The sequence below is a fragment of the Schauerella aestuarii genome (assembly GCF_009866805.1).
GTDB lineage: Bacteria > Pseudomonadota > Gammaproteobacteria > Burkholderiales > Burkholderiaceae_B > Schauerella > Schauerella aestuarii.
Window position 1 is genome coordinate 684,611 of the sequence record NZ_SIZW01000041.1, and the last position, 57,671, is coordinate 742,281.

The window sequence follows — 57,671 nt, forward strand, 5'->3', positions numbered from 1 at the left end:
CGCTGCCGAGAAGCAGCTCGATGCCGCACGGCAAGCCGCCGCGCGTGCGGCGGGCACTGTCGAATCCGCAGTGTCCCGCGCCGAGTGGGCGAGCCGCCAATGGCGCGCCGCCTGCGATGCGCTCGACCACCCGGACCGCGTGCGTGAGCGCGAACAGGATGCCGTACTTGCAAGGGAAGCCGATGCGCAATGGCAGGCGGCCACGCAGCAGGTGGCCCGTGCACAAGCCGAGCTCGCCGCGCGCCAGCCCGACCTGCTGGCTCAAGATCTGCGCCGTTTCGAGCAGTCGGCGCGCATCGCCCGCGAGGAGCACGACGCACAGCGCGAGCGCATCTTGCAATTGCAAGGACGTCTGGAGCAAGCCGGTGCGCAAGGCGTGGGTGAGGCGCTCGCTGCCGCCACTGCGGAGGTCGAGCGCCTGGCGCGTCGCCGTGATGAGCTCGCCCGCCGCGCCCGTGCACTCGATCTGCTGAGCGAGCTGCTGGGCGCGCAGCGCGAAGCGGCAACGCTGCGGCTGCAGGCACCGCTCGCGCGCCGGCTCAATCATTATCTGGGCTTGTGGTCGCCGGGCGCGGCCATTCGGCTGGACGATCAACTCATGCCGGCGACCCTCGTACGGGGAGAGGCCAGCGACGCCTTGCGCAGCCTGAGCTTCGGCACCCAAGAGCAATTGGGCATTCTGGCGCGGCTGGCCTACGCCGATTTGTTGGCTGAAGCCGGACGGCCGACCTTATTGGTGCTGGACGACGCGCTCGTGCATACGGATGACGCGCGCCGACCGCTGATGAAGCGGGCCCTGTTCGATGCGGCCACGCGGCATCAGATTCTGATGTTTACGTGTCACGCCGAGGCTTGGCAGGATATGGGTTCGGCACAGCGTGTGCTGAGTGCCCACGTCTAGGGCCGCTCATGCAGGCCCGTTTTACTGTGCAACGACGGAGGTCTGTATGGATCAACAGGGGCTCGATGGACGCATTGCGATCGTGACGGGCGGTGGCGCCGGAATTGGCGCAGCCAGTGCCATGGCGTTGGCGCAAGCCGGTGCCACGGTGGTGATCAATCACCGCCCGCGCGACTCGTCGCGGGAGGCAGCAGAAAAGCAGGTCGCCGCAATCGCGGAGCAGGGCGGCAGTGCGGTTGCCATGCCGGCCGACGTCAGCGACGAAGCGCAGATCGAAACGCTGTTTGCGCAGACGATCGAACGTTTCGGCAAGCTCGATATCCTGGTCAATAATGCCGGCATCGAAAAGCCAGCCGACTTCGACCAGATGACGCTGGCCGATTGGAACGCGGTCATGGACGTCAACCTGACCGGTCAATTTTTATGCGCGCGCGCCGCCGTGCGCCACTTCAAGACGCGCAAGCCCGATAACGGGGATGTGCGCGCGGTGGGGAACATCGTCTTCATCAGTTCGGTGCATGAAGTCATACCGTGGGCGTTCCAAACGAACTATGCTGCATCGAAGGGCGGCGTCATGTTGCTGATGAAATCCCTGGCGCAGGAAGTCGCACCGTACAAGATTCGTGTCAACAGTATTGCCCCGGGCGCCATTCGCACCAAGATCAACAAGGAAGCCTGGGATTCGAAGGAAAAGCTGGCGGAACTGGTCAAGCTCATTCCCTATGGGCGTATCGGCGAGCCTGAAGACGTCGGCCGCGCCGTCCGCTGGCTCGCCAGCGACGATTCCGATTACGTCACCGGCACGACCTTGTTCGTCGATGGCGGTATGACCCTGTATCCCGGCTTTCGCGGCGCAGGTTGATAAAGGAACCGTGAGTCATGTCTCTCCCGCTCGAACATTATGGTGTTATCGGCAATATGCTGTCGGCCGCGCTCGTTTCGCGCGAGGGATCCATCGACTGGCTGTGTCTGCCGCATTTCAACTCGCCGGCTTGCTTCGCATCGTTGCTGGGCAATCAGGAAAACGGGCATTGGCGCATCGGTCCCAAGGATCGCCGCGCGAAGGTCACACGTCATTACGTACCGGGCACCGCCGTGCTGGAGACGCGTTTCGAAACGGCGACCGGCGCGGTCACACTGATCGACTTCATGCCGCTTTCGGAAGATGAAGGGCACGTCGACGTGGTGCGGATCGTGCGCGCCGAGCATGGCCATGTCGATATGCAGATGGAACTGGCGCTGCGGTTCAATTACGGGCAAGTCGTGCCGTGGGTGCGCCGCCGCGATTACGGGTTGAGCGCGATTTCGGGACCGGACGCGGTAGAGTTGCACACCAGCGTGCCCCTGGTGGGCCGCGATATGAAAACCCATGCCAGCTTCTCGGTGGCAGCGGGGCAAACGGTGCCGTTCACGCTCTCTTATCACCGGTCGCACCAGATCCCGCACTTCGTGCCCGACCGCAACGAAAGCCTGCAGCGCACGATCGGTTGGTGGCGCGAGTGGAGCAATCGCTGTGTGTGCGAGACGGATAACAAGGTCTGGCGCGAGGCGGTGGTGCGGTCGTTGATCACGCTGAAACTGCTGACGTTTCAACCCACGGGCGGCATCGTCGCAGCGCCGACCACATCACTACCCGAGGCGATCGGTGGCAACCGCAACTGGGATTACCGCTTTTGCTGGCTGCGAGATTCGGCGCTCACCCTCTATGCGCTGCTGAACGCCGGCTATCGCGAAGAGGCGGAGGCATGGCAGCAGTGGCTGCTGCGCGCGGCATCGGGTCATCCCGATCAATTGCACATCATGTACGGCATTTCGGGCGAGCGCTGGCTTCCCGAGCACGAGGTGCCCTGGCTTGCGGGGTATGAAAACAGCAAGCCCGTGCGTATCGGCAACGAGGCGGCCGGTCAGCTGCAGCTGGATGTGTATGGCGAGCTGATCGGAACGCTCCATGTTGCACGCGAGGCGGAGTTGTCGCCCGTTGCCGAATCGTGGCGCCTGCAGAAGGTATTGCTGGCCAAGCTTGAAACGATCTGGCAGCAAGAAGACAACGGCATCTGGGAAGTGCGCGGTGCATCCCGGCATTTCACATTTTCACGGTTGATGTGCTGGCTGGCGTTCGATCGGGCGGTCAAGTCGGCCGAGCATTTCAAACTGTCCGGCCCGGTGGCGCGATGGGCCACATTGCGCGACACCATCCATGCCGATATCTGTGCCAACGGCTTCGACGAGAACAGCGGCACCTTCGTGCAGTATTACGGTGGCAAGGCGCTGGATGCCAGCCTGTTGATGATCCCGATCAGCGGATTTCTTCCTCCCGACGATCCGCGGGTGATCGGTACCGTCAGAGCGGTCGAACAGCGCCTGATGCACAACGGGCTGCTGCTGCGCTACGACACCACTGAAGTCGATGATGGATTGCGCGGGCAGGAGGGCGCCTTCCTGGCGTGCAGCTTCTGGTTGGCGGATGCCTACGTGATGCTTGGCCGCCGAGATGAAGCGTGCAAGCTTTTCGAGAAGTTGCTGTCATTGCGTAACGACCTGGGTCTGATGTCGGAGGAGTACGACACCGTGCGCCGTCGCCTGGTGGGTAATTTTCCGCAGGGCTTTTCGCATATCGGGCTCGTAAATACGGCCTATAACCTGATCCGGCAGCATGGGCCGGCGGCGCAGGCCGCGCAGGCGCAAGCCCCCGAGGGCAATGAGGTTTCCGATAATGAGCAGTCCGGAAGTAAACTCGCGGCGGTTTCCCACGCCCTCGATATCCGGCCAACCTCTCACATCGTGAACCATGCAGGCACCAAATAACAAAGAAAATACCGCGGTCAATGTACTGATCCTCGTTTTTTGCGGCGTCGTTTTTGCCGTCGATTGCGTGACGACCTTAGGCGTTGCCGTCTGGGTGTTCTATCTCGTTCCGTTGGTGCTGACGGTGCTGCAATCGCGTCGCGGCCTGCCCGTATTGACGGCGATGGCGATCATTGCACTGATCGCTCTGGGATACACGATCAAACCCGACGGCATTGGCGGCAACCTGCCGCTCTTGAATCGGGCAGCGGGATCGGTGGCGATTCTAGTGGTCGCCTGGCTGGCCGAGCGCGTGATCGGCGAGCGCAAGCAGGCGCGCCGGTTGTTGTGGCTGCAGTCGGGGCAAACGCAAGTGGGCATGAGTCTGCTGGGCGAGCCCGATGTGGATACCGCCGGCCGCGCCGTGCTGTCCACGTTGGCGCGCTACCTCAATGCCCAGATTGGCATCATGCAGCGGCTGGAACGCGGCGCTTTGGTGCCCGCCGGCACGTTCGGGATCGACGCCGAGGCGGTTGCCGCCGGGCAGGGAAGTTCGGGCAGCCATCTGGCCGCCGAGGTCGCCCGCAGCGGTGAGTCCATCATCGTGCGCGATCTGCCGGACCACTACGTGCGGGTGCAATCGATGCTGGGCGAGACAGCGCCCCGTCATCTGGTGGTGGTGCCCATCACGGTCGACAAGCGGCCCTTGGGTGTGATCGAGTTGGGCTTCGTGCAGCGCGACGCCCGTCTGGAAGACAAGCGCGAGTTTCTGGAACTGGTCGGCGAAACGGTCGGCGTGGCCATTCGCGCCGCCGCGTATCGCGAACATCTCAAGGCGCTCCTGGAGCAAACCCAACGCCAGAGCGAAGAGCTGCAGGTGCAGCAGGAAGAGCTGCGCGTCTCCAACGAAGAGCTGGAGGAGCAGGGCCGGGCATTGCGCGAGTCGCAGGCCCGCCTGGAAAATCAGCATGCCGAACTTGAGCAGACCAATGTGCAGCTCGAGGAGCACACGCAACGACTCGACCGGCAGAAGCAGGATCTGCTGGCCGCGCAGCGCACGCTGCAGGTCAACGCGCAGGAGTTGACGCGTGCCAATCAATACAAGTCGGAGTTTCTGGCGAATATGTCGCATGAGCTGCGCACGCCGTTGAACAGTTCGTTGATCCTGTCGCAGATCCTGTCCGATGCAAAGTCCACATTGAGCGTGGAGCAAGTGCGCGAATATGCGCAAACCATCCATGCCTCGAATAACGATCTGTTGACGCTCATCAACGATATCCTGGATCTGTCCAAGATCGAGGCAGGCCATGTGGATATCGACGCCGAGCCGATGTCGATGGTGGGATTGCTCGAGCCGATGCGGCAGCAATTTGCGCCGATCGCGGCCGACCGCGGGCTGGCATTCACGATCGAGATCGACGACGATGCGCCCACCTCGCTCGTGACCGATCGGCAGCGCCTGCAGCAGATTCTGAAAAACCTGCTCTCAAACGCCTTCAAATTCACGGAGCAGGGCAGTGTGCGCTTGCGGGTGAAGCAGGGCGCGGCGGGCAAAGTCGCATTTGCCGTGCGTGACTCGGGCATCGGCATCCCCGACGCCCAGCAGCACGTGATCTTCGAAGCATTTCGGCAGGCGGACGGCACGACCAGCCGCAAATATGGCGGCACTGGCCTGGGGCTGTCGATTTCGCGCGAACTGGCGCGTCGTCTGGGCGGCGATATCGCCGTTCAGAGCACCGCTGGTGAGGGCAGTGTGTTCACGGTCCAGGTCGCGGTCGAACTTGAAACCGCAGCATCTGAGACGGATGACGCTCAAGGCGATCGCGCGAGCGGTGCCGACACGGCCAACAGTGCGATCCGTGGGGCAGCGATGGCCTCACTCGAACCGATGTTGCGCCCAGCCGATGGTGCACAAACGCGCCGCGACGGCGCCGCCGGTGCTGCGCATGCGAACGGCAATCTTGCGTCCACCTCGAGCGCACGCGGCAATGCAGGTTCGTTCGCTGGCGCGTTTTCGGTGCAGCCTGAGGCCGCGCCGCCCACCGTCGCCGAGCTGGCCCACACCGCGACGCAACGGGCTGCCGGTGCCAATATGCGGCGCGAGCGCCTGATTTTGCTGATCGAAGACGACGAGCGTTTTGCAGCCGTGATCCGCGATCTGGCGCGGGATCTCAATTTCGACTTCGTACACGCCATTTCCGGCGACGAAGCGATGAAGCTGGCGCGCGAACTGGTGCCTGCCGGTATCCTGCTCGACGTCAATCTTCCCGATCAATCCGGGTTGAGCATTCTGGATCAGCTCAAGCGCGATCCGGAAACGCGGCATATTCCTATCCATATGCTGTCGGTCGAGGATCACACGCAGACGGCGCTCGAACTGGGTGCGATCGGCTATGCACTCAAACCCGTGGCCCGCGACGAGCTGATGCAGGCGTTCGCCAAAGTCGAGGAAAAGCTTAAATCGGGTCCCAGGCGCGTACTGGTGGTCGAGGACGACGAGACGCTGCGTGAAAACATCACCTTGTTGCTGAAGGCCGAGGATGTGGAGATCGTCGGCGCGGCGACGGGTGCGGAGGCGCTGAAGCAGGTGTCTGAGCGCTCGTTCGATTGCGTGGTCATGGATCTGATGCTGCCGGATGCGTCCGGGTACGAGTTGCTCGAGCAAATGGCCAGCGGCGGAAAATATGCGTTTCCGCCGGTGATCGTCTACACCGGCCGGGCACTGAGCCGCGACGAAGAGCAGCGCCTGCGCCGCTATTCGCGTTCGATCATCATCAAGGGGGCGAAGTCGCCCGAGCGGTTGCTGGACGAGGTCAGCCTCTTCCTGCATCGTGTCGAAGCCACGCTGCCGCCCGACCAGCAGAAATTGCTGCTGCAGGCGCGGCAACGCGATACGGTATTCGAGGGCCGCAAGATTCTGCTGGCCGAAGACGATGTGCGCAATATCTTTGCCCTGTCGCGAATCCTGGAGCCGTTGGGCGCACAGTTGGTGATCACCCGCAACGGTCGCGAAGCAGTCGAATATCTGCAGGGCAACGGCGAGGCCGACCTGGTGCTGATGGATCTGATGATGCCCGAGATGGACGGCCTGACGGCCATGCGCCATATCCGTCGCGACCGGCGTTTCGAGCAACTGCCCATCATCGCACTGACCGCCAAGGCCATGGCCGATGACCGGCGCAACTGCCTGGACGCGGGCGCCAACGATTACATCGCCAAGCCGATCGACGTCGATAAGCTGGTGTCCCTGTGCCGCGTGTGGATGTCCAAGTAAATGCCGCCCAAAACCCTCTTCGATATCGAGCTCCGCCTATTGCTGGAGGGGGTATATCTGCGTTATCAGCACGATTTTCGCGATTATTCGGTGGCGTCGATGCGCCGCCGGGTACGGCACGCGATGGAACGGTTTGAATGTGCGACGGTCTCGGCGCTGCAACATAAAATCCTGCACGACCCGGCGGTATTCGCGCAGATGCTGCAATATTTCACGGTCCAGGTCAGTGAAATGTTCCGCGACCCGGAGTATTTCCTGGCGCTGCGCCGCGAGGTTGTGCCGGTTTTACGGACCTACGCGTCGGTGAAAGTATGGGTGGCGGGATGCAGCACCGGCGAGGAAGTGTGGTCGCTGGCGATATTGCTGGCCGAGGAAGGATTATTGGATCGCACGTTGATATATGCGACCGACATTAACTCCGATTCACTCAAAATTGCCGAAACCGGCATTTACGATCTGGACCGTATTGCGCAGTTCAGCCGCAACTACATGCGCGCCGGCGGTACCGGTTCGTTGGCCGACTATTACACTGCAAATGCCCATAATGCTATATTCGGACGCAATCTGAGGCAGCATGTGGTGTTTGCAGACCACAGTCTGGCCACGGATAGTGTGTTTTCGGAAGTCCATCTCGTCTCCTGCCGCAACGTGCTGATTTACTTCAATCGCGCGTTGCAGGATCGCGCGGCCCATTTGTTCCATGAGGCGCTCGTGCACCGGGGATTTCTGGGATTGGGCTCCAAGGAAAGCCTGCGATTTACCGCGCAGGCAGACCAATTTTCTGAAGTGTCATCCAGCGAAAAAATCTATCAACGTTTGTGATCGAGCCGCCGTTTCCCATGCATTCAAGATATGCCGTCTGATATCGAATTCGTTGCAGTGGGCGCATCCGCGGGGGGCGTCGAAGCGTTGAGTGTGCTGCTGCAAGCGCTGCCGGCGGAATTTCCGTTGGCGATCGCAGTCGTATTGCATATACCGCCGGGCCGTCCGAATCCGATGCCGGGATTGTTTGCCGATCGGTGTCATTTGCCGGTGGTCGAGGCGGGCGATAAGGATGTCGTTGCAGCGGGGAAGGTATATTTCGCGCCGGCTGATTATCATCTTTTGGTTGAGCCCGATGGCACGTTTGCATTATCGGTGGATGCGGCGGTGCATTATTCAAGGCCGTCGATCGATATGTTGTTTGAATCGGCTGCGGACACCTATGGCAGCCGCATGCTGGGCATTGTGCTTACCGGCGCCAGCGCCGATGGTGCCGCCGGTTTGCGCAGTATCCGCGCGCAAGGCGGCCGCGCCTGGGTGCAGGATCCCGACACCGCGCGATCGGCCACCATGCCGCGCGCGGCGATCGATCTTGCTGGCGCGGATGAGATATTAGAATTAAGTCGTTTGGCGACAAATCTGTCGCGCCTCGCGAGTCGTACCCGATAAGAAATGGAAAAGGAAAGCGTGGCAACAAATGTGAATGTTCTGGTCGTCGATGACGTCGAGCAGAATCTGACGGCGATCGAAGCGTTGATCGCCGGCCCCGACGTAACGGTGCTGAAGGCGACTTCCGGCATAGCGGCGCTCGAGCTGCTGCTGGTGCACGACGTGGCGCTGGCATTGCTCGACGTGCAGATGCCCAATATGGACGGCTTCGAGTTGGCGTCGCTGATTCGCGGCAGCGAGCGCACCCGCGCCATCCCGCTGATTTTCCTGACGGCCGCCGCGCGCGAGCCTGAAAAATTCTTCAAGGGCTACGGTGCCGGGGCGGTCGATTTTCTCTACAAGCCTATCGATGCCGGCGTCTTGCAAAGCAAGGTTGGCGTTTTCGTGGCGTTGGACCGCCAAAGAAAGCAGTTGGCGGCGCAACTCGAAGAGTTGACCCAGGCCCTCAAGCTGAATGAGATGTTCACTGCCGTCCTGAGCCACGATCTGCGCAATCCGCTGTCATCGGTGGCCAATGGCGCTGCAGTGTTGCTTAAAATGTCCGGCGATCCTGGCGTGACGCGTACGGCGCGCCGCATTCAGACGACCACGCGGCGCATGGGCAATATGGTCGAGCAGTTGCTGGATCTGGCCCGGATTCGCTCCCAGGGATTGCGTTTGAACGTGTGTTCGGCCGATTACGCGGAACTCTGCGGCGCAATCGTGGACGAAATGGAGGCGGCCGGTGACGGTACGGCCCGTATAGAATTCGAACAGGCTGGCGATGTGCAGGGAGAGGTCGATGTCGACCGGTTCTCGCAAATGATCTCCAATCTTGTCGGCAATGCCATGCAGCACGGTACGCCGGATGCGCCGATACGATTGCGGGTCGACGGGTCGGCACCTGAGCGTATTACGGTCAGCGTGCAAAATGGCGGGTCGATTCCAACCGGGCAGTTGCCTCACGTATTCGAACTTTTCCGCTCGGGAGAGAACGAAAACACTGGGCACCGCGGTCTCGGGCTCGGCTTGTTCATCGTCAAGAAGTTTGCAGTAGCCCACGGCGGTGATGTGACGGCAACGTCATCCCCCGCCGCCGGGACGATCTTTGAAATATCCATGCCGCGCGCATTCGCGCACGGCGTCCACTAATCTCCATCATGCCGCGGGTGCAATCTTTCGGACACGCTGTTGACACAGCAGTGCCCCGGGGATGATTTAGACTCTTGCGGTTGCGTTCAACTTTTTGTAAGCCTGGCTGAATCCGGAGTTCCATGTCGCTCATCCTCATTCTCGTCCTGCCGTTTCTCGGAAGCATCTGCGCCGCGTTATTACCGTCGAACGCGCGCAATGCCGAGGCATGGCTGGCGGGCGGGGTGGCCGTCATCTGTACCGTGCTCGCGGTGCTGCAATTCGGCGACGTCAACAGCGGCGGTGTCATACGGGTCATTGTGCCGTGGGCACCGACGCTGGGCCTGGACTTCTATCTTCGGATGGACGGCTACGCATGGCTCTTTACCGTCATCATTTCGGCAATGGGCGCCCTGGTGGTCCTCTACGCGCGCTATTACATGTCGCCCGAAGACCCCGTGCCGCGCTTTTTCTCGTTCTTCCTGGCATTCATGGGCGCCATGCTCGGCGTGGTGCTGTCGGGCAACCTGATCCAGATGGTGTTGTTCTGGGAACTCACCAGTTTCTCGTCATTCATGTTGATCGCCTATTGGCATCACCGGGCCGATGCGCGGCGCGGCGCCCGCATGGCGCTTACCGTAACGGCCACCGGCGGCCTGTGTCTGCTGGCCGGGGCGCTGCTGCTGGGCCACGTGGCCGGCGGCTACGATCTCGACACGGTGCTGCAATCGGGTGACATTGTTCGCAATCATCCTTGGTACACAGCCATCCTGATCCTGGTCGCGCTCGGTGCCCTGACCAAGAGCGCGCAGTTTCCATTTCAGTTCTGGCTGCCCAACGCGATGGCAGCACCCACGCCCGTCTCGGCTTATCTCCATTCGGCCACCATGGTCAAGGCCGGCGTGTTTCTGCTGGCGCGCTTCTGGCCCGTGTTGGCCGGCACCGACGAGTGGTTCTGGATCATCGGCGGCGCCGGATTGTGCTCGCTGCTGATCGGCGCGTATGCCGCGATCTTCCAGCGCGACATGAAGGGGGTGCTGGCGTACTCGACCATCAGTCACCTGGGGCTGATCACCTTGCTGCTCGGCATGAACAGCACGCTGGGTCTGGTTGCGGCGATTTTTCACATGGTCAACCACGCCACCTTCAAGGCGTCGCTCTTCATGGCAGCCGGGATCGTCGACCACGAAACCGGCACTCGCGACATGACGCGCCTGCGCGGCCTCTATCGCGCCATGCCCATCACCGCCACGCTGGCCATGGTCGCCGCTGCGTCGATGGCCGGGGTGCCGTTGCTCAACGGCTTCATTTCCAAGGAAATGTTCTTTGCCGAAACCACTTTCATCAGTGGCGATCTGATCACCCGTGTGGGCTTGCCGATTGCCGCCACGCTGGCGGGTGCGTTCAGCGTGGCCTACTCCCTGCGCTTCATCGCGCAGGTGTTTTTCGGACCGCCGGCCACCGATCTGCCGCGTGCGCCGCATGAGCCGCCGCGTTTCATGTTGGTTCCGAGCGGGTTGCTGGTCTTCATCTGTTTGATCGTGGGCATTCTGCCGGCCTACACGCTCGGCCCGTTGTTGACCGTGGCCGCGCGCAGCATTCTGGGCGAGGGCAACCTGCCTGAGTACAGTTTGTCGCTGTGGCATGGCTTCAATCTGCCGCTTGCGATGAGTTTCCTCGCCATGGCGTTGGGCGTGCTGATTCATTATTCGTTGCGTCATTGGCAGCGCACCCGTCCCGGTCGGGCGCCGTTCATTTACCGGCTCGACGGCCGCCGGTCGTTCGAGTTCATTCTCGATAGCCTTACCGCCGGTTCGACCTGGTTGCTGAGCTGGGTGTCCACCTATCGCCTGCAGGTGCAACTGCTGTCCATCGTCCTGGTCGCGTTTCTGTCGGCCTGGCTGCCCTTGCGCGCCGGCGGATGGAGCGGCGCCTGGGCCAATACGTCGGCCATCGATCCGGCCTTTGCGCTGTTGTGGACCATCGGCGGCGCCTGCGCCGTGGGTGTGGCGTTTCAAGCCAAGTTCCATCGCCTGGCTGCGCTCACGTTGGCAGGCGCTGCCGGTTTGATTACCTGCCTGACCTTCGCGTGGTTTTCGGCGCCCGATCTGGCGCTCACGCAATTGGCGGTGGAAGTCGTGACCGTCGTGCTGATTCTGCTGGGGCTGCGCTGGTTGCCGCGTCGTATCGAAGGTGACGAGGCGGATGTCGATCTGAAAGCGCGTGGCCGCCGGGTGCGCGACGTGGTGGTCTCGATTGCCGCGGGCGGCGGACTGGCCGCGATGGCCTACGCCGTCATGACTCGTCCTGCCGGTGAGGGCATTTCGTCCTTCTTCGTCGAAAACGCCCTGGAGCTGGGCGGGGGCACGAACGTGGTCAATGTGCTGCTGGTGGATTTCCGCGGCTTCGATACGCTCGGGGAAATTACCGTGCTCGGGATCGTGGGGCTCACGGTGTATGCCTTGCTGCGACGCTTCCGTCCGCCACCCGAGAGTGTGGATCGGCCGGTGCAGCAGCGGCAGCAGGATGACGACGGCGATACGCCGCCGCGTCTGGAGCCCCTGGCCGATCGCGAAGAGGCGGCCCGCAAGGTGATCGACGCCGAACTGCCGGTGGGCCAGATGATGGTGCCTGCGGTACTGGTGCGCCTGCTTCTGCCGGTGGCGGCACTGGTGTCGGTGTTTTTCCTGGTGCGGGGCCACAACCTGCCGGGCGGCGGTTTCGTGGGCGGTTTGATCATGGCCACTGCCGTCATTCTGCAATACATGGTCGGCGGGGTGATCTGGGTTGAGTCGCGCACGCGCATTCATCCGCAGGCGTGGATCGCCTTCGGGTTGCTGGCCGCGGGTAGCGCCGCATTGATGTCGTGGGTGATGGGCAAGCCTTTCCTGACGGCGATGGCCTGGGATGTGGCGTTGCCGCTGATCGGTCATATTCATTTGTCGACCGTGCTGTTGTTCGACATCGGCGTGTATATGTTGGTGATCGGCGCCGCCGTGCTGATCCTTGTCGCTTTGGCCCACCAATCGCTGCGGATGCAGCGCAAGGCCGCCGCGGCCGCCATCGCGCACGCTGCCGTAACGCCAGGGGAGGCATAAATGGAATTGGTACTTGCTTTGGCGATCGGCGTGCTGGCGGGCTCGGGCATCTGGCTGTTGCTGCGTCCCCGGACGTTCCAGGTGATCATGGGCCTGTCGCTGGTGTCGTATGCCGTCAATTTGTTCATCTTCGGCATGGGCCGCCTCTGGACCGGGCGACCCCCGGTCATCGATGCGTCCGCGCCCATCGATGCCGCGCAGTACGCGGATCCGTTGCCCCAGGCCCTGGTGCTGACGGCGATCGTGATCGGTTTCGCCACCACTGCGCTTTTCTTAGTTGTGCTGCTCGCCTCGCGTGGGTTCTCAGGCACCGACCACGTCGACGGCAGGGAGCCTGAAGCATGATGAATGCCTTGATGATGCACCTTCCGGTATTGCCGATCGCCATTCCGTTGATGACCGGTGCGGCACTGCTCTTGATCGGCGACGGCCATCGCATCGGGCGCAATGCGCTGTCGTTGCTGGCTGTGGTCGCTCAGCTCGCGGTCGCCGTGATGTTGCTGTTCGCCGCAGACGGCCGGCTGGGCCTGAACTGGATTCATGATATTGGCGTCTATCTGCCGGGTGATTGGCCCGCGCCGTTCGGCATCGTACTGGTGGTCGATCGCCTCGCTGCGGTCATGCTGTGCCTGAGCGCGGTGCTGGGCGTGCTGACGCTGGTGTTTTCGCTGGCGCGCTGGGATCGCGCCGGGGTGCACTTTCTGCCGCTGTTCCAGTTTCTGCTGATGGGTCTGAACGGCGCGTTCCTCACGGGCGATCTGTTCAACCTGTTCGTGTTTTTCGAAGTGCTGCTGGCCGCGTCCTACGGGCTGATTCTGCATGGCTCGGGTGCCACGCGCGTGCGCGCCGGGCTGCGCTATATCGTCGTCAATCTGCTGGCCTCGTTCCTGTTGCTGATCGGCATCGCGTTGATCTACGGGGTCACGGGTACGCTCAATATGGCCGACCTGGCCATGCGCGCCGGTAGCCTGGCCACGGGCGATCGCCAGTTGTATGAGGCCGGTGCCGCCATTCTCAGTGTGGCCTTTCTGGTCAAGGCCGGAGCCTGGCCGATGAACTTCTGGCTGGCGGCGGGCTACGGCAGCGCGGCGGCGCCGGTCGCCGCCATGTTCACCATCATGACCAAGGTCGGCATCTATGCGCTGCTCCGTCTGGGGTCGCTGTTGCTGCCCACGGGCGCGCCGGCGGCATTCGGCCTGGAATGGATGTTCATGATCGGCATCGCAACCCTGGCTTTTGGCGCAATCGGCCTGATGGCGGCGCAGCAGCTCGAACGCGTGGTGGGCTATTGCGTGATCGTGTCGTCGGGCACGTTGCTCACCACGCTGGGCATGCCCGGCGTCGCCCTTACAGGTCCGGCGCTTTTCTATCTGTTGAGTTCGGTGCTCGCCACAGCCGCGTTCTACATGCTGATCGAGATGGTCGAGCGCACGCGGGTGTTTGGGGCCAACGTGCTGGCCGTCACGCTCGATATGTTCGATCTCGACGATCCGCACACCGAGAACCGGTCGGACGACGTGGTGGGCGTGGCGATTCCGGCCGCCATGGCTTTCCTGGGGTTGGCGTTCGTGTCCTGCGTGCTGCTGGTGACGGGCTTGCCGCCGCTTTCGGGCTTCGTGGCCAAGTTCTCGATCCTGTCCGGTGCCATCGCTGCAGCCAACGGCAACACGCCGCCGCTGGATGCGTGGCTCTTGATGGGCGGGATCTTGATCTCCGGCTTGGCGGGCGTGGTGGCATTGAGCCGCACCGGCGTGCGCGTATTCTGGGGCTCGGGCGATCGCACCACCCCGCGGTTGCGGCTGGTTGAAGCGGTACCGGTATCGGCATTGATTGCCTTGTGCATCGCGCTGGCGGCGTTTGCCGGCCCCGTCATGGGTTATCTGACGTCGGCGGCGCAATCGCTGGATCGTCCCAAGGATTACGTCGAGGCCGTGCGTGGCGCGCCATCGCAACGCCTGCCTGGTTATGGAGTACAGCCATGATGAAATATTTACTGCTGCCGGTGGCGCTGCTCATCATGTGGTCGCTGCTGAACGATTCGATTTCGCCGGGGCAGATGTTGCTTGGCGGCGCGTTGGCGATCTTCTTCACCTGGGCCGCCGGTTCGCTGCGGCCCAAGCGCGCGTACCCGAAGAAAGTGCTGACGGCGATGGGGCTGGCCGGCCGCGTGTTCTATGACGTGGCGCGCTCGAACGTATCGGTGTTTCGCATCATCTGGCGCCCGACGCGCGGCAAGATCACGTCCGGCTTCATGACGATTCCGCTGTCGATGAAGGATCCGCACGGTCTCGCCGTGCTGGCCTGCATCCTGTCGTATACACCGGGATCGGTGTGGGTGGGTCTCTCGCCCGAGAACGTGCTGACGTTGCATGTGCTCGACCTGAAAGACGAATCGGAGTGGGTGCACTTGGTGCACACTCGCTACGAAGCGCCGCTGAAGGAGATTTTCGAATGAATATGCTGTTGTTTGTGGCTTGCGTGTTTGCCTTGCTCTGCTTCGTCGCGGGTATGGCGTGCGCGGCGATCCGCATCTTTCGTGGCCCGACCGCACAGGATCGCGTGCTGGCGCTGGACTGCCTGTACATCAACGGCATGTTGGCGGTACTGGTGATCGGTATTCAGATCGGCAGCATGCTGTATTTCGATATTGCGTTGTTGATCGCCTTGTTCGGCTTTGTCGGCTCGACGGCCATGGCCAAATTCCTGTTGCGCGGCGAGGTAATCGAACCATGATGGAACACGACTTGCCCGCTTGGGCCGCCATTCCGGCTTCCCTGCTGTTGATCCTCGGCGGCATTCTCGCGCTGACCGGATCGATCGGCCTCCTGCGTCTGCGAACGTTCTACAAGCGCATTCACTCGCCCACTTTGGGCAATACCTTCGGCTCGCTGTGCGTGCTGTTGGCTTCGATCATTACCTCGTCGGCGATCGTGGGACGTCCCGTCTTGCATGAAGTGATGATCACGGTCTTTTTGATCCTCACCTCACCGGTGACGGCCATGATGCTGATGCGTGCGGCAGTGTTCCGCAACCGCGGCACAAACTGACGGCGCGCGCAGCGGCGCGTGCCGGCAGTTCGAGACGCACAGGTCTCAGCTGTTGAGTGTTCTCCAAAGGGATGAGTCGGCATGGCGGGATGACAACACTTTGTGTTGCGTCTGTATCTTTATGTCACGTTTTCCGGTAAAACTGGGCGGGATCTCGCCAACGGGGCGCGATACACGCTGTGATCGACGTTCATGCCGCCCTCGACGCTTTCCAGCCTGGTTGCCGATCTGGCGCCGGCGGACGCCTTTTTCTCCTGGTTCACCCTTGTTGCCTGGGCGTTGACGCTCACCTTGGCAGTCGCCCTGTGGCGGTTACGTCGACGGTACACGAGCCTCAAGCGCTCCGGTCGCGAACGCGACGTGCGTATGGACGCCCTGTTGTCCACTGCAGTCGATGGCGTCATCATTCTCGACGCCAAGGGACTCGTGCTCGAGTACAACACGGCTGCCGAGCGTATTTTCGGCTGGCGGCGCGACGAAGTCATCGGGTGCAACGTCAGCATGCTGATGGACGAAACGCTGCGGCAATCGCACGACGGGTTTCTGTCGCGCTATCTGCAAACCGGCGAAGCCACCATCATCGGCCGTGCGCGCGAAGTGCAGGGGCTCAACAAGAACGGTGCGAGTGTGCCGATTCGGCTGGCGATTGGACATGAGCGTCTGCCTGACCGCGACCTGTTCGTCGGCTACGTCACCGACGTGACCGAACGCGTGTCGATGGAACAGGCACTTCGGATCAACGAGCAGCAATTCCGCTCGCTGATCCGCAATATTCCCGGAATCTGCTACCGCGCGCTGCTCTCGGACGATTGGCCGATGCTGTTCATCAGCAATGCCGTCGAGCGGGTCACGGGCTTTCCCGCCGCTGATTTTCTCGGTTCGCAGCCCGCGCGCAAATTCATGGATCTGGTGCACGCAGACGATATCGCGCGCGTCACATCGGGCATCATTCAAGCCATTCTCGACGATCGTCCCTTTCTGATCGAGTATCGACTGGTACATCGCGACGGCACGCAGCGCTGGATGTGGACCAACGGCGGCGGCGTGCGCGATCAGCAGGGCCGCCTGAAATGGATCGATTGTGTGGTGCTCGACATTACCGAGCGGCACGCCATGGACGAGGCATTGCGCGAGGCCAAGGAACGCGCCGAGCAGGCCGCCGCCGCGCGTGCCGCCTTCGTGGCCAATATGAGTCACGAAATCCGCACGCCGATGAACGCCATCCTCGGCTTTACCGACGTGATGCGCCAAGGCGAGCTGAACGCCGAACAACGCCGCTATCTCGACATCATCCGCAACGCCGGACAATCGCTGCTGGGCTTGCTCAACGAAGTGCTGGATACGGCAAAGCTCGATAAAGGCGCCGTGGAGTTGGTGTTGGCCGAGTTCAATCTGCTCGCCTTGATCGACGAGGTGACCTCGACCCTGGGGGCAAGCGCGCGCGCCAAGCAATTGGCACTCACCATCGATTACGACGACGGCGTGCCGCGTTACTTTTCCGGCGATGAAATGCGTATCCGTCAGATCCTCACGAATCTGCTGGGCAACGCGATCAAGTTCACCGAGTCCGGGTCGGTAACGGTGGGCGTCACGCTGGACGAGACGACTTGCGTGCATCTTCGGGTGGCCGACACCGGTATCGGCATTCCGCCCGAGCGCATCGATGCGATTTTCGAGCCGTTCACTCAAGCCGATGCCTCGATGACGCGCCGCTTCGGTGGCACCGGTTTGGGCACCACGATCAGCAAGCAATTGACCGAACTGATGAACGGCCGGATCTGGGCCGAAAGCATGGCAGGCAAGGGCAGCACGTTCCACGTGGTTCTTCCGTTGGCCACCGCGCACCGCGTGCCGGCCGCCCATTCGCGCGCAAGCGGCGTCACGCCTTTGGCGCCGTTGACGATTCTGATCGCAGACGATGTGCCGCAGAATCTCTCGCTCATGACGTTGCTGCTCACGCGCTTCGGGCATGAAGTGATAACGGCGAGCGATGGCGTGCAAGCCGCTGAACTGGCTGCTTCGCGCACCTTCGATCTGATGTTGATGGATGTACAGATGAGCGGTGGCGACGGCCTGGCGGCCATTCGGCGCATTCGGGCGCATGAAGCTCAGGCGGGGTTGAAACCGGTGCCCGCGATTGCGCTGACGGCCAGTGTGATGGCTGCCGATCGGACGGCCGCGCGGGCGGCGGGGATGGACGGCTTTGCCTCCAAGCCGATCGACATGGCGGTGCTGAGTGCGGAGATCGGGCGCGTCATGGGCGGCGCGCCAGTGCGCACTATCGTGGCCGAGTCACCGGAAGCATCGCGGGCGCATATGCTGCTCGATGCTGAACGAGGCCTGGAGCGCTGGGCGCGCAATGCGACGGCCTACGATCGCGCGCTGGGCAATTTTGTCCGCGACCACGCGGATCTGGCGGACCGATTTGCCGCGCGCCGGAACGCTGCCTGCGGCGCGGAGGATCGCGTCATGGGCGGTGACGACTCCGCCAACGACACCGTCGCAATGCGGCAGGCGGCGCATCGCGTGCGTGGCGTGGCGGCAAACCTTGGCCTGGAGCGCCTGGCGGCGCTGCTGGCCGAGATCGAAACGGCCGCCATCAAAGGCGACGCGCTGGCCATATGGGAAATGCATCCCGCCTTGAGGGTCGAAACGGCCGATGCCGTGGCGGCGATCCAGGCGCAGCGCATCTACACCGCCAGTGCGCGGCCCGCCTCCCCGCCGAGCGCACCGGCAGGCGCGCCGCATCCCGTCGAGCGCCGCGGGGTGCGCACTACGGCCGATGCGCTTTACCGCTCGCTCGAGCGCGGTGCGCTGGACGACGACGCCATGGCCCGATTGGTGTCGCTGGTGCCATCCGACGATCCGGTGCTGCAGCGTTTGCTGCGCGCCGTGGAAGATTTCGATTTCGACGCGGCGCGTCGTCATCTGCGGGAGTGGGGCAGCGCGTCGCACGCCTCGCGCAACGATGGTGAGCGGGTATGACGGTGTTGAACGCGCTGCCGACCATATTGGTGGTCGACGATGAGGCCGCCAATCTGCAGTTGCTCAAGCACATCCTGCAAGCCGACTATCAACTGCTCTTCGCCAAGAATGGCGAGCGCGCGTTGGAACTGGCGCGCGAGCAGCGGCCCGATCTGATTCTGCTGGACGTGATGATGCCCGGCATGTCGGGCTATCAGGTTTGTGCTGCCTTGAAGACCGATGCGGGTACCGAGTCGATTCCGGTCATTTTCGTGACGGCCCTGACGCATACCGACGATGAGGTGCAAGCCTTTGGCGCCGGCGCCGTGGATTTCATCACCAAGCCGGTAAGCCCCTTGATCGTCAAGGCGCGGGTGCGTACGCATTTGTCTTTGGTGCGCATGGACGAACTCAAGGAGACGCGTCTCGAAATCGTGCATCGTCTGGGGCTGGCCGCCGAATATCGTGACAACGAAACCGGTCAGCACGTGATCCGCATGAGCCGTTACGCCCAGTTGCTGGGGCGCGCCGCCGGCATGAGCGAATCGGTGGCCGACGATCTCTTGAACGCGGCGCCCCTTCACGACATCGGCAAGATCGGCATCCCCGACAGCATCCTGCTCAAACCCGGACCGCTGAGTGCCGACGAGTGGGCGGTCATGAAGACACATGCCGAGATTGGTGCGCGCATCATTGGGGAGCATCGCAATCCCATGTTGGCCATGGCGCGCCGGATCGCGTTGAGCCATCACGAGAAATGGGACGGTACCGGCTATCCCTACGGTTTGGTCGGCGACGCGATTCCGTTCGAGGCGCGCATCGTGGCGGTCTGCGACGTGCTCGACGCCTTGACGTCGAGACGTCCCTACAAAGAAGCATGGCCCACGGAACGGGCGCTCGAGCATATCGACGCGCAGCGCGGAAAGCACTTCGAACCGGCCGTCGTGGACCTGTTGATGGAGAACTTGCCCGCGGTCGAAACGGTGCGTCAGCAATGTCGCGAAGATTGAACGAGCGGAGGCGCCCGTGGCGTCCCGGTTGACGCAGGCGTACGCCGATTCACGATTGATGCGCGCCATCCTGGCCGATGCCCCCTGGAAAGCAGGTCTCGTCGGACGCAATCGCCACCGGGCGCATCGCTTGCTAAGTGCAAAGCTGGACTGACACTTTTCGCCACGCGCCTATGCCTGCCAAGAATGCTAATGCCCCGATTCCCGATCGCCGCCAGCTTCAACAACTGATTGGCGGGCTGGGTGAAGGGATCATCGTGCTCGAGCCCGACGGTCGCATCAGTTGGGCAAACGCAGCGGCACTGGCCCTGCACGATGTGCGGGCCGTCAAGGCACTCGGGCGAGATATCGACGACTATTTTCAGACCTTCGATTTGCGGCACATGAACGATCGCAAATTGCGTAAATCGGATTATCCGATGTCGCGGGCCAAGGCCGCCGACCTGGTCGAAGCCACCCAATTCAAAGTTTTTCGTCATGGCGCGGCCAAGGACGATACGCCGATTGGCATTCACGCGATTCGCACGTTGACGCTGGTCGACGACGAGGGCCGTCCCGACTTTCATGCCATCGTGCACGACGACGTGACGGCCAAGGTGGAAGCCGAAGACCGCTTCGAGCGTACTTTTGCCAGCAATCCCGCGCCGGCGATGATCGTGCGCGACGACGACCATCGCATCATCAAGGTCAACCCTGGATTTTTGCAGATGACGGGCTTTACCAATCAGGAACTCGTCAATCGAACGCTCAAGACTGTGGATCTATTCGACGACAAGTCGATGCTTGACATGGTGCTCACACACTTGGCCGACGCTGATGGTTTTCCGCAAACGGATACCACGCTGAAGGTATCGGGCGGGGCGCTCAAGTTCGTGATCCTGGCCGGCCAACCGCTGCAGATGGGCGAGGCGCAGTGCATTCTCCTGACCTACGTCGACGTCGATGCCCGTCGCAAGGCCGAGCATGCCCTCAAGCACAACGAAGAACTGTTTTCGAAAGCCTTTCGCTTGGCGCCGGTGCCCATGCTCGTCGTGACGCGCAAGGATGCCCGCATTCTGGACGCCAACGACGCCTTTCTCGAGAGCACGCACTACAAAAACGAAGAGGCCTTGGGCTACACGCTGCGCGAGCTCTCGCTGTGGCGGCAAGGCACGACGTTGCGCGATCTCGAGCAGGCGATGACGCGCCAGCAAAGCCTGCGCGGTCTTGACGCGCGCACCACGGCCAAGGACGGCGAGGAGATCGACGGCGTGCTGTCGGCTGAGGCGGTGATGATCAACGATGAGGAGTGCATGTTGATCGCCATTCAGGACATCACCGATCGCAAGCGCACCGAAACCGAATTGATCACCGCAATCGAAGCGGTGATGCAAGACACCTCATGGTTCAGCCGCTCGATCATCGAGAAGCTGGCGAACATTCGCAACCCCGGCAAGCCGCGCGTGGGCGAGACCGGCGTGGGCGATCTCACGTCGCGCGAGCAGGATGTGCTGGGGGGATTGTGCCAAGGGTTGACCGACGCGGAAATCGCCACGTCACTGGGCATCGCGCGCAACACAGTTCGCAATCATGTGTCTACGCTTTACGAGAAGATCGGCGTCAACCGTCGAAGTGGCGCCATCGTGTGGGCACGCGAGCGCGGCTTCACGGGCGCGCGGCCACGACGTCCGCGCGATTAGCCATTGTGCCGCCAGTGTCTTGAAGACATGTTTTTTTACGCCGGTCGGCCAGACTTACATTCCGGTAATTTCTGCGTATCGGGTCTGGCCTATTCTTTAATCACACGGCGGGAATCTCCCGCCTATTTCATTCAGGAGTCATGCCATGGATCTCAACCGTCTCGAAGGTACCGTTAAAGATCTGGCCGGCCGCGCCGAGCAAGCCTACGGTGAAGCCGCCGGCGACGCGAAACGCGAATCGCGTGGCTACGCTCGTCAAGCCGAAGGTCGCGTGCAAAGCGCCTACGGTCAAACGATCGACCAAGTGCGGGATGCCGCATGCGAAGTGAGCCGTGCCGTCGAGCGTAATCCGCTGGGCGCGGTGCTGGTTGCCGGTGCCGTGGGTTACGTGCTGGCGCTGCTGACGCGCCGTTGATCGCACGCGTTGGGGTGGCGGATCGCAGGCGACGCGCCTTCGATCGCGCACCGCTGATCGTTGCATTGAAAACACCGGCCAGAGGCCGGTGTTTTCACATGAGCGGCGCGACTGGCGCTCAGGTCGCGTCTTCCTGCGCGCGCCGCTTGATGGCCTCGTGCTGCTTTTCCATTTCCTGCCGCAGGGCGCGCCGCTTTTCGGCCGCATCGTAGCGCTGGCGTTCTTCGTGCGTGGCCAGTTCGAGTTGCGGCACGGGCGTCGGCATGCCGAGTTCATCCACGGCAACCATGGTGAAGTAGCAACTGTTCGTATGACGCACCAGTTTCTGGCGGATATCTTCGGTCACGACCTTGATGCCGATTTCCATCGACGTGCGGCCCGTGTAATTGACCGACGCCAGAAACGTGACTAGCTCGCCCACGTGAATGGGTTCGCGAAACACAACCTGATCGACCGACAACGTGACCACATACTGGCCCGCGTAGCGGCTGGCGCAGGCGTAGGCCACTTGGTCGAGGTACTTCAAAATGGTGCCGCCGTGGACATTGCCCGCGAAATTGGACATGTCGGGCGTCATCAGAATGGTCATCGACAACTGGTGGCTGAAAGCGTCGTCCATGGAGGTCTCGGTGGGTAGGGTCAATCGGCGCGCACGAGCGCGGGTGGCATCCAGGTGCCGTCGATAGCGGTGGCATCGGCGGTGAACAGATGCAGGATAACCGAGGTCGATCCCATCGGCAGCCGCAGCCAGTTCGCGGCATCGCCGGCGTCTGGCGGCTCGCTTTGCAGCACCAGGTCGAGCGAGCCGTCGGCGTTGTAGACGAGCGGGCTGCGGTCGGTCAGCAGCCGGGCGCGTGAACCGTCGAAGGCGGCGCCATCGAGGGGGATGCTGCGCAGTGACCAGCCCGACAATCCCGGCGGCAAGGCATCGGCCTCGAACCGCAACGTGTAGGCGTGATCGCCGCTCAGCGGTTCGCCGCCGGCATCCTGAACCGCCACGGCGCGCCATTCGTCTTCGGCGCTGACGCCGTTCTCGCCCGACCAGGCCGCGCGGGCGCGCGTCAGGTAGTCGTTGCCATAAACGCCTTGCGTGGCACTGGGCAGACGCCAACCGTTGTTGAGCGGCGTCGCGGTGGCGGGCGGCGAGAGTCGCGCCTGGGCTGCGGCGGCGCCCAGGCGCAGTGCGCGATGGACGGCAGGCGACAGTTCGTCCGCACGCAGCCGTTGCCCGGGCTTGATGCCCAGCCGCGCCATGCGGGCAATCAGCGGCTGATCGGTGGCGTGGGGGGCGTGCCGGCGCAGCAGATCGGCCACGTAGGCAAAGAACTCGGGCGGCGTCATGCGGGCGATCTGATCGCGCGGCGTTGTCAGCATGTTGATGCCGGGATCGGCGCGCATGTGAATGGCTTGCCCGCTCGATTGCCATGCGCTCAAGGGCGTCATGGCAAACGTATTCTGCACGTCGAGCGCCTGGGCGCTGTCGCCGGAACCGAAGGTTTGCACGCGGAGCCGCGCGCGCAGGTAGGCGGTGGTGGCGGTGATCGTCGGCAGATTGCTGGGTAGCGTGCCCGCCCATCCGGCCGGCACGACGATCAGGTTGCGTGCGGCCGTACCCGTGGTCCGTTTGCCCAGCACGGCGATGACATCGCCCCACATGTCCGACAGCGTCAGCGTGTAATCGCGCCCGCGCGTATCGGGCAAGGACAACACAACGGGGCCGTCTTCCAGATCGATCCAGGCGCGCGATCGGGCGGCTTCGGTGGCCGATTGATCGGCACCGGGTGCCGCATCGGCCGTGCGATGGATGAAGCGATTGGCAGGACCGCGATCGGGGCTGCTGCCGGCGTTGACGTTGGTATCCTGCCGGCGCGTGAGATCCATCAGCACGAGTGGATAGGCGTACAAGTACGTTTGCTCGGCGATGCGGGTGTCGTCGCGCGCCGCAATGGCGGAAGGCGACAGGCCGGCAGGGCCGGTCGCCGCCGCAGGCGCGGCGCTGGCCGAGGGGCCGGTCAATGCGCCCGCCAAGGGGACTGCCAACCACAGGGCAGCAAGGAAAACGTAACGAACCGGGCGCATGCGCACAGTCTCCGGAGCAAAACACGATCGGCCATCGTAGCGCCGCGTCGCCTCATTCAGCCGCACGAACAAGGGGGGAAGGGGGGCGCTATCGTGCGGATCGGACCGGGGCGACTACACTGGAGCCATTGCGATGCGCTGTGGTGCATCATTCTGCCTGCCTCATTTGTTCGTTTAACTGTTTCCGTCTCATGACCGTCACCGACTCCCTGGCCACCCGCGCCGCCGACATCCAGCGCCGCATGGCCGCCGCGTGCACGCGCGCCGGTCGCTCGAGCGACAGCGTCGCCTTGCTGCCCGTCAGCAAAACCTTCAGCGTGGACGATATCCGCGAAGCGATGGCGCTGGGGATGCATCGGTTCGGCGAGAACACGCTGCAGGAGATCCGCGACAAGGCACAGGTGCTGACCGATGACGCCATCCGCTGGGTGGTGATCGGCCACACGCAAACCAACAAAGCGCGCGACGTGGCCAAGTATGCGCACGAACTGCAATCGCTGGACCGGTTATCCCTGGCCGAAGCCCTGCACCGTAAACTGGACGCCGCAGGTCGCACGCTGGACGTGCTCGTGCAGATCAAGACGTCGTCCGAACCCAGCAAGCATGGGTTGGCGCCGGACGATCTCGAAGATTTCCTGCGCACGATCGTGCGCGACTTTCCCACGCTGCGGGTGCTGGGGCTGATGACCTTGGCCACGCACTCGGGCAATGCCGATGACGTGCGCGCCTGCTTCCAGCTTTTGCGCGAATGCCGCGATCGCGCCCGTGCGGCCGATATCGGCGGCCTCACGCTCGATCGCCTCTCCATGGGGATGAGCGACGACTTCGAAATGGCCATCGAGGAAGGCTCGACCGAAGTGCGGATCGGCACGGCGCTCTTCGGCAAGCGGGATTACGGCACGCCAGCTTGAGCGGCCCCGGACGCTACCGATTGCCGAGGTTGTATCGCTGCGCCGCGAGTGCCGCGGCTTGATCGCTGCGGCTCGATCGCTGCGGCCTGATCACCTCGGCTTGATCAACGGCTGCGCCGCAGCCAGTACCGCGTCGGTCAGTGCGTCCATCACGGGCGAGGGCATATGCCAGTGTTGCCAGTAGAGCGGCACATCCTCCCAGGCGCGCTGCCGCAGCAGCACCAGCCGTCCGGCATCCAGATGCGACTGGATCATCGGCAGCGGATTCATCGTCCATCCCAATCCGGCCAAGGTGGCCTGAACGAACAAATGCGTGGAGGGCAGCCACCACATCGGCGGCTGCAGCGTTTGCGTGCGTGCGATGCGTGCGGCAAAGCGCGATTGCATCGCATCTTTGCGGTTGTAGACGAGCATGGGCGCGCTCGCCAGCGCGCGCGCCGTAACGCCGTTGGCGAAGTGCCGCTCGTGAAACGCCGGGCTGCACGTGGCGGCGTAACGCATGCTGCCCAAGGCGTGCAGCCGGCAGCCTTGCACCGGTTCGGCCAGCGTGGTCACCGCACCCAGCACATGGCCGCTGCGCAATAGCGCTGCCGTGTGATCCTGGTCTTCCGAATGCAGGTCGAGCGTGGCATGTGAGCGGGCGGCGAAGCGTGTCGCCGCGTCGGCAAACCAGGTTTCAAGACTGTCGTGATTGACGGCCACCGCCAGACTGGCAGGCCGCGCTTCGTCGTCCGCCAACCCCAGTCGTTGCAGCGCGTCGTGTTCCAGAAGTGCAGTGCGTTGCGCCAGTTGCACCAGCGGCTGGCCGTCGTCCGTGGCCACCACCGGCGTCGCGCGCCGCACGAGCACCCGGCCGACGCGCGTCTCCAATGCCTTGATGCGTTGCGACACTGCCGATGGCGTGACGTGAAGTACGGCCGCCGCACGCTCGAAGCTGCCTTCGCGAACGACGGCGGCCAGGGCCCGCAACTGATCGTGGTCGATATTCATGGCGCTGATTTTATGGATTAGTTTGGCTAATCCAGCCTGAGGAAGATTAGCTTCAGTTTATATCGTGTGGCCGTCAAAATGGCGTGCCTGCTGCTCTTGTCCGAGCGGCGCGATGCTGTTTCAGGATGCTGTCATGTTCACCCTCACCACGTTCTCTCCCGCTTTCAACGCCTGGCTGGCCGGTGCGGCCACTGGCTTGGGGCTGTTTGTTGTCGTCGGCGCGCAGAGTGCATTCGTGCTGAAGCAAGGCGTGATGCGATTGCACATTTTGAGTGTGTTGGGCGTGTGTGCGCTGATCGACGCCATCGTTATTTTCGCCAGCGTGTGGGGTGTGCAACAGCTCACCGCCTGGGCACCGGGGTTGACCCATATCGTCACGTGGGGCGGCGCCGCGTTCCTGCTGTGGTACGCCGCACAGTCCGCGGTACGCGCCTGGCGCGGTCAGGCGGGTGCCGCCGGCGACATGCCGCAGGCCGTGCCGTCGCGCCGGTCGGCCGTGCTGGGCGCCATGGCGTTTACGCTGCTCAATCCCCATTTCTGGCTCGACATGCTGCTGGTCGGCTCGCTCGCCCACAGCTTCGATGCTTTCCGGTTGGCGTTCGGGCTGGGGGCGTTGACGGCCAGCCTGATCTGGCTGGGATTGTTGGGTTTGGGCGCACGTTTGATGGCGCCGCTGTTTGCGCGGCCGGCGGCGTGGCGGGTGCTCGACGGCGTGATCGCCGTCGTGATGGTGCTGATCGCGGTTCGGTTGATCGTGGCCGGTTTGGCGTGATCAGCCCGCTTGCAGCGGATCGGACGGGCCTTGCGCAAAGGCTTGCGGCTGCGCGAACTCCCGTGGCAAGCTGCCTGCCGGCGACACGCGCACCGGTTGATGCACACGATCGGGCGGTACCAGCGTCTTGGGTGCCGCCGGGTTGCTCCAGATCGGATCGGGAATGTCGGTAAACACCTGCTTCAGACGCTCGCCCCATTCGGTGCGGATCATGTGGAAGTAGGCGTTGTTTTCATCGATATTGGCGAAGTGCGACACGCGCAGCGCGCCGTCTTCATACACCAGCAGATCCAGCGGCAACCCCACCGAAATATTGGATTTGAGTGTGGAGTCCATCGAGATCAACGCGCACTTCGCGGCTTCATCGAGCGACGTATCGGCGCTCAATACGCGATCGAGGATGGGCTTGCCGTACTTCGCTTCGCCGATCTGGAAATACAGGCAATTATCGTGGGCTTCGATAAAGTTGCCGGCGGCATACACCTGGAAGAGCCGGCAGCGTTCGCCGGCGATCTGGCCGCCCACGATCAAGGACACATTGAAGTCCACGCCCTGATCCTGCAACGCCTGACCATCGCGTTGGTGCACGGTGCGGATCGCCTCGCCCACGGTGCGCGCCACCTGATACATGGTGCGCGCATTCCAGATCGAGTCGGGGCTGGTTTCGTCGTGCTCGCCCAATACGCTCAGGACGGCCTGACTGACCGCCAGATTGCCCGACGTCATGATGACGATCACACGGTCGTCGGGACGTTCAAACACGTTGAGTTTACGGAACACGCCGATCTGATCGACGCCCGCATTGGTGCGGGAATCGGAAAGAAAGACGAGTCCCGCATCGAGGCGGGCGGCAATGCAGTAAGTCATGGATGTACAGTCGGAAACAACTGATTGGAGTGTACTCAAACCCTGGCGGAAATGCTGCAAGGGCGATAGGTTGCGTAATGCTCCTACAGCTGCGACTGCGACTGGCTTTGCCCGAATCCTGAGTGTTGGCTCTGATGCTGGCTTTGCGAAGGGCCGGAATCGACCTGCACATCCACCATCATCGACTCCTCGCCGCCGCCGATACGCACCCCGCGCACCGGGGACGCCGAGTCGTAATCGCGCGCCACGGCCAGGCGGCAATGGCAGTCGGATGCGAACTGGTGATTGGTCACGTCGATGCTCACCCAGCCGTGGTTTTCAAGCCACACATCCACCCATGCGTGCGTCGCGGCATGCTCGTTCGGCGTGTAGAGATAGCCGCTCACGTAGCGCGCCGGGAGGCCCAGGCCGTGTACGCATGCCAGGAACAAGTGCGAATGGTCCTGGCACACCCCATGACCCATCTCGAGGACCTGGGGGGCGGCTGTGGTCACATCGGTGATGCCCGGCACATAGGCCACCCGCTCGTGAATGGCGCCGGCCAGCGCCAGGCCGTCGCCCGGCGTCTTCAGCCCGCGCGGCAGAGCGTCTGCGGTAAACGCGCGGATCGTCTCATCGCTCTGGGTGAGCGGTGTCGGCACGCAAAACGCCTCAACGGGCAGGCGGCTGTCCTCGCCGGTGACCACCCCGTCGCGCAGCGGCTGCACGTCGACCTGACCGGTCACGCGCAGTTCGATCTCGCGATGCGCACCATTGAGCGTCAGGATATGGGTGACGTTGCCGTAGGCGTCGGCCTGCTGCGTCAGCTCGCCGGGCGCGTCGATATGCCAGCGCAGAGGGTGTTGGTGATTGTCCTGGCGCGGCGTCAGGCGCAACGTCTGGATGCTGTAGGTGATCGGCGCGCTATAGCGATAGCGCGTGACGTGCCGGATGATGTGTCTCACGTCGAGTCTCCGTATCGTTGTTGGGGCGCGGTCATGCGGACAGCGGCACCAGGAAATCCTGGCTCACGCGATTGCCGAGATCGTTGATCTGCTCGAGAAAGCGATCCAGAAAGTCGTGCAGGCCGTCTTTCAGGATGTCTTCGATACGCGCATATTCGAGCTCGGCGCACAACATCCCTGCACGGCGCTGCGTTTCGGTCGAGCGGGCATTCGAGACCAGCGCGAGATCGTCGGCCACGGCCTTGACCGACGCCAGAAGCGAGCGGGGCATATCGCCGCGCAGGATGAGCAGCTCGGCCACGCGATCGGCACTGATGACGTCGCGATACACCTTGCGGTAGATCTCCATGCCCGATACCGATCCCAGAATGGCGGACCAGCGGTAGAACTCGGTGTGCGGCGACTGATGACGGCCGGGGTCCGCCAACTGGGCGGCTGCGTCGTCGGCCTTCTCGTGAAATTTCACGTCGAGCAGTCGCGCGGTGTTGTCCGCGCGTTCGAGATGGGTGCCGATGCGCTGGAAGTGCAGCGATTCGTCGGCCAGCATCGTGCCCACGGTGACCCCACGGGCGATCTGTGAGCGAAATACTACCCACTCGAAGAAGTCGCCCGGATAGGTTTCGGGAAGTTTGTTGTTCAGGTGCTTCTGCAGTTCCAGCCACGTGCCGTTATGGGTTTCCCACAATTCGGTGGTGAGGCTGCCGCGTACGGCGCGTGCGTTTTCACGCGCCGAGCGCAGGCACGAAAAAATCGATGACGGGTTGGCGGCGTCGCGCACCATGAAGTGAATCACGGCGTCGGGCGTGACGCGTTCGTGTTCCTGATCGAAGGCGGCTTCGAGTTCGGAAATGCGCAGCACGGCGCGCCACGACGCTTCTTGCGCGGCGGCATCCTGCGGCAGCAGGGACATGCGCAGATTGACGTCCAGCATGCGCGCGGTATTTTCGGCGCGCTCGAGATAGCGGCACATCCAGAAAAGGTTGTCGGCAGTTCGGCTCAGCATCGTTAGGCCTCCAATACCCAGGTGTCTTTGGTGCCGCCGCCTTGACTGCTGTTGACGACGAGCGATCCTTCCTTGAGCGCCACGCGGCACAGGCCACCCGGCACAGTGCGGATTTCCTTGCCGCACAGCACGTAGGGCCGCAGATCGACGTGACGCGGTGCCACGCCCGATTCCACATACGTGGGCACCGTGGAGAGCGCGAGCGTGGGCTGCGCAATGTAGTTGGAGGGATTCGCGCGCACGCGCAGCTTGAACGACTCGACCTGCGCCTGCGTGGATGACGGCCCCACCAGCATGCCGTAGCCCCCCGCGCCATGCACTTCCTTGACGACCAGATCGTGCATATTGGCCAGCACGTACGACAGCTCGTCAGGCTTGCCGCATTGCCACGTGGGGACGTTGGACAGAATGGGTTCTTCGTCCAGATAGAACCGGATCATGTCCGGCACATAGAGGTACGTCGATTTGTCATCCGCGATGCCGGTGCCGATCGCATTGGCCAAGGCCACACGGCCCGCGCGATAGACCGACAGCAGTCCGGGCACGCCGAGCGCCGAATCGCCGCGGAAGGACAGCGGATCCATAAAGTCGTCGTCGACCCGGCGATAGATCACGTCCACGCGCTTGGGACCGCGGGTGGTACGCATGAACACCGTATTGCGCTCGACGAACAGATCCTGTCCTTCGACCAATTCCACGCCCATTTGCTGCGCGAGAAAAGCGTGTTCGAAGTAAGCCGAGTTGTACATGCCCGGCGTAAGCACGACGACCGTGGGATCGTCGCTGCCGCGGGGCGCAACTTCGCGCAGGTTGTCGAGCAGGAGATCGGGATAGTGCGCCACGGGTTCGACCTTGGCGCGTGCAAACACTTCAGGCATGAGCCGCATCGACATCTTGCGGTTTTCCAGCATGTACGACACGCCCGACGGTACCCGCAGGTTGTCTTCGAGCACGTAGAACTCGCCAGCGCCCGCGCGCACGATGTCGATGCCGGCCACATGGCTGTAGATGCCTTCCGCCACATCGACGTCCTGCATCTCGGGCCGATACTGGGCGTTCATGAACACCTGCTTGGGCGGGATTTTGCCCGCGCGCACGATGTTGTGATCGTGATAGATGTCGTGCAGGAACATATTGAGCGCCCGCACGCGCTGTTTCAAGCCGGCATCCAGACGAAGCCATTCGTCGGCGGGCATGACGCGCGGAATCAGATCGAAAGGAATCAGGCGCTCGGTGCCGGCCTGATCGCCCGCCACCGAAAAGGTGATGCCGACGCGTCGAAAATTCAGGTCGGCATCGAGTCTGCGGGTAAGCATGGACTCGGCACTTTGATTGGCCAGCCATGCATTGAACACTTCGTAATGCGAACGAACCTTACCCTCTTGGTCGAGCATTTCGTCGAATGCGACGACCGGGCTGGACGCTTTGTCCATAGACGGCCCCTCCTTGACATGTATTTCTTTTGAATCCCGCGATGCGAGCCGTTTCTACACATCACTAGCAATGACCGTGCCAGATCATCTTAAGCGGGGCGTATGCGGAATTTCCATAGCGGTTTACGCTTGGATCGCAAATAAATACAGCGCCATTTGTAAGGCATGCACTGAGTTGGTGCAGGACGTGCGGGAAGTGGAATCCGCCGCAGGCAGACTGCGCTAAGACGGGGCGTGGCGAAAATAGGGTGCCGGTATGCCGGTGCTGCGGCTGACGTCACAGCACGTGTCGGCACCATCGACGTCGGCACCATTGACGTCGGCACCATTGACGTCGGCACCGTAGGCTTCGGCACCCTATGTGGCCGTCTGACGCTTCGATGTCGCGACGCTTCGATATCGCGCGCGTCGCTTTGATGTCTTCAGCGCAAGGTGAAGCGTGCGGGGGGCGCAGGTATGCGTGCCTTGGCGTCGGCGGCTTCGCCTGGTGCGGCCGGCACCCAGCCGTCGGGCGTGAGGATGGCATCCAGACGCTGATCGTGCGCGGCGGCTTGATAGTCTGCCGGCAGACGGCCCTCGGACCAGGCAATGCCGATCGTGATGGGCGTGCGTCCCGCTGCGCGCAATGTGGCCAGCGTGCGGTCGTAGTACCCGCCACCGTAACCCAGCCGATCCCCGCGCGCAGTGAATCCAAGCGTGGGCACCAGAATGACATCGGGTTGGCAGACGGCACCGTCGTGCGGCGCGGGAATGTCGTACAAGCCCGGTGTCATCGGGATGTCCGGCGACCATTGTTTGAAGGCGAGCGGCTGTGCTGCGGCTTCGATCACCGGTAACGCCACGGTCACGTCGCCATCGGCCCATTGCGTGAGCAAGGCCCGCAAATCCGGCTCGTCGGCCATGGGCCAGAATGCGGCCACACAGGTGGGCGCTGGCTGGCCGGCTTTGGTGGCGGCATCGCGTGCCGTGCCGAGCCATGCAAACAATCGCGCACGCATGAGCAGCGCGCCGCGGTCGCGGACGGTTGCGGGCAGGGCGGCGCGCGTAGCGCGTAAACGCGCGCGTATAGCGACTGCGTTATCCTCGGGGGTTTGCGAATTCATGCGGGTCGACGGTAAAAAATGAAGCATAGGCTTAAAGCGGGACGGTATCAGAAATCCCAGGCAGGGGTAACGCGGCACGGCTGGCGCCGTTGGTCGCCACTGGTCCTCTTGTGTTTGGCCGCATGTGGGTCGGTCGACGCGCAACAGCAGCAAGCCAATGCCACGCGAATGGCGGCTGCCGAAGGCGCCGCGCAAGGCATGCCCGAGGTGGCGGCCAGCATCGCGCCGATGCTCAGCTCGCCCACGCTGCCGGCCGTGATCGCCGCGCGGGAAGCCTTGCAACGCAAGCAGTGGTCGGTGCTGGGCTCGCTGCTGCCGCAAGCCGATGCCGATCTGCTGGGCATGTATCCGCAATATTGGATGTTGCGGTATCAACTCTGGAATGCGCCGCAGGCGCAATGGCCGACGGGCTCGATGGAGCGCTTCATGGCCACCCATCGCGATGCCTACCTCGCCGATCGCCTGCGCACCGACTGGATTCTGGCCGCGGCGCGCGCGCGCGATTTCGACACCGTCAGGCGCTTGGGCGAGGTCAAGTCCACCAGCGATCAAGTGGCGTGTGCCCAGCTTCAGGCGCGTCATATGGGTGGCCGCAAGGTCACGTCGGATCAGGCGTTCACGGCATTCACGCCGGGCTCGGCGTGCTGGGCGTTGCTCGATCAACTCGTCGTCGATCGCGCCGTGCAATGGAACGACGTGCAACCGCAGATGCGCGATGCCGTCGAGCAGGACAAGATCGCCGACGCGCGCCGATTGGCTGCCTACATGTTCTCGGCGGACGATATGCGTACGTTCGATTCGGTCATGCGCGATCCAATGCGTTGGCTTTCGCACCTGCCCAATCCGCAGGCCGGGCGCGACAATCAGGAATTCGTTACGCTGGCATTGGGCCGGCTGTCGCGCAAGGAAAAGGAAGCGGGCGCCGCCTATGCCGAGCGCGACTGGGCTGCCCGTACGCCGAAGGCCGATATGGCCTGGGTGCGCAGTCAGTTCGCCCTGATCGCCGCGCTCAATCTCGACGATCGCGCGGATGGCTATTACCGTCAGGCCGGACATATCCGCATGTCGGAATACAGCCAGGCCTGGAAGATCCGTTCGGCGTTGCGCCAGCCCACCATCGATTGGAAATGGGTAATCGAGTCGATCGAGTACATGCCCAAGTCCCAGCAGGATGAGCCGGTGTGGGTGTATTGGCGTGGTCGCGGTTTTGCGGCGCTCAACCAGCGCAGCCGCGCCGAGCGCGAATATGCGCGGATTGCAGACGAGTACAACTTCTACGGCCAATTGGCGGCTGAGGAACTGGGCCGCACGATCGTCGTGCCGCCTCGCCCCAGTCCGCTCACGCCGCGCGAAGTGCTGCGGGTGAGTGGCGACCCCGGCATCCAGCGCGCGGTGGCGCTGTTTCGCCTGGGCTGGCGTGCCGAGGCTGTGCCCGAGTGGAATTTTGCGATTCGCGACATGAACGACCGCGAGTTGCTGGCGGCCGCCGAAGTGGCGCGCGCCGAACACATCTACGATCGCGTGGTCAATACGTCCGATCGCACCGCTCGGGAAGTGGATTTCACGCAGCGCTACATTGCGCCGTTCGAAGGCCGCGTCTCTGCCCAGGCGCGCGAGATTTCGCTCGATCCGGCCTGGGTGTACGGCTTGATCCGTCAGGAGTCGCGATTCATCAGCAATGCACGCTCGCAAGTGGGCGCGTCGGGCTTGATGCAATTGATGCCAGGCACGGCCAAGTTCGTGGCGCGCAAGATCGGCATGAACGATTTCACGCCGGATAGCGTCAACGATTTCGACGTCAATACGCGTCTGGGCACCAACTATCTGAATATGGTGCTGCAGGATCTGAGCGGCTCGCAAGTGCTGGCCAGCGCCGGCTACAACGCCGGTCCCCGCCGTCCGCACGCCTGGCGCGGCACCTTGAGCCATCCGGTGGAAGGTGCCATCTTCGCCGAGACGATTCCGTTCACTGAAACGCGCATCTACGTCAAAAACGTGATGTCCAACGCCACCTACTATGCGGCCCTCTTCAGTGGCCAACCGCAATCGTTGAAGGCGCGGTTGGGCCGCATCGTGCCGCAAGGCAACGAATCGACCGATCTGCAATGACGGACGACGCCGCCACGACGGGATTGCAGGCGTACGTCGTGGGCGGCGCTGTACGCGATGCCTTGCTCGGCCTGCCTGCCGGCGACCGCGATTGGGTGGTCGTGGGCAGCACGCCCGAAGCCATGACCCAACGGGGCTTCATGCCGGTGGGCGGGGATTTCCCAGTCTTCCTGCACCCCTCGACGAAAGAGGAATACGCCTTGGCGCGCACAGAGCGCAAAACGGCGCTGGGGTATCAGGGCTTCACGTTCTACACCGGCGAGGATGTGACGCTCGCCGACGATCTCAAGCGCCGCGATCTTACGGTCAATGCCATCGCGCAGGCTGCAGACGGCACGCTGATCGATCCGCTGGGCGGCGCGGCGGATGTCGCGGCACGCGTGTTTCGCCATGTGGGCAATGCGTTTTCAGAAGATCCGGTTCGAATCCTTCGGCTGGCCCGCTTTGCCGCGCGTTTCGGTGACTTCACCGTTGCGCCGGAAACCATGGCGCTTTGCCGACAGATGGTCGAGGCAGGCGAGGCCGATGCGCTGGTGGCCGAGCGGGTATGGAAGGAAGTCGCACGCGGTTTGATGGCCGTCGCACCATCGCGGATGTTCGACATTCTGGCGCAGTGCGGAGCGCTCGAACGCATCATGCCGCAACTGAACGCGACGCCGCGCGCGTTGGCGGCTGTCGACACGGCCGCGCGGTTCGACATGACCTTGCCGCAACGCTATGCGCTATTGTGCGTCGAGTCGCCCGAGCGCGATGCGCTCAGCCAGCGCATGCGCGTGCCGCAGCTTTGCGCGGACTACGCGCGGCTGTTGCCGATCATGCTGGACGGGCTTGCTCGACGTGACGATCTTGATGCGCGCCTTGCGTTGATTGAACGCGCCGATGCGTTGCGCAAGCCAGAGCGATTCGAGGCGCTGCTCGCAGCGGCTGTGTTGTGGGACGAGCGCGTGGCGGTGTCGGCCTGGTCGGCCGATGCGGCGTGCGTGCGCGGCGTGGATGCCGGCGCCGTAGCGCGTGGCCAGGCGGCCAATCCCGCAGGCATCAAGGAGGCTGTGCGCAAAGCGCGACTGGCGGCGCTTGCGCCTTAAAGCGTGTGGCGGCGGTCGCGCGTTCCGAACGCCGTAAGTGGCGTATCGATACCGCGGCCGAGGGCGAGCACTTTGAAGAGTTCGCCCATTTCGGCTTCAGACACCAGCTTTTGCACCGGGCCCATCACGCGCGCGTAGGTGGCCACATCGTTGGGGTCGTAGGCGTGCAGCACCGCCGGCAGGCCGGCGTTCATCAGAAAGCGGCTCTGGCTGATATAGCCGAGCACATCCAGATCGTTATCGATCGCAGCCTGCGCCATCGCAGTGAAATCGACGTGCGCAGTGATGTCCTGCACGCCGGGATACCGCAGCACATCGGCATGCGCGTGATGGCGCAAGTGCGCCATCAACGTGCCGCCGGCGCGTTGGGGATGGTAGTACTCGCTTTGCGGAAAACCATAATCGATCAGCAGCGCCGCACCGCGCGTGAGCCACCGGCCCATCGCCGCGATCCATTGCTCGCCGAGCACATTGATTTCCGACACATAGCCCGGCATGGCGGGCAGCCGGCCGGCAAGGTGCGCCTGCAAGGCAGGTGACGCGGGCCGTGGCGACCACACGAAATGGCCGTCGCCATCGACGGCCACGCCATGTTCTTGCAGCGCGCCCTGGGCATCGAAGCCGAACACCGTCACCGGCATGGCGTCGAGCACTTCGTTGGCCACCACGCAGCCGACGAAGCGATCCGGCAAACGATCCAGCCATTGCACGCGATCGCCAAAGCGCGCCAGCCGCGTCTGTTGCACCGCTTTCAGATCGGCCGACACTTCGATGATGCGGTAATCCGCTGCCACACCCAGCGCGTCGAGCGCGTCCAGCATGTCGGCCGCCAGCGCACCGGTGCCGGCACCGAACTCGAGTACGGTTCGGCCCGCGCACGCTTGCAGCACTTCGGCCACGCAGCGTGCCCAGGTCTGAGCGAATACCGGCGTGAGTTGGGGCGCAGTAACGAAATCGCCCGCGAGGGACGCGGGCGAATCGGTATCGGCCAATTTGATGTTGCCTGCCGCGTAGTACCCCAGGCCGGAGGTATACAGGGCATCGGCCATCCACTGCTCGAAAGAGACCCAGCCGCCTTGCGCGGCAATGATGCCGCGTAAGGCGTCGGCCGTGCGCGCGCTGTGCGCGCGTGCGGCCGGATCAAGCTCGGGAAGGGTATTGGCCTGCTTTCTCAATCGCGGCGTTCGGCGTGAGCCGGCTTGCCGAAGCGTTTGGCCGGAGCGCCTTCACGCTTGCCGAATGCGGGCTTCGGGCCACGGGGGGCGCCGGCCGGTGCTGCACCGTGGGGACGGGCAGGACGGTCGCCGTCGCCGCGGAAACCAAAGCTCGGACGGGGGGCGTCGGCACGGAAGCCTTCGCTGCGCTCGGCGCGGAAGCCTTCGCTACGTTCCGGACGCGAACCGCCTTCGGGACGATCGCCACGGTATCCGCCGCCAGCGCCTTCAGGGCGGGCGTTGAACGACGGGCGCGCTGCGGGCTTGCCACGGCCTTCGTAGCCGCCGCCGTTACCGCCGAATGCCGGACGACCACCGCCGAAGCCGCCACGGCTCGGGCCGCTGCGCTTGTTGAAGGGCTTGCCGCCCGGACGATCGCTCGACGGACGGGCAGAACGCTTCGGCTCCAGGCCGGGAATCGTTTGCGCGTCGATCGTTTGACCGGTGAAGCTTTCGATGCGGCGAATCTTGTGACGTTCCGAGTGCGTGGCCAGCGTGAAAGCCAGGCCGCTGCGACCGGCGCGGCCGGTACGACCGATACGGTGCACGTAGTCTTCGGCTTGCATCGGCAGGTCGAAGTTCACGGCGTGGCTGATGCCTTGCACATCGATACCGCGAGCGGCAACGTCGGTGGCAACCAGGATCTTCAACGCACCGCGCTGCAGCATCGTCAACGTACGGGTACGTTGGCGCTGGTTCATGTCACCGTGCAATGCGGCAGCCGAAAAACCTTGTTCCGACAGGCGATCGGCCAGATCGTCAGCGCCGCGCTTGGTCGACGTGAAAACGATGGCTTGATCGAGTGCGGCATCGCGCAGCACGTGGTCGAGCAACTGCAGCTTGTGGCTGAGGTCGTCTGCGTAGTACAGGCTTTGCGTGATGTTGCTGTGCTTTTCTTTCTGGCCGGCCAGTTCGAGACGCTCGGGATTGTTCATCAGCGTGGCGCCCAGCTTGGCGATGTTGCCATCGAGCGTGGCCGAGAACAGCAGCGTCTGACGTTCCTTCGGCAGGCGGCCGACGATCGTTTCGATATCTTCGATGAAACCCATGTCGAGCATGCGGTCGGCTTCGTCGAGCACCAACGTATGCACGGTCGACAGCTTGACGCGGCCGGCTTGCAGGTGGTCGAGCAGACGGCCCGGGGTGGCGACCAGCACGTCGATGCGACGCGACAGGGCTTTCAATTGGGCGCCGTAAGGCATGCCGCCGACGATGGTGGCGGTGCGCAGATCGGACAGGTTCTTGCCGTAGGCGATCGTGGCGTCGGTGACCTGCATCGCGAGTTCACGCGTCGGGGTCAACACCAGCACTTGCACGCCAACGCCGCGGTCGGCGTTCTGGGCAATACGGTTCAGGGCGGGCAGCATGAAGGCTGCGGTCTTGCCGCTGCCGGTTTGCGCCGAAACCATCAAATCGCTGCCGGCGAGCGCTTTCGGGATCGCGGCAACTTGAACGGAAGTGGGGGTCGTGAAGCCAGCATCAGCCAGCGCGGACAACAGTTTGGGCGACAAGCCCAGGTCTTGAAAAGACATGACTTTCCTTCGGCCGCGAAAAGCGACCATGCCGCCGCTAGGCTTCTAGCCGAGACGGGCGACGGTTGACGGAGCATCGTGCCGACCGAATCAACCGTGCGCGTCATGCATTCCACAAGGGGAGTGCGGTGCGAAAGGAAAGGAGGTCAGGAATCGATGACGCTCGGCATCTGAACGGGCATGTGTTGGTCACATGAAATTGCCCGATAAAACTGCGTGTTGGCCTCTGCTTACAGAGGCCTATGCCGAGTCGTTGGTTTGTGCAGTGCGAGAATCATAACCCAAAAGTGCCTTGTCTGGCTACACCGGTGTGCGGTGAGGCCCAGTCGACCGCGGGGCGACCGTGGTTTTCCAACCACGCATTTGCCTGTGCGAAGTGCCCGCAGCCCAGAAACGGCACGGGCGGCCGCATGGCGGAAAGCGGCGAAGGATGATTGGCGCACAGCACCAATCGGTCGTCGCGCGGCGCGAGCAAGGCGCGTTTGGCTTGGGCGTGGGCGCCCCACAGCATGAACACGCGTGCACCGGGTTGGCGCGCGACGTCGGCGATCAGCGCGTCGGTGACGACTTCCCAACCGCGTTTGGCGTGCGATGCGGGCTGTCCGTCTTCCACGGTAAGCGACGTATTCAATAGCAGCACGCCTTGCGCGGTCCAGGACGACAGGTCGTTGGCGGGCGACGTGGGCGCGTCCGGATATTCGCGCGCCAATTCCTTGAAGATATTGCGCAGGCTCGGCGGCCGGCGGCAATCGTCGGGCACGGAGAAGGCCAGGCCCTGGGCCTGACCGGGGCCATGATACGGATCCTGACCCAGGATCACGACGCGCACATCTTGCGGCGCGATCGTGGTCAAGGCGCGATAGGGGGCGGCGGGATAGACGGTCGCGCCGCTCGCGACGCGGGCGTCCACATAGTCGGCAATTTGCGTCAGCGCGTTCTTCACGGAGGGCGCGCTCAAGGCCTCGCGCCAGGCGATGGGCAGCGCGTCGGTGAGCGAATGAAGGGAGGTCTGCAGTCGGTTGTCGGTCGTCATGGGTATGCCGGTATTCATCGGCGCAAATTGTGCCACTACTCGATGTTGGATGGCGGCCTTGCATTGCCCCTGCGCACGTCTCTGCAAGCGCGTCGTCAGCAAGACGTGGCTCACTTGCAGCGTTGCCGTTCATACGCCCAGTTCCCGCCGGATCGGGCCAAATGTAGGCTAACATCGCGCCGATCGATGCGTCCTTTTCTGGCTCATCGAGGCGATCCGAGGAATGTTGATGAGCGAGCCGACCGTAGACGAGCTGGTGACGAGCGCAGTGCAAGTATCGAGTGTGCGCTTGCGGCGTCAGCACGAGCTGGCCGTCGAATTCGCGATCGCTGCGCATCAGATGCGCGATATTGCGCAGGCGCTCAAGCAGGCCTGCGAGGTGGTTGCTCAAGGCGTGCATGCGCAGTACGTCAAAGTGCTGCAGTATCAACCCGCTGACGAGCGGTTGTTGTTGATCAATGGCGTGGGCTGGGCGCCTGAGGAAATCGGGACGGCCACGCTGAGCGCCGACGATGCCAGTCCTGCGGGCCATGCCTATATCAGCGGTCGTCCCGTCATCTCCAATCACCTGGGTGATGAGCACCGCTTCCGCACGCCCGATCTGCTGCTGCGTCACGGCATCAAGCGCGCGATCAATGTGCCGATTCGAGGCGTGCCGGAATCGTTTGGCGTGCTCGAAGCGGATAGCTCGAACGGCGAAGACTTCATCGAAGCCGACATCGTTTTCATGGAGTCGATCGCCAACGTCATCTCGATGACGATTCAGCGTGTGGGCGCCGAGCGCTACGAGCGCCGCAATGAGTTGTTGTCGGAGAGCGTGCTCAACGCAAGTACCGACTGCATCAAGGTGCTGACGCCCGACGGCCACGTCGAATTCATGAATGCCAATGGCATGCAGCAGATGGGAATCGAAGACTTCGCCGAAGTGCAGGGCAAGTCGTGGCGCGACGTCTGGCCCATCGACGATCCGTCCAAGGTCGAACATGCCATCCGCCGGGCGCTGAACGGCGAGTCGGAACGCTTCGAAGCGTACAGCCCCACCCGCCGTGGCGAGGCCCGGTGGTGGGACGTGTCCGTGGCGCCCATCAAGGGCGATGCGGGCGATATCGAACGTATCGTGGCCGTGTCGCGCGACATCACCGAGCGTCATACCAATGAGCAGATCCTGGCCGATTTGATTTCGGTGCAGGAAACCAAGCTCGACACCTCCGAATTGATGATGAAGGAAGTGCATCATCGCGTGAGCAACAGCCTGCAGCTCGTGCAAACGTTGCTGGCACTGCAAGGCAACCTGGCCGGCGATAAAACGGTGGCCAGTCACCTGCAGGTGGCGGCCACGCGTGTGCTCACGGTGGCGTCGGTGCATCAGCGCTTGTACGAAGGCAATCAGGAAGCCACCAATGCCAGCGCCTATCTGAGCGGGCTGGTCACGGACCTGCGCGCACTGGCATCGGACCGGTCGATTGCCTTCAAGGCGCCGTCCGAGGTCACCGTACCGGCCGAGAAGCTTGCGCCGCTCGGATTGGTCACGGCCGAACTCGTCACCAATGCGATCAAGTATGGCAAAGGCGATATCGCCGTCACGCTTGCTGCCGCAGGCAGGGACGTCAAAGTCACGGTGGAGGACGAAGGCCCGGGCTTCCCCGACGCCTTTCCCACACCGCAAGGTACCGGGCTTGGCATGCGCCTCATCAAGGCGTATGCAGGCCGCGGCCCCAACGCGATCATGGTCGATCGCAATGCACCGTTCAGTCGTATTGTGGTGACCTTCAAGGTCGCCTGATCGCTTTGCCGTGTGGCCGTCCGGCAGCTAGCGGAGTTCGTCCAGCGCGGTGGCCAGCGCCATCCGATAGTCCGGCATCGAGGCTTCCAGACGGGCCAGACGTGCGGCGCCTTGCGGGGCGTCGGCCGTGGGCGGACGGCGCCGAGGCGACCAAAACGCATCCGGAAACTGCGGATCGTCGCGCCAGCGCGGGATCACATGCCAATGCAGATGCGGCACATAGTTGCCAAAGGTTGCCAGATTGATTTTGTCCGGCCGCAGCACGTCGCGCTGCGCCTGCTCGACCAGCCAGACCGCGTGCATGATGAGGTCGCGCTCTTCGCGCGACAGGTCGGTCATCTCGGCCACATGCGCATGCCAGATCACGCGCGTGAAGCCGGGATACTCAGGCTCGCCTGCATCGATCACGCGTAGCCGGGGACCGGTCCACAGTACCCGGCCGCCGTCGTCGCGGCACAGCGCGCATTCGGGATCGGCGCGGCCAGCGTGTTCAGAGTGTGCGTTCATGGTCGCCGGGCTTGTCGTGTTCGAGGGCCAGCACCACCTCACGCAATACGTCCAGCCGTGCCTGCCGTTTGTCGTCTGCCTGGATGACATGCCACGGCGCTTCGCGCGTGTCGGTACGCGCCAGCATGTCGCGCGTGGCCTTTGCATACGCGTCCCACTGTTTGCGGTTGCGCCAGTCCTCGTCGGTGATTTTGAAATGCTTGAACGGCGACTGCTCGCGTTCCTTGAAGCGCTGCAACTGCACATCCGCCGACACCGCCAGCCAGAATTTGACGACGATCGCGCCGGCGGCGTTCAGCTCCGCTTCGAACTCATTGATCTCGCGATAGGCGCGGCGCCACGCCTGTTCAGGTGCAAATCCTTCCACCCGTTCCACCAGGACACGACCGTACCAGGATCGATCGAAAATCGCGATGCGCCCCAGTGCGGGCACGCGGCGCCAGAATCGCCACAGGTAGGGCCGGGCAAGTTCTTCGGTGCTGGGTGCTGCGATCTGCGCGATGTCGTACTGGCGGGCGTCCAAGGCGAGCGTGATACGCCGGATGGCGCCGCCTTTGCCGGCGGCGTCCTGACCTTCGAACACAAGCACCAGCGAGCGCTCGGCAAACTTGCGTTTGCGTACGGCACGCGCAAGGCGCGCCTGCCAGCGCGTGAGCTCTGCCGTGTAATCCTCTTTTTCCACGCTCTCGACGCCAGGTTCGGTGGCCAGGGCAGCGCCTGCGTGTGCGGCGCGTTGCTCGAGCATTTTCAATTCGGCTGCGCGCGTCCAGCGCGGTTGCTGGCGCGGCTTCGGTCCGGGATGACGGAGCGCCGCCAGAATGGTCTCGGCAGTGCGCAGCGTGCGCAGCTTCTCATCCGCGCTGGGAATCACGATCCACGGGGCGTACGACAACTGCGTGCGATCGATCATCGCCATGCCGGCGTTGCGCAGGCGATCGAAGTGCTTGGCGACCTTGCGATCGGCCGGTGCCACTTGCCACGCGGTATCTTTATCCGACAGCAGATGCGCGGTGCGTGCGGCCTGGGCCTCACGCGACAGGTGATACCAGAGCTTGACGATCTGCACGCCTTCGCGGCTCAGCATGGCTTCGAAGGCTGCGATTTCATCGGCAAGCGTTTCGATGCGGACCAGATTCGGCTTCTTGCGATAAGCCTCCCGCGCCAACTCGGCATACCAGGACCCGAACACAATACCGGTTCGCCCTTTTGCAGGCAGCGCGTTCCAGTAGCGCCACATCGGCGGCCGACTGGCCTCGGCAGGTGAGGGGGCACCGAACGCGAGCGTCTGGATATGCCGCGGATCCATCCATTCGTTGATCTGGTTGATCGTGGCGCCTTTGCCGGCCCCATCGATCCCGCTCACCACCACGAGCAAGGCGCGATCGGCTTTCTCCAGAAATGCGTATTGCGCCTGCAGCAAGGCGGTGCGCAGCTTTTCTTCCGCCTTTTTGGCGGTCGCTTTCTCAACGATCGGATCGGATTCGGCTTCTTCGAACATGGCGGTCAGGCCACCAGGCGCGCGAGTTCGGCGCCCGGCTCTTTGGCGCGCATGAAGGCTTCGCCCACCAGAAACGCGTGGACGTCATTGCCGCGCATCAGGCGCACATCGTCGGGTGTGAGAATGCCACTCTCGGTAATCACGCGCTTGCCTTCCGGGATGCGGGGCAGCAGGTCGAGGGTGTTCTGCAAGCTGGTTTCGAACGTGCGCAGATTGCGGTTGTTGATGCCCAACAGCGGCGTTTGCATGGTGAGGGCGATGTCGAGTTCGGCTGCGTCGTGCACTTCGATCAACACATCCATGCCAAGATCCATCGCGCAGGCTTCGAACTCCAGCAATTGCGTCGGCGACAGGGCGGCTGCGATCAGCAGCACGCAGTCGGCGCCCAGCGCACGGGCATGCACGATCTGGTAGGGATCGATAATGAAATCCTTGCGCAGCACCGGGAGGGTGCACGCCGCACGCGCCTGGCGGAGATGGTCGTAAGCCCCCTGGAAGAACTGCACATCGGTGAGCACCGAAAGGCAGGCGGCGCCATGTACGGCGTAGGACGACGCGATCTCGGCGGGACTGAAATGCTCGCGCAGCACGCCGCGGGAGGGCGATGCTTTCTTGATCTCGGCGATGACGGCTGCACGCCCTGCATCGATCTTGTCTTCGATGGCTTGGGCAAAGCCGCGAACGTCCTGCCGCGCCTTGGCTTCGCGCAGGAGTTCCGACTCGCTGCGCAACTGGCGCGCGGTCGCGACTTCCTCGGCTTTGACGGAGAGGATTTTCGCTAGGATGTCATTCATGTGGTGAATTTCCGGGTGTAGGCGCAGAAGTCTTCAAGCTTCGCCCGCGCCGAGCCGTTAGCAATGGTTTCGAACGCAAGGGCCATGCCGGATTCTATCGAATCGACCTTGTTGCCGGCGTAAATGGCAAGCCCCGCATTGAAGGCGACGATATCGCGGGCGGGGCCCTCGACGTTATTGAGCGCTTCCAGCACGAGCTCGCGCGATTCTTCGCGATTGGACACCTTGATGCCACGATTGGACATCATGGAAAGTCCGTAGTCTTCAGGATGAATCTCATATTCGCGCACCTCGCCGTCCTTCAGCTCGCCCACCAGGGTAGCCGCGCCCAGCGACGCTTCGTCCATCCCATCCTTGCCGTGCACGATCAGCACATGCCTGGAGCCCAGGCGCTGCAGTACGCGCATCTGGATGCCGACGAGATCCGGGTGAAACACGCCCATCAGTTGGTTGGCGGCGCCGGCAGGATTGGTGAGCGGCCCCAGGATGTTGAAAATCGTGCGAACGGCGAGTTCCTTGCGAATCGCGGCCACGTTTTTCATGGCGCCGTGGTGGGCGGGCGCAAACATGAAGCCGATATTGGTGGCTTCGATGCTCTCGGCCACTTGTTCGGGTGTCAGGATCAGGTTGGCGCCCAAGGCTTCGAGCACGTCGGCGCTCCCCGACGACGACGACGCGCTGCGGTTGCCGTGCTTGGCGATCCGCACACCGGCGGCAGCGGCCACAAACATCGCGGTGGTCGAGATATTGAACGTGTGGCTGGCGTCGCCGCCGGTGCCGCACATATCCAGCAGGTTGTTGGGATCGGGCGTGTCCACCTTGGTGGCAAATTCGCGCATCACCTGTGCGGCCGCCGCGATCTCACCGATGGTCTCTTTCTTCACGCGCAGACCCATCAGGAGGGCACTTGCGAGCTGCGGCGACATTTCGCCGCGCATCAGCATGCGCATCAGATGCAGCATCTCGTCATGAAAGATCTCGCGGTGTTCGATGCATCGCGTCAACGCTTCGTTAGGCGTAATAGGCATGGTTGGCTCCGCGCTGTTTTTAGAGGGTCAGAAAGTTGCGCAACAGCGCATGGCCGTGTTCGCTCAGTACCGACTCGGGATGGAACTGCACCCCATAGATCGGCAACTCGCGATGGCGCACGCCCATGATGTCGCCATCCTCGGCGGTCGCCGTAACTTCCAGGCAATCGGGCACGGTGGCCGGATCGATCGTGAGCGAGTTGTAGCGGATCACCGTATAGGGTGAGGGCAGGTTGCGGAAAATATCCGTGCCGGTGTGCGACAGACGGATCGTCTTGCCGTGCATGATGTTGGGCGACCGCACGATGTTGCCGCCGAATGCCGCGCCAATGGCCTGATGGCCCAGGCACACGCCCAGAATCGGAATGGCGCCCGCGAAGCGCTTGATCGTGTCGATCGAGATGCCGGCCTCGGTCGGCGAGCACGGCCCGGGCGACACGCAAATGCGATCGGGCTTGAGCGTGGCGATCTCGTCCAGCGTGATCTGGTCGTTGCGCGCCACGCGCACGTCTTCGCCCAGTTCGCCGAAATACTGCACGAGGTTGTAGGTAAACGAATCGTAGTTGTCGATCATCAACAGCATGGCAGTTCTCCGGGATTCAGATGGGTTCGTCCAGGCCCACCTGGACCTGTTCCGCGGCACGCAATACGGCGCGTGCCTTGGCCTCGGTTTCCTGCCATTCTTTTTCGGGGTCGGAGTCGGCCACCACGCCGGCGGCCGCCTGCACATACAACGTGCCGTTTTTGATCACGCCGGTGCGGATCGCGATCGCGACATCCATCTCGCCGCTGTAGCTCAAGTAACCGGCCGCGCCGCCGTAGATGCCACGGCGCACGGGTTCGAGCTCGTCGATCACTTCCATGGCGCGCACTTTCGGTGCGCCCGTGAGGGTGCCGGCCGGGAAGGTCGCGCGCAGGACGTCCATGCTGCTCATGTTCGGCTTGAGCGTGCCTGTCACATTGGACACCAGATGCATCACGTGCGAGTAGCGCTCGATGGTCATCGTATCGGTCACGTCAACCGTGCCGGTTTCGGCGATGCGGCCCAGATCGTTACGCGCCAGGTCGATCAGCATCACATGCTCGGCGATTTCCTTGGGGTCGGCCTTGAGCTCCTCGGCGAGCGCCGCATCTTCTTCCAGCGTGGCGCCGCGGCGGCGGGTGCCGGCCAGGGGGCGGATCGTGGCGCGCGAGCGCGATTCGCCGTCGACCACGATCGCTTCCTGGCGCACCAGGATCTCGGGGGATGCACCCACGACCTGGAAGTCACCGAAATTCCAGAAGTACATGTAGGGCGACGGATTGAGCGAGCGCAGCGCGCGGTACAGCGACAGGGGCGCGTCGCGGAACGGTTTGGCGATCACTTGCCCCACCTGCACCTGCATCAAGTCGCCGGCGGCGATGTATTCCTTGGCGCGCGCCACGGCGGCGAGGTAGTCGGCCTTGTCGAAGTCGCGGCGCTCATCGGTTTGCAGGCTGGCCAGGCTGTAGGGGATCTCGACCGGCTTGCGCAGCTTGGCGCGCAACTCCAGCAAGCGCTTCTGCGCTTTGCTGTAGCTTTCGGGCAGGGCCGGGTCGGCGTACACCATCAGGTACGTGCGGCCTGCAAGGTTGTCGACGATCACGAGTTCGTCCACGTGCATCAGCATGAGATCGGGCGTGCCTTCTTCCATGCCGGCCGGAAACGGCTTCACGGCAGGGCCCAGCTTCGGCTCGATGTGACGCACGGTGTCGTAGCCGAAGTAGCCGGCCAGACCGCCCGCAAAGCGGGGCATGCCGGGGCGCAGCGCCACCTTGAAGCGCGCCTGGTAGCTTTCGATGAACGCCAGCGGATCGCCTTCATGCGTTTCCACCACGTTGCCGTCGCGCAGCACTTCGGTCAGCGTGCCGCTCGCCCGGATCACGGTGCGGGCCGGCAGGCCGATGAACGAGTAGCGGCCGAAGCGCTCGCCGCCGACCACGGATTCCATCAGGCAGCTCATGCGGCCTTGATGCGGGCCGCTGTGCGCGAGCTTCAGGTAGATCGCGAGCGGCGTGTCCAAGTCGACGTACGTCTCCTTGACCAGCGGAATGCGGTTGTAGCCTTGAGCTGCGAGGGCCTTGAATTCGATTTCTGTCATGTCCGATCTCGTAGTGCTTGTTTTGGGGGCAACGGCCACAAATCGCTGGACACAAAAAAGCCCGGCCAGCGATCTGGTTCCGGGCTTGGGGATGTGTCGTATTACTGTCGGCTTCCGCTCGGCATGCGCCTAGGGGGCCGGAGAGCGCTCATCGCCACCCGGAGGTCAAATACCACCAGCGCCAATAGGCGCCGGAAGACATTTGAATCGGGTACGAAAGCAACATGGTCGGGTTTGGGTCGACGTTATCAAAAAGGGTTGCGGTTGATGGTTATCGCGATCGATCGATAAAACACGATCGCTTGACCTTCAATTCGGCGACGAGACTTGCGCCTCGGTCTGACTCGCGATCCATTGGGCCGCGTCGATCAGGCTGCTCACTATACCATCGACTTTCAGCGTGCGCACGTCATGACCTTCGTTGTAGCCGTAGGGCACGACCAGCACACGCGCCCCGGCTGCCTGGCCGGCCTGCACGTCGTTGATGGAGTCGCCGATCGCGACGGCTTGCGCGGGTGCCACGCCCAGCTGCTCGCAGGCGTACAGCATCGGCAGCGGATCGGGCTTCTTGCGCGCGCAGGTATCGCCGCACACGACCGTATCGAAAAAGCCGGCCAGGCCGGTGCGTTGCAAGAGCGGCAACGTGAACTCGGTGGGCTTGTTGGTGACCACGGCCAGTTTCAATCCCAGCGCGCGCATGGCCTTCAGGCCGTCGATCACGCCGTCGTAAACGGTCGACTTGTCGCCATTGACCAGGTGGTAATTGCGGAAGAACGATTCGCGCGCGGCGGCGAACTGGTCTGGGTCCGATTCCACATCGTCCAGTTGCCCGGCAAGGGTGCGGCGAATGAGATTCTCGACGCCTTTGCCCACGAAGGTTTCGATCACGGCTTCGCGCAGCGGCGTCATACCCATGTCGATGCGCATGGCGTTGGCAGCGTGCGCCAGATCGGGAATCGAATCCAGCAGCGTGCCGTCCAGATCGATCAGTGCCGCCGTGATCACGGTGAGCGTTGCGCCGGCCGTGACGGGCGGTGCGGTGGGGCGGGGGGGAGCGCTACGCGCCTCGCGGTCAAATGGCAACGGTTTCGCCTTTTTTGATTTGTTCGCGCAGGGCATCGATCACCTGCTTGTAATCGGGTTTGCCGAAAATTGCCGATCCGGCCACAAACGTATCGGCGCCGGCAGCACGAATTTCAGCGATGTTGTCGACCTTCACGCCACCGTCCACCTGCAAGGCGATGGGCTGGCCGCCCGCTTGCACCCAGGCGTCGATGCGACGGCGCGCGTCGCGCAGCTTCGCCAACGTGGAAGGAATGAAACTCTGGCCGCCAAAGCCGGGGTTGACCGACATCAGCAGAATCACGTCCACCTTGTCCATCACATGATCCAGGAACGACAGCGGCGTGGCGGGGTTGAACACGAGCCCGGACTTGCAACCGCTATCGCGGATCAGGCCCAGCGAGCGATCGATGTGGCGCGAGGCTTCGGGGTGAAACGTGATGATGTTGGCGCCGGCCTGGGCAAACTGAGGAATGATGGCATCCACCGGTTCGACCATCAGGTGCACGTCGATCGGCACATTCACATGCGGACGGATCGCGGCGCATACCATCGGACCAATCGTAAGGTTGGGAACGTAATGGTTGTCCATCACGTCGAAGTGAATCCAGTCGGCGCCTGCGGCCACGACATTTTTGACTTCTTCACCCAGGCGGGCGAAGTCGGCGGACAGGATGCTGGGAGCGATGCGCGTGGTGGGCGCCAGAGAGGAATCGGACATGATCGACGGCTTTTCGGGTGGCAAAATGTGCCATCATTGTAGTCATTCCAACCCCGTATCCAGGACTCGGTCTTGAAACCTTATGAATTGACCGTCACGGTTGCGCCGCAGTATGTGCCGGACCAATCCGATCCCGGCGAGCGTCAGTACGTGTTCGCTTACACCGTGCGCATCACCAATACGGGCGAGCATCCGGCTCAAGTCATCAGCCGTCACTGGATCATCACCGATGGCAATGAGCGTGAGCAGGAGGTGCGGGGGCTGGGCGTCGTGGGTCAGCAGCCGTTGCTGGCGCCGGGCGAAACGTTCGAATACACCAGCGGCTGTCCGCTGCCTACGCCGGTGGGCACCATGCGTGGCACGTACCACTGCGTGGGCGAGAACGGCATTCCGTTTGAAACCACCATCTCCGAGTTTGTGCTGGCGATGCCGCGCACCCTGCATTGACGCGCTGCGTCCCCGATTTTCAGATGCCCATGAAACGTCTTTTTTGTATCAGCTTCCTTACGGCGCTGCTCGCCGCCTGCTCGACCACCGTCCCGCCCGAACCCGGCATCGCGCCTGAAGGTACGCCGCCCGCGCCGGATAGTCCTGCAGCCGATACGCCTTTGCGTGTGCCGGCGCTGACCGCCTTGCCCGACTCCGCCGCGCGCACCTTGGCCGGCCGTTTTCAGCGCGCGAATTTCGCCGAAATGCCCGGTTGGGACGATGACAATCTGTCCGATACCTGGGCGTTGTTTCTCCGAAACTGCAAAGGCTTGATGCGCCCGACCGGCGGCAGCCTCACCACGCCCGCGCGCGCCACACCGCGCGCGTGGCAACCGTTTTGTGCGGCGGCCATCGATCCGGCGCGTGCGCCCGCCGCCGGCGACGCGGCCGGCATCCGCCGCTTCGTGCAAACGTATCTGCAACCCTGGCGCTTGAACGGCGGCGACGGCAAACCCGCGGCCAACACCGTCACCGGCTATTACGAGCCTCTGGTGCGCGGATCGCGCCGCCAGGGCGGCAACTATCAATGGCCGTTGTATACGCCACCGGCCGATCTGTTGACGATCGATCTGGGCGGCATCTATCCCGAATTGGCGGGCAAGCGGGTGCGCGGCAAGCTCGACGGCAAACGCGTCGTGCCGTACGACACGCGTGCCGCGCTCGAACGCTCCGGCAAGCGTCCGCCGGCGATCGTGTACATCGACGATCCTGTCGACGCCTTCTTCCTGCAGATCCAGGGATCGGGCCGCGTGCTGCTCACGTCGGGCCCCGATTCGGGCAGCACGATTCGCGTGGCCTACGCCGATCACAATGGCCAGCCGTATGCCTCGATCGGCAAGTGGTTGGCCGATCAGGGCGAGTTGCCGCTGGCGCAGGCGTCGATGCAGAACATCCGCGCGTGGGCGCAGCGCAATCCCAAGCGCGTGCCTGAAATGCTCAACGCCAATCCGGCCGTGGTGTTCTTCCGCGAAGAGCCCGTCATCGATCCCAATCAAGGTCCCAAGGGCGCGTACGGCATTGCGCTCGCGCCGCAACGCTCGATCGCGGTGGATACGACGTTCGTGCCGCTGGGCACGCCCGTGTTCCTCTCCACCACGCAGCCGGCGTCCACGCAGCCGCTTTCGCGGCTCGTGTTCGCGCAGGACACCGGCGCGGCCATCAAGGGCGCCGCCCGTGCCGACTTCTATTGGGGGTATGGCGATGCGGCAGGGGAAATGGCTGGGCGCATGAAACAGCGCGGCCAGATGTGGGTGTTGTGGCCCAAGCAGGCCGGCGAGCCGAGCGCGCGATGACTTCCCCCATCGTCGTTTGCGGCGCCGGCATCGCCGGCATGGCGACCGCCCTGGCGCTGGCGCAGCGCAAGCAGGCAGTAACGCTGCTGGCACCGCATGCCACGATTCCGGCGGCGGCTGCCGATGCCATCGATGCACGGGTGTATGCGATTTCGCCGGCGAGCCGGGCGTTTCTGCAGCGTTTGCATGTGTGGGACGCCTTGCCCGACGCGCGCTACATGCGGGTCGAAGGCATGGATGTGTACGGCGACAAGTTCGGCCGCGTGGCATTGGATGCGTGGCAAGCCGCGCAGGCGGATATGGCCTGGATCGTCGAATCGCGCGAAATCGAACGCGTGCTGGCGCAAGCGTTGCGGCTGGCGGGCGTCACCTGGATCGACGACCGCTGCGCCGGGTTGGGCGATCGTGGGGTCACGACTGAAAAGGGGGCTGCGATCGCGGCCGACCTGATTGTGGGTGCCGATGGTGCACAGTCGCCAGTGCGGCGCTTTGCGCGCATGACGCACCGCTCGCGCAGCTATGGCGATACCGGTGTGATCGTGCATCTGGATGCCGGTGTGGCGCATCAAGGCCGCGCCTGCCAGTGGTTTTTGGGCGACAGCGTGCTGGGCCTGCTGCCTTTGCCGGATACCGTGCGCGGACCGCAGGTGTCGATGGTCTGGTCGATGGCCACGCCACGCGCGCAAGCCTTGCTCGCGCTCAGCCCTGAGGCCCAGCGGGACGCGGTTTCGGCGCAATTGGCGGCCGTCACGCGCAATCGACTGGGAACCTTAATGCCCAACGGTCCGTTGCATGGCTTTCCGCTGTTTGTGGAGCAGGGCGAGATGATTGCGCCAGGCGTCGCGCTGGTGGGCGACGCTGCCCATCGTGTGCACCCGCTGGCCGGGCAGGGTCTGAATCTGGGCTTGGGCGACGTCGAGGCGTTGGCCGAAATCGTGGCCGCAAGATCGCCGATGCAATCGGCAGGCGATCTGCAGGTGCTGCGCCGATACCGGCGGGCGCGCGCCGAACCGGTTGCGGCCATGCGGTTGGCCACGGATGGCTTGTACCAATTGTTTGCCACCTCGTTGCCTCCGGTAGCGTGGTTGCGGAATGCAGGAATGCGCGCAGTGAATGCGATGCCGGCGATCAAGCGTCGTCTGATCGATAGCGCGTCGGGCAAGTAAAACGGATCGGGGCGATCGACTGTTGGCACCACGCCAATATCGCGCCGCACGATCGAGAGGAGAGAATCATGATGGGTTTCAAACAGTCGTTGCTGGCCGTCGCGGTCGCCATCGGCGCGCTGGGCGCCGTGGGGGGCTCCGCTGGTGCGGCATCGATCGGCACCGGAACGATGGGTGCCAACGTCAATACCGACAACCCGCCCAATGCGGCCGGTAAAGCGGCCACCACCGGCACGACGTCGATCGGCACGAACGATGTCGGCCGTCCCAACCCCGGACAGAAGAGCGTGTCGACCACCGATCTGGCGCCCGATCCGGTTTCGGACGGCGTGCGGCAGCGGTTCATGCAGCGCTTTTCCGGCATGCCCGTCACGGCCGTTCACCGTACCCCTTATGGATTGTTCGAAATCCAGTTGGGCATGGATCTGGTCTACACCGATGAAGGCGTGAACTGGGTAATGGAAGGGCCGCTGATCGATGCCACCACCCGCCAGGATGTGACGCAGGCGCGGCAAGAGCAGTTGGGCAGGATCTCCTTCGACCAGTTGCCGCTCGATCTGGCCATCAAGCAGGTCAAGGGCAACGGCGCGCGCCGTGTCGCCATTTTCGAAGATCCCAACTGCGGCTACTGCAAGCAGTTGCGCAAAACGATGGAAGACGTGAGCGACGTCACAATCTATACCTTTCTTTATCCCATTCTCGCCCCCGACTCACGTGTGAAGTCGCGCGACGTGTGGTGCGCCAAGGATCCTGGCAAGACCTGGGATGCCTGGATGCTCAACGGCAAGACGCCGCCCACGGCACAATGCGCGGATCCGTCCGACAAGGTGCTGGCGTTCGGGAAGCAATTGATGATTCAGGGCACGCCCACGTTGTTCTTCGCCGATGGCACGCGCATCAGCGGCGCACTGCCCTTGGAGATGCTGCAAGCGCGATTGAAGTAGATCGCGCGACGTTGCACACATTGAATATTGAATATTGAAGTTGAACGTTGACGTTGAATACTGAAGTTGAATGGCGCGCTTCGATGGCGCCCTAATCCCCTTGCCTACCGCCGGTAGATCGACACCACGCAGGAGCAACACATGAAGATTGCCATTCTGGACGACTATCACGGTGTGGCTGAAACCTACGCCGATTGGAAAACGCTCAGGTCCGAGGTCACCACGTTCCAGCACTACCTGCCTGAAGGTCCGGATCGCGATGCGGCATTGAAGCCCTTCGACGTCATCATCGCCATGCGCGAACGCACGCCCTTCCCGGCGTCGCAGATCGCCGCGCTGCCCAATCTCAAGCTGCTGGTGACCACTGGCCTGCGCAACAACGCGATCGATCTTGCAGCCTGCGAGGCGCAGGGCATCACGGTCTGCGGCGCGCCCGGCAGCGCCGATGGCACGTATGCCACTTCCGAACTCGCCTGGACCTTGCTGCTGGCGCTGTTCAAGAACCTGCCGCATGAAAACGAATCGATGCGGCGGGGCCAGTGGCAAACGCGCATGCCGCTGCCCCTGGCAGGCAAACGGCTTGGCGTGGTGGGCTTGGGCAAGCTTGGCGCGGCAACGGCGCGTGTGGGTTTGGCATTCGGCATGGACGTGGTGGCATGGAGCACAAACCTCACGGACGAGAAGGCGGCTGAGATCGGCGTGAAGCGCGTCGAGAAGCAAGAACTCTTTGCCACGTCGGATGCGGTCAGCGTGCACCTGATTCTCAGCGCGCGCTCGCGTCACATTGTGGATGCCGCAGCCATCGACGCGATGAAGCCGGGCGCATTCTTTGTGAATACATCCCGCGCGGGGCTGGTCGATAACGACGCGTTGTTGCGGGCACTGAAAGATCACAAGATCGGTGGCGCTGGTCTGGATGTGTTCGATCAGGAGCCGCTCCCCGCCGACGATCCGATTCGCACGCTCGACAACGTCGTGCTTACGCCGCATCTGGGGTACGTGAGCGAAAGCAATTTCCGCGCGTTCTATGAGAACGCGGTAGCCGCCGTACAAGCATGGCAGGACGGCAAACCGATCAAGGTGCTGGGTAAATAATCGCAATGGATGCCGTACTGCAGGAACTCAAACACATCATTCAGGCGTGCGATCGCGCCATCACGGCCGAAGATTTCGACACCTTGATGACCTACTACGCCGACGATGCCACGCTGGTGGTCAAGCCCGGCATGCATGTCACCGGCCGTGCGCAGATTCGCCGTGCATTCGTTGCCATCGCCGAGTACTTCAAGCACAGCATGGTCGTCACGCAAGGTGAGATGAAGGTGGTGGAGAGTGGCGATACGGCGTTGGTGCTGATGCAGACGATGTTGCAGACCAAAGGCGATGACGGCCAGCCCGTGACGACCGAGCGGCGCGCCACGTACGTGTTTCGCAAAGCGTCCGCGGGCCAGTGGTTGTGCGTGATCGACAACTCCTACGGCACCGACCTCATCGACGCAGTTTGAGGATATCCACACATTGCAGGCCAAAAAAAAGCCGATCGCAGCGATCGGCTTTTTTTCATCTGGCGTGCCGGCATCGGATCGCCGGTATGACGGATGGTCAAATCGCCAGCACACCCTCGCCAAACGGCCTATCCGTGCGCAGCGTGCGTTGCCGCAGCGCTTCGGCTTCTTCCGATGGCTCTTGCCACATGCGGGCATGCAGACGCGAGAGCGCGATGGGGTCGTTCAACAAGCGCAGCTTTTGCGGCTCGGTAAGCTGGACCAGTCCGCGAGAAACCGCATCGTCCACCACGGCCTGGCGTTGCGCCTCGTTCAGGGGGTTGAACATGTGGCGCGACGTGGCCATGGCGCAGGCCAGTGCGTTGGTGACCGGATCGGCCACCGCGTCTTCAAACGTGGGCGTGTGCGTCGCCGAGCGATTGATGGCGGCGTAGCGGCGCGTGGCGGCGAGCTCGGTGGGCGGCTGCGTTTCTTCCGGGATACGAAACAGACGCATCAGATACGAGCGCCGTCCCAATCCCACTCGGCTCGAATACACCGATAGCGGAATGATCAGGAACAGGGCCAGCAAAATCGGCGCCATCCACAGCAAGAAGATCGGATCGAGCCATGCCACAAGCGCGGTCCAGGCGATGCCCAGCAGCGTCTGACCACCGTGACGACGAATGGCATCGCCCCAAGTCGTTTCGTTATTGTCACGCGCGGGCGAAACCCATTTGGCCGACAACCCCAGGAATGCCGACAGCACGAAGCGGGTGTGAAACAGCATGCGCACGGGCGCGAGCAGCATCGAAAACAGCACTTCCAGCACCAGACTCACGCCCATGCGTTTGCGCCCGCCATATAGACGCGTGGCCTTGGTGCCTTGCGCCCACGTGAGCATCACGCCGAGCAGCTTCGGCAGGAAGAGCAGCACGAAGGTGGTGGAAAACAGCGCCACGGCTTTCTCGGGATGCCACTGCGGCCAGATCGGGAAGAGCTGATTCGGCTCGACGAAATATTGCGGTTCGGTCAGCGTGTGTACACCCAAAAGCGCGGTAGACAGGATGAGGAACAGGAACCACAGCGGTGCCGACAGATACGACATCACCCCGGTGAGGAACACCGCGCGGTGAACCGGGTGAAAGCCATTGATCAGGAACAGCCGGAAGTTCATCAGGTTGCCGTGGCACCAGCGCTGGTCGCGTTGCAACTCGTCCAGCAGGTTGGGCGGCAGTTCCTCGAAGCTGCCCGGCAGGTCGTACGCGATCCAGACGCCCCAGCCTGCACGGCGCATCAGCGCCGCTTCGACGAAGTCGTGCGAGAGGATGGCGCCGGCAAACGAGCCGCGTCCGGGCAGGGGTGCCAGCACGCAATGACGCATGAAGGGCTCGAGCCGGATGATGGCGTTGTGGCCCCAGTAGTGCGACTCGCCCAACTGCCAGTAGTGCATGCCGGCGGTAAAGAGCGGGCCGTACACGCGCGATGCAAACTGCTGCAGCCGCGCGTAGAGACTGTCCATGCCGCTGGCTTGCGGCGCGCTCTGAATGATGCCGGCATCGGGGCTGGCTTCCATCAAGCGAACCAGCTGCTTCAAGCAGGCGCCGCTCATCACGCTATCGGCGTCCAGCACCACCATGTATTTGTAGTTGGCGCCCCAGCGACGGCAAAAATCGTCGATGTTGCCGCTCTTGCGCTTCACGCGCCGGCGCCGCAGGCGATAGAAGATGCGGCCGAAACCGTTCACCGTGCGGCACAGATCGAGCCAGGCCTTTTGCTCGGCAACGCAGATATCTGCCTTGTAGCTATCGCTCAGAATGAAGATATCGAAGCGATCGAGCGAATCGGTCTGCGCCAACGATTCATAGGTCGCGCGCAGTCCGGCAAACACCCGGGCCACATCCTCATTACAGATGGGCATGACGATGGCCGTGCGCGCGTTGGCGTCCACGGGGCCGTCTTCCACGCTGCGGGCCGAGATGCTGTAGCGGTCGCGGCCGATCAGCAATTGCAGAAAGCCCATCATGGCCGTCCAGAACCCGGCCGATACCCACAGAAAAAGCAGTGCAAACAAAAGCAGGATGGCGATTTCAAGCCATTGCGTGCCCTGGTAGGGCAGCACGGATTTCATCGTCAATGTGGCGAACACGGTTTGTACCGTGATGGCCACCAGAAGCACAAAGCGCCGGCGGCTGCCGGCCGCGCGCCAACTGGAATCTTCCTGGTCGGTATGCGCGCGACCCGGGCGGCTCTTGTGCGTGACGCGGTTGCGCAACCGGCGCCAGCCGCGCACGACCGGATTGGTCGTCCAGGGCTCGGGCGACATTGCGGTGCGGTTGAGCGGGGGAGCGACGCGCAGACGTGCGTCGCCAGTGGTGCCGTCGGTATCCAGGCCCGCCTCGCGCGCCAGTCCATCGCCGAACGCCAGGCGCAGGCGCTCTTTGGTGGAGGCGGCTACAGGGTCCTGGCCAGGCGTCTCGGCCAATGCGCGATGCATGGCCTCGATGGGATCCTGGCCGCGGGCAGTCGCGTTATCCACTTCCTGCATGACAAGCTCGAGCTGCTGTGCAGGCAGGGGAAGACGCCCAAGATAGTCTCGGGCGCTTTCCGCGGGATCATTTCGGTTGAGTTTCATTGACCGGGATCCGGTACGTCCATGTTTCGGTGAGCGGGGTCTGGCCGTCGGTCAACGACGCGCGCATTTCCACGGGTTTGGCGGGGTCCTTCACCTTGACGCGCACGGTCAGGCGACGGCCTTGCGTCACTTCATTGGGGCGCACATTGACTTCCATCACTTCGGCGTTGGCGTCGGCCCAGAACTGCGCCTGAACTTGCTTGTCGGCCGGCAGGTCCTTGAGGGAGGGACCCACGAAATCGATGATGTAGGCAATGCTGCCGTCCCAACGGCGGATCAGATCGGGACCTTTCACTTCTTCGCGCGAGCGGCGCGTCTGTTGCACCCAGGCCAACGGCGTCTTGTGGGTATTGGCCTCTTTGATCGTCCACGTCATGCGGTAGTCCACATTGAGCGGCTCACCCGGATTGGGCTGCTGATCGGGTACCCAGAAGGCCACGATGTTGTCGTTGGTTTCATCGCCCGTGGGGATTTCGACCAGTTGCACGCTGCCCTTGCCCCAATCGCCCTGAGGTTCGATCCACAGGCTGGGACGCTTCTCGTAGCGGTCGTCGAGATCCTCATAGCGGCTGAACGAGCGGGCGCGCTGCAGCAAACCGAAGCCCTTGGGGTTTTCGGCGCCGAATGCGCTCACCGCCAACTTCTTCGGATTGTTCAACGGGCGCCAGATCCATTCGTCGTTGCCGGTGTGCATCGCCAAGCCGTCCGAATCATGCAATTCGGGACGATAGTTCGGCGTGGGCCACGGCTGGTTCGACCCATACAGATACATGCTGGTCAGCGGCGCAACGCCCAGGCGGTCGACCTTCTCGCGCAGGTAGATTTGCGATTTCACGTCGACGACGGTGTCATCCTCGGGCTTGATCGTAAAGCGATAGGCGCCCGTGGCGCGGCGCGAATCCAGCAACGCGTAGATCACCAGATTGCGGTCTTCCGCGCCCGGCTTCTCGATCCAGAACTGCGTGAAGCGCGGGAACTCTTCGCCCGACGGCAGTGCCGTATCGATGGCCAGGCCGCGGGCCGACAGACCATAGATATGGTTCTTGCCGATCACGCGAAAGTAGCTTGCGCCCAGAAACGTGGTGAGCTCGTCGTTCGGCTTCTTTTCCGAATTGACGGGATACAGCACCTTGAACCCGGCAAAGCCCAGATTCTTCAGGGCAGCCTGATCCAGCTTCAACGAGCCGTACGTGAAGTCATCCGGGTTGAAGGGGATTTCGTGAACACCCTTGGCATCGACTTCGTTGATCTTCACCGGCACGTCGAAGTGCATGCCCTGATGATAGAAACTCAACTTGTAGCGCGTGTTGGCTTCGTTCCAGTGCAGGCGATCGTCGCGATAGCGCACTTCCTGATAGCC

Annotated in this window: 49 protein-coding genes (2 of these 49 running past the window's edge); 28 read left to right on the forward strand and 21 right to left on the reverse strand. The window is 63.1% G+C overall.

Annotated features, from left to right (window positions below; translation table 11 throughout):
* The 17 genes from EYW45_RS14040 to EYW45_RS14120 form a co-directional block, all read left to right on the forward strand.
* On the forward strand, positions 1-901 hold the 3' end of the coding sequence (locus EYW45_RS14040) for an AAA family ATPase (RefSeq protein ID WP_161136006.1). It extends 1,826 nt beyond the left edge of the window; the window shows 901 of its 2,727 coding nt (coding positions 1,827-2,727); its start codon lies beyond the left edge, outside the window; its stop codon occupies positions 899-901.
* Positions 902-947: 46 nt separating this feature from the next.
* Positions 948-1,763: a glucose 1-dehydrogenase gene (locus EYW45_RS14045; protein ID WP_161136007.1), complete on the forward strand. Its 816-nt coding sequence runs from the start codon at positions 948-950 to the stop codon at positions 1,761-1,763.
* Between the two features lie 17 nt (positions 1,764-1,780).
* Entirely contained in the window at positions 1,781-3,706 is a 1,926-nt protein-coding gene (locus EYW45_RS14050) for a glycoside hydrolase family 15 protein (RefSeq protein ID WP_161136008.1), read from the forward strand.
* Positions 3,690-6,959, forward strand: coding sequence for a response regulator (locus EYW45_RS14055; protein ID WP_161136009.1), 3,270 nt, complete (start codon positions 3,690-3,692; stop codon positions 6,957-6,959). The genes EYW45_RS14050 and EYW45_RS14055 overlap by 17 nt, the downstream gene beginning before the upstream one ends.
* The gene (locus EYW45_RS14060) at positions 6,960-7,781 is read left to right on the forward strand and encodes a CheR family methyltransferase (RefSeq protein ID WP_161136010.1); all 822 of its coding nucleotides are present in this window, start codon (positions 6,960-6,962) and stop codon (positions 7,779-7,781) included. It begins immediately after the preceding gene.
* A 30-nt stretch (positions 7,782-7,811) separates the two neighbouring features.
* Positions 7,812-8,390, forward strand: a complete 579-nt coding sequence (locus EYW45_RS14065; RefSeq protein WP_161136011.1) for a chemotaxis protein CheB — start codon at positions 7,812-7,814, stop codon at positions 8,388-8,390.
* A gap of 18 nt (positions 8,391-8,408) precedes the next feature.
* Positions 8,409-9,521: a hybrid sensor histidine kinase/response regulator gene (locus tag EYW45_RS14070; protein WP_161136012.1), complete on the forward strand. Its 1,113-nt coding sequence runs from the start codon at positions 8,409-8,411 to the stop codon at positions 9,519-9,521.
* A gap of 122 nt (positions 9,522-9,643) precedes the next feature.
* Positions 9,644-12,598: a monovalent cation/H+ antiporter subunit A gene (locus EYW45_RS14075; RefSeq protein ID WP_161136013.1), complete on the forward strand. Its 2,955-nt coding sequence runs from the start codon at positions 9,644-9,646 to the stop codon at positions 12,596-12,598.
* A complete protein-coding gene (locus EYW45_RS14080) occupies positions 12,599-12,943 on the forward strand; it encodes a Na+/H+ antiporter subunit C (RefSeq protein WP_161136014.1) in 345 nt (114 codons plus the stop codon).
* Positions 12,943-14,580 carry a monovalent cation/H+ antiporter subunit D gene (locus EYW45_RS14085; RefSeq protein ID WP_161136264.1) on the forward strand — a complete coding sequence of 546 codons (1,638 nt, stop codon included), beginning with the start codon at positions 12,943-12,945 and terminating at the stop codon, positions 14,578-14,580. Before EYW45_RS14080 ends, EYW45_RS14085 begins: the two co-directional genes overlap by 1 nt.
* Complete coding sequence (locus EYW45_RS14090; protein WP_161136015.1) at positions 14,577-15,053, forward strand: Na+/H+ antiporter subunit E; 477 nt, start codon at positions 14,577-14,579, stop codon at positions 15,051-15,053. Before EYW45_RS14085 ends, EYW45_RS14090 begins: the two co-directional genes overlap by 4 nt.
* Positions 15,050-15,331, forward strand: coding sequence for a K+/H+ antiporter subunit F (locus tag EYW45_RS14095; protein ID WP_161136016.1), 282 nt, complete (start codon positions 15,050-15,052; stop codon positions 15,329-15,331). The genes EYW45_RS14090 and EYW45_RS14095 overlap by 4 nt, the downstream gene beginning before the upstream one ends.
* Positions 15,328-15,645, forward strand: a complete 318-nt coding sequence (gene mnhG / locus EYW45_RS14100) for a monovalent cation/H(+) antiporter subunit G (protein ID WP_161136017.1) — start codon at positions 15,328-15,330, stop codon at positions 15,643-15,645. The genes EYW45_RS14095 and mnhG overlap by 4 nt, the downstream gene beginning before the upstream one ends.
* Before the next feature lie 192 nt (positions 15,646-15,837).
* Entirely contained in the window at positions 15,838-18,630 is a 2,793-nt protein-coding gene (locus tag EYW45_RS14105) for a PAS domain S-box protein (RefSeq protein WP_161136018.1), read from the forward strand.
* The gene (locus EYW45_RS14110; protein ID WP_161136019.1) at positions 18,627-19,619 is read left to right on the forward strand and encodes a response regulator; all 993 of its coding nucleotides are present in this window, start codon (positions 18,627-18,629) and stop codon (positions 19,617-19,619) included. Before EYW45_RS14105 ends, EYW45_RS14110 begins: the two co-directional genes overlap by 4 nt.
* 173 nt (positions 19,620-19,792) lie before the next feature.
* Positions 19,793-21,298: a helix-turn-helix transcriptional regulator gene (locus EYW45_RS14115; RefSeq protein WP_161136020.1), complete on the forward strand. Its 1,506-nt coding sequence runs from the start codon at positions 19,793-19,795 to the stop codon at positions 21,296-21,298.
* Between the two features lie 145 nt (positions 21,299-21,443).
* Positions 21,444-21,713 (forward strand): CsbD family protein, encoded by a 270-nt coding sequence (locus tag EYW45_RS14120; protein WP_161136021.1) that lies wholly within the window; start codon positions 21,444-21,446, stop codon positions 21,711-21,713.
* A gap of 118 nt (positions 21,714-21,831) precedes the next feature.
* On the opposite strand, the gene EYW45_RS14125 is transcribed toward EYW45_RS14120, so the two are convergent.
* Entirely contained in the window at positions 21,832-22,332 is a 501-nt protein-coding gene (locus tag EYW45_RS14125) for an acyl-CoA thioesterase (protein WP_161136022.1), read from the reverse strand.
* Positions 22,333-22,352: 20 nt separating this feature from the next.
* On the reverse strand, positions 22,353-23,792 hold the full coding sequence (locus EYW45_RS14130) for a DUF1254 domain-containing protein (RefSeq protein WP_161136023.1): 1,440 nt from the start codon (positions 23,790-23,792) through the stop codon (positions 22,353-22,355).
* Between the two features lie 191 nt (positions 23,793-23,983).
* Here EYW45_RS14130 and EYW45_RS14135 point away from each other — a divergent pair, with 191 nt between their 5' ends.
* A complete protein-coding gene (locus EYW45_RS14135; RefSeq protein ID WP_161136024.1) occupies positions 23,984-24,703 on the forward strand; it encodes a YggS family pyridoxal phosphate-dependent enzyme in 720 nt (239 codons plus the stop codon).
* A 90-nt stretch (positions 24,704-24,793) separates the two neighbouring features.
* Here EYW45_RS14135 and EYW45_RS14140 read toward each other — a convergent pair whose 3' ends face one another.
* The gene (locus tag EYW45_RS14140) at positions 24,794-25,693 is read right to left on the reverse strand and encodes a LysR family transcriptional regulator ArgP (RefSeq protein WP_161136025.1); all 900 of its coding nucleotides are present in this window, start codon (positions 25,691-25,693) and stop codon (positions 24,794-24,796) included.
* A 133-nt stretch (positions 25,694-25,826) separates the two neighbouring features.
* On the opposite strand from EYW45_RS14140, the gene EYW45_RS14145 reads away from it, so the two are divergent.
* Entirely contained in the window at positions 25,827-26,465 is a 639-nt protein-coding gene (locus EYW45_RS14145) for a LysE/ArgO family amino acid transporter (protein WP_161136026.1), read from the forward strand.
* On the opposite strand, the gene EYW45_RS14150 is transcribed toward EYW45_RS14145, so the two are convergent.
* From EYW45_RS14150 to EYW45_RS14170, 5 genes are all read right to left on the reverse strand, one after another.
* Positions 26,466-27,332: a proteasome-type protease gene (locus EYW45_RS14150; protein ID WP_161136027.1), complete on the reverse strand. Its 867-nt coding sequence runs from the start codon at positions 27,330-27,332 to the stop codon at positions 26,466-26,468.
* Positions 27,333-27,415: 83 nt separating this feature from the next.
* Complete coding sequence (locus tag EYW45_RS14155; RefSeq protein WP_161136028.1) at positions 27,416-28,276, reverse strand: transglutaminase family protein; 861 nt, start codon at positions 28,274-28,276, stop codon at positions 27,416-27,418.
* A 31-nt stretch (positions 28,277-28,307) separates the two neighbouring features.
* Positions 28,308-29,279: an alpha-E domain-containing protein gene (locus tag EYW45_RS14160; protein WP_161136029.1), complete on the reverse strand. Its 972-nt coding sequence runs from the start codon at positions 29,277-29,279 to the stop codon at positions 28,308-28,310.
* A gap of 2 nt (positions 29,280-29,281) precedes the next feature.
* On the reverse strand, positions 29,282-30,712 hold the full coding sequence (locus EYW45_RS14165) for a circularly permuted type 2 ATP-grasp protein (RefSeq protein ID WP_161136030.1): 1,431 nt from the start codon (positions 30,710-30,712) through the stop codon (positions 29,282-29,284).
* A gap of 422 nt (positions 30,713-31,134) precedes the next feature.
* The gene (locus EYW45_RS14170) at positions 31,135-31,815 is read right to left on the reverse strand and encodes a 5-formyltetrahydrofolate cyclo-ligase (RefSeq protein WP_161136031.1); all 681 of its coding nucleotides are present in this window, start codon (positions 31,813-31,815) and stop codon (positions 31,135-31,137) included.
* A gap of 18 nt (positions 31,816-31,833) precedes the next feature.
* Between EYW45_RS14170 and EYW45_RS14175 the strand changes: the two genes are divergently transcribed.
* Together EYW45_RS14175 and EYW45_RS14180 are read left to right on the forward strand one after the other, a co-directional pair.
* On the forward strand, positions 31,834-33,924 hold the full coding sequence (locus EYW45_RS14175; RefSeq protein WP_161136032.1) for a lytic transglycosylase domain-containing protein: 2,091 nt from the start codon (positions 31,834-31,836) through the stop codon (positions 33,922-33,924).
* Positions 33,921-35,009, forward strand: coding sequence for a CCA tRNA nucleotidyltransferase (locus EYW45_RS14180; protein ID WP_161136033.1), 1,089 nt, complete (start codon positions 33,921-33,923; stop codon positions 35,007-35,009). Before EYW45_RS14175 ends, EYW45_RS14180 begins: the two co-directional genes overlap by 4 nt.
* On the opposite strand, the gene EYW45_RS14185 is transcribed toward EYW45_RS14180, so the two are convergent.
* The 3 genes from EYW45_RS14185 to EYW45_RS14195 form a co-directional block, all read right to left on the reverse strand.
* On the reverse strand, positions 35,006-36,184 hold the full coding sequence (locus tag EYW45_RS14185) for a class I SAM-dependent methyltransferase (protein WP_161136034.1): 1,179 nt from the start codon (positions 36,182-36,184) through the stop codon (positions 35,006-35,008). The two genes, EYW45_RS14180 and EYW45_RS14185, sit on opposite strands and share 4 nt — an antisense overlap.
* Positions 36,181-37,755 (reverse strand): DEAD/DEAH box helicase, encoded by a 1,575-nt coding sequence (locus EYW45_RS14190; protein WP_161136035.1) that lies wholly within the window; start codon positions 37,753-37,755, stop codon positions 36,181-36,183. Before EYW45_RS14190 ends, EYW45_RS14185 begins: the two co-directional genes overlap by 4 nt.
* A 274-nt stretch (positions 37,756-38,029) precedes the next feature.
* Complete coding sequence (locus EYW45_RS14195; RefSeq protein WP_161136036.1) at positions 38,030-38,788, reverse strand: uracil-DNA glycosylase; 759 nt, start codon at positions 38,786-38,788, stop codon at positions 38,030-38,032.
* Positions 38,789-39,017: 229 nt separating this feature from the next.
* Between EYW45_RS14195 and EYW45_RS14200 the strand changes: the two genes are divergently transcribed.
* On the forward strand, positions 39,018-40,571 hold the full coding sequence (locus tag EYW45_RS14200; RefSeq protein WP_161136037.1) for a sensor histidine kinase: 1,554 nt from the start codon (positions 39,018-39,020) through the stop codon (positions 40,569-40,571).
* Positions 40,572-40,598: 27 nt separating this feature from the next.
* Here the strand turns inward: EYW45_RS14200 and EYW45_RS14205 are convergent, their stop codons facing one another.
* From EYW45_RS14205 to rpe, 8 genes are all read right to left on the reverse strand, one after another.
* The gene (locus EYW45_RS14205; protein WP_161136038.1) at positions 40,599-41,078 is read right to left on the reverse strand and encodes an HIT family protein; all 480 of its coding nucleotides are present in this window, start codon (positions 41,076-41,078) and stop codon (positions 40,599-40,601) included.
* The gene (pap, locus tag EYW45_RS14210) at positions 41,062-42,576 is read right to left on the reverse strand and encodes a polyphosphate:AMP phosphotransferase (protein WP_161136039.1); all 1,515 of its coding nucleotides are present in this window, start codon (positions 42,574-42,576) and stop codon (positions 41,062-41,064) included. Before pap ends, EYW45_RS14205 begins: the two co-directional genes overlap by 17 nt.
* Positions 42,577-42,581: 5 nt before the next feature.
* Positions 42,582-43,370, reverse strand: a complete 789-nt coding sequence (trpC, locus tag EYW45_RS14215) for an indole-3-glycerol phosphate synthase TrpC (protein WP_161136040.1) — start codon at positions 43,368-43,370, stop codon at positions 42,582-42,584.
* Positions 43,367-44,398, reverse strand: coding sequence for an anthranilate phosphoribosyltransferase (gene trpD, locus EYW45_RS14220; RefSeq protein WP_161136041.1), 1,032 nt, complete (start codon positions 44,396-44,398; stop codon positions 43,367-43,369). The genes trpC and trpD overlap by 4 nt, the downstream gene beginning before the upstream one ends.
* 19 nt (positions 44,399-44,417) lie before the next feature.
* Positions 44,418-44,981: an anthranilate synthase component II gene (locus tag EYW45_RS14225; protein WP_161136042.1), complete on the reverse strand. Its 564-nt coding sequence runs from the start codon at positions 44,979-44,981 to the stop codon at positions 44,418-44,420.
* Between the two features lie 16 nt (positions 44,982-44,997).
* The gene (trpE, locus tag EYW45_RS14230) at positions 44,998-46,518 is read right to left on the reverse strand and encodes an anthranilate synthase component I (protein ID WP_161136043.1); all 1,521 of its coding nucleotides are present in this window, start codon (positions 46,516-46,518) and stop codon (positions 44,998-45,000) included.
* 309 nt (positions 46,519-46,827) lie between these two features.
* Entirely contained in the window at positions 46,828-47,523 is a 696-nt protein-coding gene (locus EYW45_RS14235) for a phosphoglycolate phosphatase (RefSeq protein WP_328703641.1), read from the reverse strand.
* 67 nt (positions 47,524-47,590) lie between these two features.
* Entirely contained in the window at positions 47,591-48,301 is a 711-nt protein-coding gene (gene rpe, locus EYW45_RS14240; protein WP_161136045.1) for a ribulose-phosphate 3-epimerase, read from the reverse strand.
* A gap of 72 nt (positions 48,302-48,373) precedes the next feature.
* Between rpe and apaG the strand changes: the two genes are divergently transcribed.
* From apaG to EYW45_RS14270, 6 genes are all read left to right on the forward strand, one after another.
* On the forward strand, positions 48,374-48,748 hold the full coding sequence (gene apaG, locus EYW45_RS14245; protein ID WP_161136046.1) for a Co2+/Mg2+ efflux protein ApaG: 375 nt from the start codon (positions 48,374-48,376) through the stop codon (positions 48,746-48,748).
* A 29-nt stretch (positions 48,749-48,777) separates the two neighbouring features.
* Positions 48,778-50,082, forward strand: coding sequence for a murein transglycosylase A (gene mltA / locus EYW45_RS14250; protein ID WP_161136047.1), 1,305 nt, complete (start codon positions 48,778-48,780; stop codon positions 50,080-50,082).
* Positions 50,079-51,248: an FAD-dependent monooxygenase gene (locus EYW45_RS14255; protein WP_161136048.1), complete on the forward strand. Its 1,170-nt coding sequence runs from the start codon at positions 50,079-50,081 to the stop codon at positions 51,246-51,248. Before mltA ends, EYW45_RS14255 begins: the two co-directional genes overlap by 4 nt.
* Before the next feature lie 68 nt (positions 51,249-51,316).
* Entirely contained in the window at positions 51,317-52,192 is an 876-nt protein-coding gene (locus EYW45_RS14260; protein WP_407924920.1) for a DsbC family protein, read from the forward strand.
* Between the two features lie 141 nt (positions 52,193-52,333).
* Positions 52,334-53,287 carry a D-2-hydroxyacid dehydrogenase family protein gene (locus EYW45_RS14265; RefSeq protein ID WP_161136049.1) on the forward strand — a complete coding sequence of 318 codons (954 nt, stop codon included), beginning with the start codon at positions 52,334-52,336 and terminating at the stop codon, positions 53,285-53,287.
* Positions 53,288-53,292: 5 nt separating this feature from the next.
* Complete coding sequence (locus EYW45_RS14270; RefSeq protein ID WP_161136050.1) at positions 53,293-53,697, forward strand: YybH family protein; 405 nt, start codon at positions 53,293-53,295, stop codon at positions 53,695-53,697.
* A 97-nt stretch (positions 53,698-53,794) separates the two neighbouring features.
* Here the strand turns inward: EYW45_RS14270 and mdoH are convergent, their stop codons facing one another.
* Together mdoH and EYW45_RS14280 are read right to left on the reverse strand one after the other, a co-directional pair.
* A complete protein-coding gene (gene mdoH, locus EYW45_RS14275; protein WP_161136051.1) occupies positions 53,795-56,311 on the reverse strand; it encodes a glucans biosynthesis glucosyltransferase MdoH in 2,517 nt (838 codons plus the stop codon).
* Positions 56,292-57,671: the 3' portion of a glucan biosynthesis protein G gene (locus EYW45_RS14280; protein ID WP_161136052.1), read on the reverse strand. 141 nt of this gene lie beyond the right edge of the window; 1,380 of the gene's 1,521 nt are visible here — the last part of the coding sequence; its start codon lies beyond the right edge, outside the window — the gene reads right to left on this strand; the stop codon is at positions 56,292-56,294. The genes mdoH and EYW45_RS14280 overlap by 20 nt, the downstream gene beginning before the upstream one ends.

Bases quoted from the DNA above. Each gene is read 5' to 3' on its own strand.
- EYW45_RS14045 (WP_161136007.1), top strand. From the start codon at position 948: ATGGATCAACAGGGGCTCGATGGACGCATTGCGATCGTGACGGGCGGT.
- EYW45_RS14050 (WP_161136008.1), top strand. From the start codon at position 1,781: ATGTCTCTCCCGCTCGAACATTATGGTGTTATCGGCAATATGCTGTCG.
- EYW45_RS14055 (WP_161136009.1), top strand. From the start codon at position 3,690: ATGCAGGCACCAAATAACAAAGAAAATACCGCGGTCAATGTACTGATC.
- EYW45_RS14060 (WP_161136010.1), top strand. From the start codon at position 6,960: ATGCCGCCCAAAACCCTCTTCGATATCGAGCTCCGCCTATTGCTGGAG.
- EYW45_RS14065 (WP_161136011.1), top strand. From the start codon at position 7,812: ATGCCGTCTGATATCGAATTCGTTGCAGTGGGCGCATCCGCGGGGGGC.
- EYW45_RS14075 (WP_161136013.1), top strand. From the start codon at position 9,644: ATGTCGCTCATCCTCATTCTCGTCCTGCCGTTTCTCGGAAGCATCTGC.
- EYW45_RS14080 (WP_161136014.1), top strand. From the start codon at position 12,599: ATGGAATTGGTACTTGCTTTGGCGATCGGCGTGCTGGCGGGCTCGGGC.
- EYW45_RS14085 (WP_161136264.1), top strand. From the start codon at position 12,943: ATGAATGCCTTGATGATGCACCTTCCGGTATTGCCGATCGCCATTCCG.
- EYW45_RS14090 (WP_161136015.1), top strand. From the start codon at position 14,577: ATGATGAAATATTTACTGCTGCCGGTGGCGCTGCTCATCATGTGGTCG.
- EYW45_RS14095 (WP_161136016.1), top strand. From the start codon at position 15,050: ATGAATATGCTGTTGTTTGTGGCTTGCGTGTTTGCCTTGCTCTGCTTC.
- mnhG (WP_161136017.1), top strand. From the start codon at position 15,328: ATGATGGAACACGACTTGCCCGCTTGGGCCGCCATTCCGGCTTCCCTG.
- EYW45_RS14105 (WP_161136018.1), top strand. From the start codon at position 15,838: ATGCCGCCCTCGACGCTTTCCAGCCTGGTTGCCGATCTGGCGCCGGCG.
- EYW45_RS14110 (WP_161136019.1), top strand. From the start codon at position 18,627: ATGACGGTGTTGAACGCGCTGCCGACCATATTGGTGGTCGACGATGAG.
- EYW45_RS14115 (WP_161136020.1), top strand. From the start codon at position 19,793: ATGCCTGCCAAGAATGCTAATGCCCCGATTCCCGATCGCCGCCAGCTT.
- EYW45_RS14120 (WP_161136021.1), top strand. From the start codon at position 21,444: ATGGATCTCAACCGTCTCGAAGGTACCGTTAAAGATCTGGCCGGCCGC.
- EYW45_RS14125 (WP_161136022.1), bottom strand. From the start codon at position 22,332: ATGGACGACGCTTTCAGCCACCAGTTGTCGATGACCATTCTGATGACG.
- EYW45_RS14130 (WP_161136023.1), bottom strand. From the start codon at position 23,792: ATGCGCCCGGTTCGTTACGTTTTCCTTGCTGCCCTGTGGTTGGCAGTC.
- EYW45_RS14135 (WP_161136024.1), top strand. From the start codon at position 23,984: ATGACCGTCACCGACTCCCTGGCCACCCGCGCCGCCGACATCCAGCGC.
- EYW45_RS14140 (WP_161136025.1), bottom strand. From the start codon at position 25,693: ATGAATATCGACCACGATCAGTTGCGGGCCCTGGCCGCCGTCGTTCGC.
- EYW45_RS14145 (WP_161136026.1), top strand. From the start codon at position 25,827: ATGTTCACCCTCACCACGTTCTCTCCCGCTTTCAACGCCTGGCTGGCC.
- EYW45_RS14150 (WP_161136027.1), bottom strand. From the start codon at position 27,332: ATGACTTACTGCATTGCCGCCCGCCTCGATGCGGGACTCGTCTTTCTT.
- EYW45_RS14160 (WP_161136029.1), bottom strand. From the start codon at position 29,279: ATGCTGAGCCGAACTGCCGACAACCTTTTCTGGATGTGCCGCTATCTC.
- EYW45_RS14165 (WP_161136030.1), bottom strand. From the start codon at position 30,712: ATGGACAAAGCGTCCAGCCCGGTCGTCGCATTCGACGAAATGCTCGAC.
- EYW45_RS14170 (WP_161136031.1), bottom strand. From the start codon at position 31,815: ATGAATTCGCAAACCCCCGAGGATAACGCAGTCGCTATACGCGCGCGT.
- EYW45_RS14175 (WP_161136032.1), top strand. From the start codon at position 31,834: ATGAAGCATAGGCTTAAAGCGGGACGGTATCAGAAATCCCAGGCAGGG.
- EYW45_RS14180 (WP_161136033.1), top strand. From the start codon at position 33,921: ATGACGGACGACGCCGCCACGACGGGATTGCAGGCGTACGTCGTGGGC.
- EYW45_RS14190 (WP_161136035.1), bottom strand. From the start codon at position 37,755: ATGTCTTTTCAAGACCTGGGCTTGTCGCCCAAACTGTTGTCCGCGCTG.
- EYW45_RS14195 (WP_161136036.1), bottom strand. From the start codon at position 38,788: ATGACGACCGACAACCGACTGCAGACCTCCCTTCATTCGCTCACCGAC.
- EYW45_RS14200 (WP_161136037.1), top strand. From the start codon at position 39,018: ATGAGCGAGCCGACCGTAGACGAGCTGGTGACGAGCGCAGTGCAAGTA.
- EYW45_RS14205 (WP_161136038.1), bottom strand. From the start codon at position 41,078: ATGAACGCACACTCTGAACACGCTGGCCGCGCCGATCCCGAATGCGCG.
- pap (WP_161136039.1), bottom strand. From the start codon at position 42,576: ATGTTCGAAGAAGCCGAATCCGATCCGATCGTTGAGAAAGCGACCGCC.
- trpC (WP_161136040.1), bottom strand. From the start codon at position 43,370: ATGAATGACATCCTAGCGAAAATCCTCTCCGTCAAAGCCGAGGAAGTC.
- trpD (WP_161136041.1), bottom strand. From the start codon at position 44,398: ATGCCTATTACGCCTAACGAAGCGTTGACGCGATGCATCGAACACCGC.
- EYW45_RS14225 (WP_161136042.1), bottom strand. From the start codon at position 44,981: ATGCTGTTGATGATCGACAACTACGATTCGTTTACCTACAACCTCGTG.
- trpE (WP_161136043.1), bottom strand. From the start codon at position 46,518: ATGACAGAAATCGAATTCAAGGCCCTCGCAGCTCAAGGCTACAACCGC.
- rpe (WP_161136045.1), bottom strand. From the start codon at position 48,301: ATGTCCGATTCCTCTCTGGCGCCCACCACGCGCATCGCTCCCAGCATC.
- mltA (WP_161136047.1), top strand. From the start codon at position 48,778: ATGAAACGTCTTTTTTGTATCAGCTTCCTTACGGCGCTGCTCGCCGCC.
- EYW45_RS14255 (WP_161136048.1), top strand. From the start codon at position 50,079: ATGACTTCCCCCATCGTCGTTTGCGGCGCCGGCATCGCCGGCATGGCG.
- EYW45_RS14260 (WP_407924920.1), top strand. From the start codon at position 51,317: ATGATGGGTTTCAAACAGTCGTTGCTGGCCGTCGCGGTCGCCATCGGC.
- EYW45_RS14265 (WP_161136049.1), top strand. From the start codon at position 52,334: ATGAAGATTGCCATTCTGGACGACTATCACGGTGTGGCTGAAACCTAC.
- EYW45_RS14270 (WP_161136050.1), top strand. From the start codon at position 53,293: ATGGATGCCGTACTGCAGGAACTCAAACACATCATTCAGGCGTGCGAT.
- mdoH (WP_161136051.1), bottom strand. From the start codon at position 56,311: ATGAAACTCAACCGAAATGATCCCGCGGAAAGCGCCCGAGACTATCTT.